Source organism: Serratia sp. CY55921 (assembly GCF_052167655.1).
Taxonomy (GTDB): Bacteria; Pseudomonadota; Gammaproteobacteria; order Enterobacterales; family Enterobacteriaceae; genus Serratia; species Serratia ureilytica.
Window position 1 is genome coordinate 1,696,818 of the sequence record NZ_JBJNMU010000001.1, and the last position, 52,441, is coordinate 1,749,258.

A 52,441-nucleotide genomic window follows, 5' to 3' on the forward strand; every position below is an offset into this window, starting at 1 on the left:
TTAGTTGTCTTCAGGGAAGATAAATGAAAATTTCACTTGTAGTTCCCGTATTCAACGAGGAAGAAGCAATTCCTCTATTCTACCAATCTGTGCGTCAGTTTAAACCTTTTCAGCATATAGATGTAGAGATCGTTTTCGTCAACGATGGTAGCTCAGATAGAACGGAAGAAATACTGTCTTCCTTATCTAATGATGATCAAAATGTTAAATCGATAAATTTTTCCAGGAATTTCGGGAAAGAACCTGCATTATTTGCTGGTTTGGAAGCCGCTACCGGTGATGCTATTATCCCAATTGACGTTGACCTTCAAGATCCAATTGATGTTATCCCACTATTATTGAATAAGTGGCAAGATGGTGCAGACGTGGTGTTGGCTAAACGTATGGATAGGCAATGCGATGGCCGAATGAAGAGAAAAACAGCAGAATGGTTTTATCGAGTACACAATAAAATAAGTAAACCGGCCATAGAAGAGAATGTAGGTGATTTTAGGCTGATGACCAGGGAAGTGGTAGAAAGCATTAAATTACTTCCAGAGAGAAACCTATTTATGAAAGGTATCCTTAGCTGGGTTGGCGGAAATGTTGAAATTGTTGAATACTCTAGAGCCGAGCGAGTCGCAGGAACCAGCAAATTTAATGGCTGGAAGCTTTGGAATTTGGCAATAGAGGGAATTACAAGTTTTTCCACCTTCCCTCTTCGTGTTTGGGCTTACATTGGATTTTTTGTTGCTGCAATTTCCTTCATGTATGGCGCATGGATGATCATAGATAAGGTTATTTGGGGCAACCCGGTAGCTGGCTACCCTTCAATTATTGTTTCCATTCTTTTCCTTGGCGGTGTACAGCTTATAGGAATCGGAGTGCTTGGGGAATATATTGGTAGAATATACATTGAAACCAAACGTCGCCCACGCTATATAATAAAGAAGTGAGATGAGAATTAAAATGTTTTGTAAAATCGACAAAAAAGCACTGCTCCTTTACTCAGGGATTGCTCTTCTTTTTATTTATCCATTAATCCAAGCTGGTGTTTTTTATAGGGATGATCTAGATAGAGCCATAACTGGTCAGTATGGATGGAGAGGATTAGGTCGGCCTGTTGCAGATATTCTCATGAAAGTTTTATCCGCCAGTGGCCACTATAACCTTGATCTATACCCCTATACTATGATTGCTTCCTGCTTGTTTATCGGTGGGGCATCGCTTTTACTTAGCGATCATTTATCGAGGTTAGAAGTTCCTTCACACAAATTAGTTTCGGCTCTTCTAATTTTTAATCCATTCATGCTGCAAAATATCGCTTACAGATATGACTCTTTAGGCATGTCCATTGCTTTTTTCCTAGCGGTTATGGCTTATACCTATACAGCCAGTAATCCTACCAGACAAACTTTAGTAAAACTTTTCGCTGGCGTACTATCTTTAACCATATACCAACCATGCGCAAATGTATTTATTGGTTTACTTGCTGTAGACGTAATGATCGCAGCAGTAAAAAATGACTGTAAAGCCACTGACATTATAAGAAGAATACTTAAAAAAACAGCCTTATTCGTCTCTTTTTACATGGTTTACATGTTATTCTTTGCTGCAAAAAGTAATTCACGCGCAGAGATCATATCAGCTAATACTGAAGGGCTAGAGCATTTAGCCTCTACGCTTAGTTCATTAAAAAACATGGTGCTATCATATTTCTATGGCCCGGTTTATATTTATTTTTTGATTCCAGTTGTTGCTGGCTTGATTTTCATTTTGTTTGCAAATCGCCATAAGAAAAAATCAATATTATCATTCAGCCTTTATTTGGTTATTTCCCTAATTATATTTTTAGTTTCACTGATGGGGCCAACCATATTTCTTAAAGATGCTCCGGTATTCCCCAGGACTTTAGTTTCCTTCTCAGCGTGTCTTGTTTTAATTTCGATTCCCATTGTTTATTTTTTACCAAAAATGAAATATTTATCACTAATTCCTGTTATTACAGCAATTGCATTCAGCGCACAATTAGGCAGTGCCATTAAATCACAGCGCGAGTATGAAGATTTTATTTTTAACATGATCAGTCGTGACTTGCTCACTCATAATGAAATTACCACCATCGGAACAGTTGGCCAGGTCAATATAAATGAAAGGGCTAAATTGTTAGTGGACAACAAACCATTAATAGGCTATTTCCTTAGCCCTGCATCTGAGTTTTTAGCCTCTTTTCAACTAATTAACAAAGGGTTCCCGCAGACTCTGCATGGTTATGGAGATGAACAAAACAATAAAAATGTGCTTTCTCGTATGATTAGCAGTGGGATTAAACCAATCTCAACTAATAAGGAATATTCTCTGTTCATTTCAGGTAATACAGCCATTGTATCATTGGGAACGGATAATAATTGACCTATTCAGCCCTCTACCATGAGGGCTTTATTTTTGGTTCCGGCCACACGATTTTTTCAAGATCTGTGTCATCGCTGATCTTCTCGATCTCGTTAACGTAGTCCATCCATACCCGCAATTTGGCTTTCTCTTCATCGGTAGCCATACCCAATAGCAACTTGCTATTGAGGGTTTGCGTAACGTGGTTAACACGTGCGATACGACGTTCTTTCTCCCCCTGTAACATCTTGCGTTTTTCAGCAGAGCTGTAGGTGCGCTTAATCACCCTTCCGTCACGATATACCCACGTCATATCGTTGCACGCTTCAGGTGGGGTTTCGCTAATCGCCACCTCTGCTACTGAGAAACCAGGAGGGAAAATTGCTGTGACGTCTTTTGATATACAGACGATAATGCCATTCTCGTCATACATGACCTTCAGCGTGTCTGGACTAAAATCCGCCTGACAGGCGTACCAGTCTCGCCCATTTTTATCTCTGGCGTAAAGAATATCAGGTCTATATGCTGGCTCATTCTCTTCGGTGGATTTAAAATCAGGCTTGTAAATAGCAAAGTTTTCAAATTTAACCATGATTAAGAAGTCCCTATATTTCGCCAAGAACCATTAATTAAAACTTGGACATATGAATAAGAAGCCCAAATAGATGGGTTATAGTTGGCCCCAGACATACCAGTAAACACGCAACCGTCAGGAGCTCTAACTTGCCCCCCAGTATCAGGCTGGTTAATTCGTCCAGTGAGCCTGACGTTTTGGACAAGATTTTGATAAGCCCAGTTTTGAGCGTTATTTTGCGCATTTGATATATTTTGATTCAGCCAGTTACTAAGATACCCACCCCAGATATTACCGGTAATATTACCGTCGACATGAAAAATAGCATTATTTGCATAAACTCCGCCTGGACAATAAAAGTTCCCGCCATTTGCGTCAAATCGCCAATTTACATCTGTATTATCGCCCTTTGCATGGATGCAGGCTTGTGCAAAGCTTGGCGTACCACTGAGCAAATATCCAAAACTCACTGCAGTTGGATAGCCTTGCCCTTGTCGAGTTGACACCCCTTTAACTATTGGCACATAAACACCGCCTGATGTTACAGGCCATTGCCAATTAGGCTGAAAGAATGGCGCCTGATTGTTCAACTGTTCGGAAAATGGCCCAGCTCCCCACGGAATTGCTCCTGGCGTTGTGGAAATAGCGGGGGAAAACAATTGTCCCGTCATAGTGTCGCCAGTCTTAGCAACAGCATTAATATCAGCAGCAGTAGGTTTAAACTTATCGGTATAAATTCTCGCCCAGGTAATCCCACCAGCCTCTGCTTGAGAAACACCAACATACGCAGCCATATTACCGCCAACAACAGCAACGTAGCCTGAGGACGGTGCGGCATCCATAGGCAAGCATACAACGCCAGCTGATACGTTCCCGGACACCGCTGGGGGCTTATTAGCTGCCGAGGCATTTACGCGGTAAAACTGCGCGATGTTACTGTAAGCGTCGCTTTTGGCTATTGGCCCGACACCCAAACCCGCCGTGCCCATTTCCATAACATTACCACTGCCAGTGCCGACGTTTTTTGTCGCAGCAGTACCGAGCTCAAGGTTTTTCCGGCCCTCCGCTTTATTTTGTAAATCCGCCAAGTTTTGTGACTTTTGAAGAAACAGCCCATTGGGATCCGCCAACAGATTTTTCCAGCCCGCTGCACTGGCGCCGTCCGGATCCGTGGTGTTTGAATCAACGGTATTCCACCAGATTTTCGAGCCGTCAGCGCTTAATACCGTCGCGCCTTTTGCATATCCGCCGATAGCCTGAGCAAAAGCGGAATCAAAGGTATACTGACCGCCGGCTTGAGAAAAACGAATTGCCGCAGTGATGTCGTTCAGCAGTCCGTTAAAATCCTTCCCGTGCGGCGGGATACCGCCGGCCGCGATCGCTGTCATTGTGAGTGGCGGAAAGCCAGAGTCATAGGCAGCTTTGCCCTTTTCCTTGGTTTCCTGCGTGGCGTTATTGGGGATCGTGTTTTTGTCAGCAGTACCGCTGGCGAACGGCACTACAATCTGACGCGGTTTATCTGTCAGTTTCATTTTATGCCTTCTGAATTATTGAAACGTTAATACCTGGCGGCGCCGGCAGTGCGCCGGAGGACTGCACGATAGCCAGCTCTGCGGTCGACAGTTCAAACTCGAACACATAGCTCATCTTCATTCCGCCATCGTTCTGGATATAGGCGCGCCCCCGATCGCCGAACATGTAACGCAACATCCGATTGATATTCGGTATTGAGCAATCGGTGATATTGCTCATGGCTTTCATCATGATCAGACGGCGATAGATCGGGTCCGCAAGTTCAATGGTCTGCGTTGTGCTCTCACCGCTATAGAACGGCGCCTGGTCAAATGGGCGGGGATCTGTCCGCGTTGGCGTATCCAGCCGCGCCTCACTGAACCCCAAATAATTAAAGTCGTCGTCGACCGTTAGCCGCCGGCTTACGTCCACAATTTTTCCCCACACATCGAGGCCATAGGTCTCTGCGGTTTCGATGTTCCAGATCAGATCGTAAAAATCATCGACGAACTTGTCGGGGGAAACGGCTTCGTTGAAGCTGCCGATCAGGGCGTTAAGGCGGGGGCTGGCGGCGTACTGTGCGAGCACAGTGGCGGCCACATTCTGCAATTTAGACCTCCTGCAGCTCTACGCTGATATTGTTCGGATCCAGCGTCGGAATTTCGTCGATACCAAACTGGAGGGATGAGGAAAAGGCGTTACCATCCCTGCTCAGCGCCAGGCTGAGAATATCGATGTTTGAAGGGTCAATGCTGTAAATGCCCGCATAAAATCGCCCGGCGGCCAGCGCAGCCGCTGCACGCGCGCGATTGCCCCCATCAGCGCCATTGAATGCCGCAATCACTTTATTCTTTACCTGATCGGTAATGTCCGATGGCAAATATTCGCTTTTTCTCAGGATAACCCTCACTGACACGCTCACCGGCTTCAACCCTTGCCAAGTGATCACATACTCCGGGTATGGCGGCTCATAGCCGTCGGTATCTGCAATCGTGTATGAGGAATCTCCGTTCATGTCGACACCGGGCGGCGCCTTGCGCCAGATAGCATCCGCGATATCCTCAGCCTTTGCGCCATATACGCCAACGTAGAACGAGTTTTTCTTCAATGTATATTTGGATGGGCCGACTTGTCTGTCTACCGGGGTCGGGTTATGCGTAACGTATACGTCCACTACGTTGGGAACTTTTGCGAGGATCTCGCCGCGGATCGCGTTCAATGTATTCCGGGCATTGTTGGCAACGGAATTGCGTCGGCGGTGCTCAAAGTCGGCTCTGCTCTCCTCATTGTTGCCCGGCACCCCGGCGGCGCGGTTGGTCACACCTGACCAGCCAGGGATCGCTTTGTAGACCTTGCTGAGCGCACCAATGGGGCAACCGATCGGGCCTGTCGTGAGGTTCTGGAAAACCACATCCACGCTACCGGCGGCGCCGATCGTTGCATCGGAAAGGCTGGCGTAGAGATACCCTGCTTCATCCTGTGCCAGGCTTCCAGCAGGGATCAGCGTATCCACCAGCCCTGAGCACGTCCCGGTTACTGTCGTGCCGGTGGCACCGATGCGGTCGAGGAAATAAACCCGGCCAATCGCATCCTGAAACCTGCCGCTGCTGTAGTCCGCGTTCACCTGGTTCGCGATCGCCAGCAACTGATCGTTCTTATCGGCGATGATGGCCGAATCGCTCATCGCCAGCTGCCCCTGTGGGCTTGTCAGACTGGTCCCCATCGAGCTCCCCAGCGCGGTGGAGAAATCGGTTAACCGGCCGTTTAGTATGTCCACCTCATCCGGCACCAGCAGCCCCGTTTTTGAAAACGTAACCGCCGGTACCGCAGTTGTGTAATTGGTGTTTTCATCCGTCATAACAGCACCGTGTAATCGTTGAAATTGGTATCGGTGATCGTCATTACGCCACCAATGCGGCGATCGCCATCAGAGACTGCCGTACACAGCGCGCTGGAGACCGTCGGCAGTTTCATCGCCTCCTGCTGCATTTTGGTGTTAATCAGCTGCGTGCCGGGCCAATGGCCGAGGATCCGCGGGTAATAAGGAATTCCGAGCGTGTTGTCATACCAACACTCGCCAAGGAAAGTGCTGCAGGCGCACGCCACATCCTGCGCCACCGCATAAGGATTGTCCGTGACCGCCAGGTTGCCTTTGTCGTCCAGCATCAGATCCCAGGTATTCGTATCGAGAAGAAGTGAGCGAGTTTGCATCATGCCCCCTATTGCGGTTTATTCGTCTGCGCGCTGCCTGATTGCACGCCACCATGCACGTGGTCACCAAACTCGATGCCACTAATCGTGGCGCCGGCGGACAGTTCCGCTTTGCCTTTGGCTGTAAACTTCTGGCTCACCTCGGTCGCGCCGTTCAGTGCGATTTCCGGCGAGTTAACGGCAAAGCGCTTCGATGCATTGGTTTCAACATCCGGCGCATTCAGCGTAATTTTCCAGGGTGAAGTTACATTGATCTGCTGATCGGCAAACTCGACAAATTGCACCGGGTCGCCATTCAGCACACCACCCAGATAGATCGCATCTGACAGGCTGTGCGTGCGCCTTGAACCGGGCATCGCGGGCTGGCGCGTGGCTTTAACCCCGCTGATATCCCGATCGCAAATCGCTATGAACCCAATATCACCGGCTTTCGGTGGCATAATCACCGCACTTTGGCCACCCTGTAGACGCCATACCGGCACGTTGTAAATCACCTCATGCGGGATAGGTGAGCCGTCGCCAGCGACGGCCATCACCATAGGGCGAATGTCCACGTGCTCCCCATTGGCATTGATCACCCTACACAACGTGATAAACGCATGACGCCCCAGAAACTGGCGCATAACGAAGTCCTGCGCGTTGATATCACCATTCAGATCGGAGCCGTTTACATGAAAATTCTCCATATCAGCCCCCGGGTTGCCGCAACAATTCGCAGGATGTTGAACATTGACCGCCCTCAATCCATGAGGTTAACGTGTGCATTGCACCGAGCACCGCATAGCGGCCGCTGGCGTTCGGGAGTGAGGTCACCAACGACAATTTGCGACCAATAAAAATATCAGGACAGAACAGACATGAAATGCTCAGCCCAACATTGGTAAAAATGGGATATCCGATTAATCCGTGGTCGGGAGAAACGAACAATGCCGGCTCTTTTCGGGATACTCCCTTTGGCCAGATCGTCACCTTCTCCACGTTGATATCGATCTCGGCATCAACAGCCCGTGCCGCCTCGATCATCTGCTGCGTGATATCTCCCTGGAAATACGGATCGGGCAGCGTGCGTTTAACGCCCTGATTCTCATATTTCAGCCCCACCGATGATGCCATTGGCATCAAAATGTCATCGATCGAGACGGGGCCTTTCGCGCTGAATGGCGACACCTTTTTCGCCCGAAGATAAAACATCATGTTCGCCGTAATAATCAGCGGCACATCCGGCGCCTGGTTGTAATCCGCATATGCATCGCTGATAAACCCTTCGAAAATCAGGCGGTCAGCAGCCCATACGCGGATCCGATTAGGCTTGGCCCCATCAATCCAAATCCCTTTGTAGCTCAGCGCCGCCATCTGCTGGGCCACGAGCCCCCACAGATAAAGGGTAATTTGCGTGCCGGCAATCCCGCCATACGCCGCCAGGCTTATATAGCAGCGCGCATTCTTGACGGTAAGCACGTTACCCCGATCGTCAAACGTTCGCCCCTCTGCCAGGGTAAACTCCACCCTGATATCCCGTTGTTGATAGCTCACGGCATTTCCTCCGGCGCAAGGTAGTAAAGTTTGAAACGCTCACCCAGGCCGGACCATTCAGGATCTGCGTTTCCCGCCAGGTCAGCGAAAAATAATTCGCCGGCGAATGGCAGATAGCCGTAACGCACGATCTTGTTGCCGTTCAGGCACAACACCCCCTGCAGGCAGGGAGTGCCGTTAACGGTAAGATCGATATATAGCCCCGTGGTACGCTGTGCCAAACGAATTTCACAGGCCTGATTATTCAGGGAGACGGTAAACCGTTGAGATTTTAGGGGCTTGAGTACAATTTCCAGCATCAGGTTAAACTCCCCGCCAATTGCTTAACCGCCGCATCCAACTTTTGCGTCGCGCTTACGGTGACCTCTCCGAGAGGTTTGGTCACATCCTCGACCGCTGACGAAACCTTGTCGGCAATGTTCCCAACCAATTCCGACGCCGAGCGCTGCACGCCGGAGATCGCTTTCTTCACATCAGAAAGGGTGGAACCACTCGTTGAAGAGGTAACGAGCTCCGTTTTGGCGCTCGCTCCCTGGGTGATTTGATTATTGGTAGTGTCGGCCTGCGATGTCTCGCTGCTGACGGTCACCTCGGCCACGTCCTGCACGTCCTGAAAAACCGCCGTTACCGTAAGCAACGTCGGGCCGCCGTCGCTTCGGATCCGATAATCGTATTTGGTCAGGTCATAAGACGAATAGGTTTTGTCGGGGGTTTCGATGTCATAAACCTCCGCCGTTGTTCGCATCGTCTCCAGGGTGGCCAGCACGTCCGAGCGGGATGTCAGCGTGAGATTGGTCAGGTTCGGAAGCCCGCCTGAAAACCCTGTCCAGCCCTCCACGGTAAACGTAATGTGTAATTCTGCCGGCCGCTGCACCTTGTTGAACGACGTGTAACCACCTCGCTCGATCGGCGCCGTGGTGATCGACGCTTCGCCCCCCACTTCGATAACGACAAATGACGTTGGCGAAAAGGGCTTCGTGCCAACACTGGCGCCGGAGGCATAATAAATTCCGTATCCCGGTGCCAGCACGCTGTTAACGACAGACAGCAGGCCACCGCCCCGCACAGCATTCAGTACAGTCGCCTGATTCAGGGAAAACCTCATGTCGATACTCCCGATGCATACGCGCCCACAAGGCTGGAGCGATTAATTTTTTGCCTTGCGTCGTCGATGATCCCTTTCGTGCTGTCCGCTGGCGAATTCACCTGCAGAGTGCCGATATGGGTTGTTTCAGTGATCGTGGATTGCGAACCGCCGACCGGCTGGCGCGCCTGCGCCGCCATGCCTGCGCCCGGCTGAGGCAAATTCGACAACACCTTCGGCACGTATTCCCGCGTTTCCTGCGGGGCCGCGCCGAGCCCTTTGCGCTCAACATTACCCTGGCCCCAGTTATACGCCGCCAGCGCCTTACCCAGATCACCATCGAACATTTTCAGCAGCTGCGACATGTAGCGCGCTGCGGCATGGGCTGATTTCTCCGGATCAAAAACGTCATCGCCGACCAGCCCGAAGTCCTTCGCCGTGCCTGGCATGAACTGAAACGGCCCTTTGGCGCCCGCTTTCGATACAGCCTGAGTATCGCCGCCTGACTCCGTGATCACCATGCTGCGCAGCAGCCCGACAGGGAGCCCGAACGTTTCCTCCAGCTTGCTGAGTTTCGGCTGCAGCCACGCCAGCATTTCCTCACCGGCCTTTGTTGGCTGTGGGCGGCGTACAGATTGAGCAAACTGCGTCGGAGCCTGGTCTTGCCCGTAACCATCACCACGCGGAAGATTGATCCCGAATGTATCTTTAACCCAATCGTGAGCGGATTTTCCCCATCCCTCTACCTTGTCACTGAATGGCAGATTGTTCAGGGCATCCGCAACGGGGTTATTTTTCAGCGCAGGGTATTTTTCCTCGAGGGGTTTGATGACAAACTCCTCAAGCGCCACCAGAGCTGCAATAAGGCCGGCAGGCCCCATCAGCGCCCCGCTGAGCCCTTTAAACAGGGAAAGCAGCTTGCCACCCACCGATGCGCTAACCAGCAGCAGAATGGCGTTCTGCCAGCCTCCTACCGCCTTGGCGGCTTCACCGGCGACACCAACAATGTTCGACAGAACATCGAACACGCCCTGCACCGCGGCTTTGATTTCATCCGGGTGCTGCGCCATCCAGTTCGCCAGATCATTCAGCCACGCGTTGAACTGTTTGATGTAAGGCAGCAGCGCGTTAAAGAGGATGTATCCCGTTTTCTCAAAGGCCTGGCTGATCTCTGCCCACTGCTGGCGAAACTTCCGCGCCGCTGCGATTGACTGATCGTCAACGCCTGAGCGCGCTGTAAATCGGTCAACATCGCGCAACGCATGGCCAGAGCCGAACCATTGCTGCGCGGCGTAGCCATAGCCCAGCTCACTGCCATAGGCCTGCTGCTGATCCTTATTCAGGTTTGGAAACGCGGCTGCCAATTTGCGGACAATATCTTCAGTCCCATCCCGGCCCAGATCGATATTGGCGCCCGCCTGGTTAGCGGCCAGTAGCAGGCTTTGAAGTTGAGGATCCAGCCCAAGGCCAGATTTTAAGCGTGCCTTTGCATCGTTGATGCGAGAGAACGCGCCCACGATCTCGTTGGCACTGACACCGAACGCCTCGCCCGCCTTGGTCCAGCCATCCAGCGATTTGGCCGACATGCCAAAGGCATCGGCCGCCGTCGCCAATTGGTTCAGGTTACTGGTGAACCCGGTAACAAAGCTTTTGAGGCCGCCCAGCGACAACGTGACGCCGGCCAGCGCCAGCACCTGGGCGCGAATACTGGAAAAGAACGACGCCGCTTTTTTGCCGCTGGCTTCCATGTCTTTGGCGGTTTTGTCGGCATTTTTCCCGGTTTTATCCAGCGCCTCGCTGCTTTTCTTCTCGCCGGTGTCGAACGCCTGCGCAACGTTCTCCATGACCGCTGTAAGACGGTCAAGCCCTGCCACTACCGCCTGCTCGCCAGCGCTGAAGTTTTTGTCGTCAATACCCAGGGCGAGGACGAGCTCGTCAAGTACTATTGCCACTATTTCCCCTCCTGCATTACGCGTGCGTTATGGGCGTCCACCTGGATGATTTCCAACAAATCCCACAGGTCCTGCACACCAAGCACCGCATCCAGCTCAGCCTTGGAGGCTTTGCCGGCGGAAATCACGGTGGCGATGGTGTGCGGGACGTTGGTGTAATCGACAAGCCCAAACGGCCTGTCAGGATTGGCAAAACGAGGCGGGATATCTAGCGGCCGGCGGTAGCGAAAAAATCCACGTGCAGTTTGAACACCTCCGCGCGCAGGTTAAGGCGTGTGGCCACTTCATCGATATCGGCTTCAATCAAGGGGCGGACCACGGTTTTATCCGCTGGATTCGGCACGGCCTGAACACAGGTCATCAACTCATCAAGCAGCGGTTTGGCCTCATCCGGGGGGATCTTCGAAATCGCCTTTAAACCCTCAACAGCCATCGCCGCGATCCCCATGCTGCGTAAATTATCGGGGATCTCGACGCCGCCGCGCCCCATCGCCATGAGCGCCCGCAAAGCCCACCATTCAGCCTGTGACGCCGACATTTCCTTGATGTAGAAAACCTTGCCCTGATCGCGCCCGGCGGCGTCGATAGTGATAAACGTCTCTTTACGTGCCATCAGTTAAACGCCTCCGGAGTGATGGATTCCCATTCGATGATCGCCTGGCTGGCCTGCAGAATGCGGCCGGCATCCGGTAGCGCCTTCCACTGCTTCAGCACGCCGTTCACGCATTTATATTTGCGCTTGAGCGCCGGCAAGATAACCGTTGCATTGCAGCGGAACACCGCCACGCTGGCGCGCGATGTGGTCGCCCAGGTATCGAACACGTCCCGACTTTCCGAATCCGGCATAATGTAGATCGTCTGGTTGATGTTGCCGTAAATGAAGCCGGCCGATAACTTGCCGTCGGCGCCGCGCACCGTTTCCGCCAGGCTCAGCGCGTCGGTCCCGTAGATATTATCCGCAGCGAAGCCCTGCAGCTGCACACCTGACGGGTACAGGTTCATTACCGACAGCGTAATGATGGCGTCGGCAGAAGTGATGGTGTTGGACATTATTGAACCTCCGTCGATGCAATATTCAATTTCTGGATGCTGCCGCCGTCGCTGTACCACAACGCGCAGTTCGGGCTGGTGCGACCTGGTCGAAGGGCCGGCAGCATTTCACCGACATAGAGGTAGTACCCCGTCGCGAAAATTGTCGCCGACACGTCTTCCCCAACTGCGTTGCTGATCTCCAGTTTTTGCGCCGCGGACAGTGTCACCCCGGCACGAATGCCGCCCCATGTTTTAAACTGCTCGATCACATCGGTCATCGAGGTTGCAACCAGCGCGCGCCCGGCGTTGTTGTAAGGGATCGTCTTGTTGGATTTGAACAGCGCCAGCACCGCGCCCTGCAGGTTGGCGTTCAGCCAAATTTGCCCGGCGAAGCTGTCCAGCCATTTGAAATCGCCGGTGATCGAGCCATCTGCCCAATAATCCTCGACGATGTTATTGGCGGCGTACTTGCCGTAGAAGTTATAGCCATTGGCGATCAGCACGTCGTACTCATCCCCGCTGGTCACATCGGCCGCCAGCCCGTTGTATTCGCGGAATTTGAACGGCACGCGCCCTTCTGTGCGGGTAAAGTCCAGCGCAGCGGCATATCCCAATACGGATGCAGGTTTTTTCACGTCAGTGCAGAACACCGGCACGACACTCCCGTAATTATTCACGGTGATGATCTTGTACGCGATGTGATCCTGATTACCCGTAATTCGGGCTTTTTCGTTGGTGGTCCACGCCACATAGAAAAAGCGCTCCTCCTGCGCGCTGGCCCATGCGGACAACGCCAGGTGTTCATCATCCTTGCACTCGAAAACGGTCGAGAATGAAGCCCACTGCTGCGACTTGGCGATGATTGCCGTGAACAGCGCGGGAACCACTGCCGCCGGCGCCCCCTGGGAGATCTTGGCGCCGAGATCGCTGGTCATCTTCATGGGTGCCGCTGCGGTGCCGGTCGCATACGCGATAGTCGTCGCTTCCGGCTTGGCGCCGGCAGCAGTGATGATGAAGGCATTGTGCGTGGTGTCATATACCACCGTCGCCACGGCGGCCGTCAATGAGGTTTGCAACGCGGCGGCCGCCTCCGCAAAACTGGTTACCGCGCTGAAATTGACTTCCGCACTGGCATTCTTCCCGCTGATGCCGATCGTGAGCGTACCGGAGATTTTTTTCAGCTCCTCGACCGTCACCCCTTTGAACGATCCGCTGCGCAACCATGCGGCCGCCGGCGCGCGGTTGAATCGGGCGAACAGCAACGCCCCCGGAGATTTTGTCGCGTTGTTGTAGCCCTGAAAATACATGGATGCCATAACGTATTCGTCAGAGTCACCACCGAAATAATCGGCCACGCTCGAGGGTGACGAAAACGACACTACATCGCCGACTGGCGCATAAGGGCTGTCGGTTAAAAGCAGGCCGTTGAGGTCGACCGCATTACCCACGGCGGATAGCACGCCCGGTTTGATTTTTACGTCTTTACTGATTGGAATTGCCATCGATGGACTCCGTTGTGGTCGTTTTGATGGTCACGTTGTCGAAGAACGCCAGAGGCGCACTGACCACCGGTTTGATTTGCGCGATGAATTCCAGCGTCCAGCGCGGTTCGTATTGCCACTCGCCGTTAATCATCGTGGTCTGACGGGGATCGCTACAGTAGAGCGGCGTTAAGACGCCCCCGGAGCAACGAAAAGCGGAGGTGCCAAACTCCGAGCGGATCAGCGTGGCGAACATCAGGGAATTTCGCTCCGCGCTGTCGCCAAAGAAATCAAGCTGACATTCCCAGCGCGTGGTGCGCGTGATGTGTTGCGTACCCATTCCGGCCGCCGGTGGCGGCGTGTACTTCACCACCGCCGTAGACAAACCGGCGGAATTCAGCGAAGTCATCGCGATAAATTCTCCCTGTGGCATCGGCACCCCGTTTTGCTGAGTGCGCTCGATCTGCGCATCAACAAAAAGCCCCTGGAGAAAATCGCCAAGGGCTTTATAGAGATCGCTTTCAGTGATCGAGAGCGTTACGTTTGCAGACATGCAACAACCCTCGTCCAATCCGGCCAGTTCTCCGGCACCGCCACCACAAGCCACGTTTCGCCCGCGATGACGAATTTGTCACCGCCGACCTGCTTCGGTCGGCTCACACCGCACCAGTTCCCGTTCGTATAGATGGACGTGAACACCCCCTGAATATTCAGGTTGTCCAGGTGGCGGATATCGCCCTGGGTAACCGCCTGTTTTTGTACCATCATCGGAATGGGCGCGTCATAGGCCGGCGACCGGGAATAATCCTCACGTTTTTCAGCACCGAGCGACCGATAAATCTGCGCCTCAACGAAGGGATTAACTGCGCCGACGGCGCGCGAAACAATACCGTGCAAATTCACTCATCACCTCCATCAACGGCATAGTCGATGCTGTTCTGCATGTGGCCAGTGTCGACCAGCGGCTTATCGAACCCTTTGCGCTTAATGGTCGATTCCGCCAACGGCGGAGAGTTGAGCTCCCGGATAGAGTCCTGCAGCTGGCTTTTTATCCGCTCCCCCATCAATCCAAGCGCTAACCGCGCTTCATAATTTGATGAACGGATAAGCTGCGAAAACTCACCGGGCCACTGCGCACTGTTGGCTGAAATCATGTTGCGGAAAAAAGGCCGCGGCAGCTGAAAATAGGACTCCCCGGCCTTGGTCATCACCATTTTTCCGAACTCGTTCGCGGCGGCCACCAGCGCAACCGGGGTCCCGTCTTCATAGGTCGCATCGGCCAAAAAACCCACCTTGAGGCTCTTATCCGAAGACAGGCCGTCGGCAATTTGCGCCAGGCGCGCTTTAAACGCGGCACCGCCGCGAACACTGGCACCCATTTAGCGCCCCCGCCTGACCGGCCGATAGTAGTGATCTGGATAGCGCGATGGCGATGAGCCCGGGTGATAAACCATCGTCCTGTAGGGCGCGGTCGCTTGCCAATAATCCGCGCCATAGGGAGTCTGCAGATACCACCATGACTGATCGTTACTGCCGGCGCTGTCCACCGATACAGAAACCGATCCCTCTGAGGCACTGGTAATGCGGCCAACAAGGCCGCTTCCCTGACCGCCCGACTGTCCTGAACCAAATCCGCGCAACGCACAGAGATGAGCAACAAGCAGGAAAAATAACTGCTCGCGCTCTTTCAGATCCTGCACTTTGCTTTCATCGGTATTATCGAGGTAGAGGGTCGAGGCCTGATTGAACAGCGCCTCGAGCAGGTCATCACTTGGCGCCGATCCGCATCCCGTTGCAAACGCCGGGTAAAGCGCCCGAAATGCCTTGATGTTGAAAACCACGGCGCCCATGCATTACTCCTTCTTATTCATCGCTTCATCATCACGCTTGATCCCCGGCGCCGGGTTGTTCTGCGGCAATGGGTCAAGGCCTGACTTCAACTTTTCCTGCTCTTTGGCCTGCGCACGGGCGCTGTTGCCATTGTCCTGGGCGAAGATCACACCGTTTTTTACATACGGTTGATCTTTGTGGATCTTCAACCAGGCATCCCACAGTTCCTTATCGACCGGTGTGAGGCCATAGCCGCCGATAATGCGCACATCTTCGCCGCGGTAACCCGCGACCGCCTGCTGATGGCCGTCGACTTCCAACACCAAACCGTTCGGCAATTTGCAGCCAACTGTTACTTGCTCTACCATCTTTTAAACCCCCAACATTTGTACGTAAGCCAGCGGTTGGCGAATGATCGCCCCCCAGGTACCGGCGGATTTTTTCTGGTGCCAGGCTGAAGACTCCGTCACCACGGCGTGCGCGCGCATTTTCTCGGTGAACGCACAGTAACCGGTGTCGTTCTCCCCCAGACGCTCGGCAATCAGCTGAATCACTTCACCCGCGTCGCTGGAATACTCCACCGCCGTTTCGATGGTCATACCCGGGAAGTTTTTCTGCAGCAGGTCTGCAACGTTGACCTTGTATTGGTTGGTCTTCGTCAGGTTGGCTTCCGACAACGGAGACATATTCAGCTTCATCTTGTCGGTTCGCTCGACATGCCCTTTGGTCTGACTGACGAGCTGCTTGTACAGCTTGACGATGTCGTTATAAATCGCCTCGGCGTCCTTATCGTCCCATTTCAACTTACCGCCGACGTCAATCGGGGTAATCGGCGCCGACAGCGATGGATCGTTCAGCAGGCCGTAGTTCTGCAAGCCCTCGATGCCGTAGAAGTAGGATTTATTCTGGAACTTGTTCAGCACCAGGGCAGACGCGACATTCAACTCCGCCGCCCAGCCGATGCGCGCTGCGCCGTACATATCCAGTTCGCGTTCACCCCAGCGGGTGTGCGTCTGGTAGTGGTAGCTCTGGCGCGGCACCCAGTTTGCGTTCGCGGTTACCATGCCGTTGTTGTTGTAGTCGCCGTAAGAGCTGGTGTCACCGGCTGATTCCACGATCGGGAATTGAGTGGTCAGCGTCGTCCAGTCACCCTTTTTGGTTTCGCCCAGGATTTGGGCCGCTTTCATCGGTGTCACCAGCACACGAATTAATTCTGGATCAACGTAGTTGGTGAAATAGGCCGGCACGCCGGAGTTTGAGACCGTTACCAGATTAGGCTGCGCATCCATCGCCAGCGCGAAATCGCTCGCATACTCCGGCGGCAGGTAAGCCTGCGCGCCCGGCAGGATGATGCCGTAATCGCGGCTGGCGGTAGCGTAATGCTGCTTAAATTTATTCATCACTTGCTCCAGGTGCTGATTTTGATACGTTCTTTGGCCGCCGCGGCGCTGGCCACCGAGAATGCCGTTTCCGCAAAGCCTTCAATGGTCGCGCCGGCGGCACCGGTAGCAATCTCGCCGGTGGTCAGTGACGCAAACACTTTTTGGCCGACAGTGGCCGCTGTCGTGGTAACCGCCCAGTAATCACCGCCGGTGTGCAGCGTGCACTCTCGCCCCGGCTGGATCACGTTAGACGCCGCGCCCAGCCATTCAACGATTGACGCCTGGCCATCGCGAGGAACAAACCCCGACGGCGCGCCAGTGCCTTTGTTCGATGCCACGCCCTTCACCACCCAGGCAAATCGCCCAATGGTTAACCCGTCGGCACCGGTGACCAATGCCCCCTCACCGGCCACATAGCTGGTGTATGGGTTGTTACTGGCAAAAGCCCCCTCAATACCCGGAGCCGGGTATTGGTTAATGCTCGTCTGAAATCTTGACATGTTAATAACCTTTTTTAAGTTTGCTGGCGGTAGGGAAATCGGCAGCAAAAGACGATGCAGCCGCGGAGTCATGCGCCAGTTTCGGCGCCTTGACGGCCTGTTTTTGCTCTACGGCATACTTCACCATGCTGCGGTAAGCGCTTGGATGTACGTCGGTGATATCGATCCCGGCCTGTTCGAGAGCAGTGCGGTAAACCTCCTCGGCGGAGTCCATCGCCACCACGTCACCAATCAGAGGGCGCACCTCACTTTCAGCGGTGCGAACCGCCTGGAAGTTTTTCGCCGCCACCTTGGTGGCGTTGTCAGCCGCCAGCCTGATAGCAGCGTCCATCGCCGGTTTGCTGACCATATCGGGATTCGGTTTTACCGGGTCTTTTGCTGGATCGTCCGGGGTGTCATCCGCCGCCGGCATCAGTACCGCTTTGATTTTTTCCAGCACTTCCTCCGGCACTTTGTCGGACAACAGCGCCAGGATGCTTTCCAGTGGGTTTTCGGTATCAAACGCTGGTCCGTTCTCTTCCGGCTCGACCACCTCTTCAGCTGCCTCCATCAGTTCGGCAAGCTCGGCCGGCTCGATTTCCATATCCTGCGCCAGGCGGCCGGAAAACGCGGATTTGACCGCATTCGCGATCGCGTTGGGGCGTTTATGCTGGCCCACCAATTGCGTGAGGTCTTTCGGCGAGGCGTCTTGCGCCAGGCGAGGTTTGAGATAGGCGCCCAGCGCTGCGCGCATGGCGACACCCTTACGATTTAATTTCATGTTTTGTAACTCCTTCGGGAGGCAATCAAATACCAGCACATCGGATCCGGCCCGGCCGTCACCGACCAGCGCCACGTGGTTACCGACGATATCCCGCATCACGCCGTCAAATTTGACGCCATCCGGGGTAACGCCTGGGGTCATGTCAGCGACGTACGCATACGACGATGACAGTTCTCGTTGCTCGTCGGTCTCGATACCGGCGATGGCGGAGTTGTCCCAAATCGACAATCCGTTTGTTAGGTAGGTGCCATCAAAATCACTGTTGGCGTGCGTTGTCCCCACCCGAAGCTCACGCGCGGGCGCGCCTGGGTAATCAGGCTTGTGTCGGCAAAGGATGGGGATGTTATTGAAGGTTTTCGCTGCCTTGCGCAGCTCGTCGGGGTCGCGGTACAGCATGTACAGCCGGTCGGGCTCAAGTCCTAGCGCCTCGGAATTCGGGATTTCTCGCCCGTAATAGCCGCACACGTTGGCCTTGCTGATGTTGCTGCGTTCGACCTGCAGCCGTCCGACCTTATCAATTTGCCGCACCGAACCCCGGTCAAATGCCAGTCGTTCAGTCGTCATTCATTACTCCAGTCCCGGTAAAATCGCCTCCCATCCACACCTGCAACGTATTTTTTGCCCTGGCATGATCCATTCGCCATCGATAAACATGCCTTTGTCCAGATCGAACTCTTTGCCGTCGGCTTTCACATGGGAGATGCGCGGCTCTTTCCCTGCGTGGGAATGGCGCCAGCGCCCCCGGCGGATGCCAAGCGCACGCTGGCGCGCCGACTGCATGGCAGACGTTGCCTTGTTGTTCTGATCCAGCGCGATAAAAGCCGCCCGGCGCCGGGTGACGCCATAGCGCTGTTGCAGCTCTTTTGTCAGGGTGCCGAGATCACGCCCGCGAGATACCGACTGCATTACCAGCGTTTCGACCTGCGTGAGGTATTGCTGCGGAATGGAGCGGATCAGATTGACGTTCTCGGTGATGGTCGCCTGCAGTGCGTTGTTCATTTCCGCCGTCATTTTGAAGGGCACCGTGAAACCGGCCTGCTGCAATGCAGTGGAAAGCGACGCATCGCTATTCTTCATCACATCAGAAGCGAAACGCTCAGCCAGTTTCCCGGCCAGCACATCGAATTTTTTTCGCCAGCGCCGCGACAATTTGCGCATGGCATCACGCATCATGATCGCCGGTGAGGCATCCTGCGCCAGCCCGGTCTGCCGGTATTCGGCGCGCAGCCAATAGAGCGTGCTGTTGTGCAGCTCCTGCACCGCCCTATCCAGCTGCCGCCGGTACCAGGCCTCAATCCCCGCGTTGGGTCGGATCTGACGGAGGGTCTTTTTCCGACGCGCTTTCCTCGAGGTTGAAGTTTTCGTCGTCTTCGTCGTCGTCAATCTCAATCTCCCCGCTTAAATCCAGACCGCTGTAGGGGCTGTTCGGATCCGAGGCCAATTTTTCGCGCACCTCGTTATTCGTCACCGCGCCGATACTCTCGTAAATCTGGTCCGTCTCCGCTTCTGTTTTGCGGATGGCGGCCTGCTGTTCACGCGTCATTTCGTGCAGGGATTCAAATTCAAAGGTGATATCCGGATCGATGTCGCCAAACTCCGAAAGCTGGATAATGTCCATCACGCGCTTTATCGGGTGCTTGAGCAATCTGGACGCGCCGGCCGCTATCGTGTCGTAGAACACCTTGATCTCGCCCTCGCTCGAGGCATTCAACCCCGTGGGGCTCAGGCCTGCGAACTTCACCGACGGGATCGCACTGACAAAGAACATGTGCTCTTGTGCCTGCGCCTGCAGCGTGTCCAGCCCACTCAGTGGCGTGTTGAACTGGAAGAACTCCTCCTGTTGCTTGTCCAGAATCAACAAGCCGCGCGTGTCCCGCGTGCGGTTATACAGCTCCGCGCGCTTGGCATAGTTGGGATCGTTCTTTCCGCTTAACGCATTCCCCATGTTCGTGAGGATGCCGCTCAAGGAGAAGGAATGAAGCACATCACCCACGCTATCGCGGGTACGCAGCCAATTATTGACGTAGGGCTCGGCGATTTGTGTCAGCGACAAGCCACCGAAGTTATAGGCCGGCTTCAACATGTCAGGCACCGGCCGGGAAATCAGATCCAACATGCGGCTGGCGTGCACGGTCTTACCCATCACGAACCACTCCGCAGGCTTGTAGAAATCATCGCTCAGCGGATTATCGGCGTTGTAGATGCCTGGGTAGGTCCATACCGGCTCAATCACGCGAAAGCCCACCAGCGAGCCAGGCGTGATTTTTTTGTTGGACAGGAACAGCCGGGATTGCAGCTCCTCCGGATCCGTCCATGCGGACAAACCGCGCGGGGAACGCACATCGATGTATATCTGGCCGCGGCCGAAAAATCCGTCGTGCTCAATAGCCAGGCGGAAAATATCCTGCACCTTGTAGCGCTCCATCGCCTTAACGAGCAACGCGATGCGGTCACCCTTACTTTCATCCCCGTCACTGGCCGCTTTAACCTTGATCCATTTGCGGGTCATTTCCTCGGCGATCACGCTCACCATCCGGCGATATTCCGGCAGTTGGGCGAGTTGCGCCAAATAGGGGTAGCCAGGGAAGCCGCCGAAAACGTAATCGGGGTAGCTGCCGTTCAGTGAATCGTATGGCGTAGCATCCATCGCAAGAATTCCACTGCGGATATCGTCAGGGATAACACCGGCCGGCGGTTCGTACTTCTCGAACTCACGCCGCTTTTTGTGTCCGACCTCGGCGAGCATCTCGTCGCTGATCGCAATCCCTGGCGATTTTGGCGCCTCCTGCACTAGCGGCGCCTCGCCACTCGTTTTTTTTCGCTTAAAGGGCCACATCAAATACTCTCCAAAAAGTCGTCGGAAATGAGCATTGGCATTTCCATTGGGGCGTAGGCGATCATTGCCGAGTCGGCGAGGTTCGGTGATTTGGTGCCGTCAGGTTTTTTATCAACCACGATTTTCCCCACACCATTCACCGTGTAAGTGGGCTGGGATAATTCAATAACCAGCTTGTCCTTTTTTTTCATCGTCCCAGAGATGGAAATAATTTCGTCAGGATCAAACTCCATCCCTTCAGTCACTGCGCGGTAGGTTTTTTGGAACCGGGTACGCAGTGACCACCACCCCTGTGCTTTGGCATTGGCGAAAAAGTCCTTGTTAAGGCGGGCTGGCCTTCCGTTATCGCCACGAACGGCCTCGCCTTCGGGATCGAATACCGCGCCGCTACCGCGGAATGGGACAGCGACAATTGTCGGTATGTCCTCAGCTTCACGGTTTTCGTTTATTACCCGTGCGTCGCCGCGCGCCCCGGCCCCCAGACCGTCTGAGTCAAACCTGAAGTGATCAAGCAGTTGCTGATCGCAAATGTTAAAAGCTTTCTGAACGGTTCCAAAAATGTCGTCGCCCTTCCCCGACCACTCGTCGATATCCTCCAGGAGGAAACCGTGGCGGGACGTAAAGGCGTTGGTGTCCTTGCCCTCATCGGCAACATCCAGCGCCCCCATGCGCACGCCCGTTGGCTCGATGCCAAGCGCGATGTGAGCGTCGATCGCCGCCTGCACCCATGCAGACGGGATCAGCACGCCCTCGACGGATGCGCTGTAGTTGATGTCGATTTCTTGTGCCACGGTGACCGCGTCGAGTTCCTCTACCTGCTTGTCGTACCAAGCCTGGTCTTTGCGAGGGTCATCACGCCAGTGGAACGTAAACACGTCGATCTTGCCGCTATGACGGCGCTCAGCGAAGGAGTTGGCCATGCCGTTCGGCGTTGAAATGTCCTGCCGGCAGTTGGTGGTGGCAGATAGCGAAGCATCAACCAGATAAGGCCGCTCCAGGAACGCGGATTCGTCCACGATGTAGAAACTGGTGCGGTCACCACGCCCAATGCCGTCGCCGGCCTCACCGGTCATTGCTGATTCGGTTTCCGGGAACAGAATTCGCATGTGCGGCGCGTGCTGTTTGGCACTCCAGCCTCCACGAAACTCTACCGGCAACAGGCTAATGAAGTTACGGGCTTTGTCGAACAGCGACTTCGGTGAGCCGATTTTATCGACGTATTCTTCTTTGCGAGAGCCGAAGCCGGCAAAGACACCATGATTGAACAGGCAGAGCGACGACGCCATCCCTACCGTCAGCCACGACATGCCCATGTCGCGGGTTTTCTCCGTGATGCCGGGTTTTGATGCCCGCCAGTGCTCTACAAACCACTGGATCCACTCCTCCTGCTTTGGGAACAGCAGAAATGGGATACGCGCCGGTAAGCCACGCTCGACGTTGCGCGGGTCAACCGTCATTCCCCAATCAATGATGAACTGGGCCGGGTTGTCCTTATAAAAGGCCTTCATGATTGGGAGTGATTCAGGATTAGCCCTGATACGCTGCAGGCGCTCCATCCGCCATTCGAACACCTGGGTGTAATCTGGTTTTTTGAAGTTGAACGGGAATGGAATGGGCATAACGTGATCCATGTACCTTGTACTTCATTGACTAAAACAACATATTAATTGTTCTTAATAATCAGTGGAGGATGTATGTTACCGAATGTTAGTGTCAGACTTCTGGAATTAACCCGTGACCTTAATAATCAGGTTAAAATTGCAGCTATTTACGCTCTTGGAGAGGGTGGTGTTGCACTGCCAGCCATTACCGAAAGATTGTTAGAACTGAGTAATGATTTAAACACTGATGTAAAAATAGCGGCTACGAAAGCCTTGGGTCGCATGTCTCGCCCTGGGGCATAAAGTTAATATTATGGATAATGCCGCCAATGTGATGGCGGCTTTACCTCATCAGCTTACGATAGGCCTCTGCAGCTTCTTCCGGCGTCAGGTTGACGCTTTCCGTTTTTACAGGGCCTCCATCCGGGCCACTGAGCTCAGTCTTGTTTCTCACCATGCCCAGGTGCTGCGCCACCATCTTCAGCGCGTCATCCTGATTACGGGTGATCACCTCAATCCCGAACTTGCCTTCTTTGATGCCAGCGAAGAGCCGCCGGGCGGCACCGGTCAAATCTCGGGAGTCGTGGAAGTGTGCGCGGCCAACGCCAGCGCCATTGCACCGGGGGCATTCAGGATTGGGATCCAGCATCGCATCAAAGCCGTAACCACCTCTGTCGGATGGCTCAGGCTTATTTGCGGCTTTAGCCTTCACCGATGCCTCCTCGTGCTCCACCGCATCCATCCACTGATACTGGTGGCCGAAGCCCCAGCAATAACGGCAGCATAACCGGCGGTACTCAGTGATCTGGTTGACGTCGGCCGTGGCGATGTCCCACCACATTCTCAGGACAGCATCCTGCGTTATCTGGGTGCGACGTTCGCGAGCAGCCAGCGCGTCGCTGATTGCCCTGTTCACCTTAGCGTTTCTATACATGCGGCTAGCGCTGACATATGCCGTGTTGCCTTCGCCCTTCCCACCCGCGCGTTTGTATGCCGCCGTCCTGTTCAGATCGATGAGGTACTCATTCACGAAACGCCACTGCATATCGTTTAACCCGTATTTGCGCGGGTCTAGGCCTGGCGTATCGTCATCCCCATAATCGGCATAAGGATTGATGTCATTATCCGGGGCGACTGCTTCTATGTTGGCTTTGGGACTAGTACGCACCTTTCCATTATGCGTACCGCTTTTGCGTACCTGCGTACCTTTTTGCGTACCGCTCTTTCCCTTGCGTACCCAGCCATGCTTTTTGGCGCGCTTCCTGATTGCCCCCTCACTGAGGCCGTATATCTCTGCCAAGTCGCGGAGAGAAAGTTGACCGGCACAGTAATCGCGCTCGAGGCAGCTTTCTTCCGGTTGTGACATAACGTTCTCCGTGAATAAAAAAGCCACGAGTAACCATGATCTGAGTGATCGGAGGGTATCGCCTGTGGCTTTGCTTGCGCATTAGAGAGAGAATGCAAATGACTGTCTATGATGCACACCTAAGTAGATGTAGTTATCAACCAAATCAAAGGAAAAGATTATGGGAAACATTACTATTCATGCACATTTAGTTAATGGCGATTTAATGCCGTTATTCTCTGAGGCTAAGAGTTCCAAGCAGTTAGTTGTTGCTTTCACTGGTGATGATACCGGTGCACCGCCTCAATCTTTGAGCATCATTGTTCGAACAACGTCAGGTAAAAAAATCGAGATCAACGTTCCGTATGATGAGACTGCTGATGCTCGCGTCAAAATAGATAACGAAGTAATTTAGCTTATACCATGCCCATCTCAGAAATCTTTAATCTACGTCTGATGATGGGCAATAAGCAATCATCCAGATGGATGCTGTATTCATAACACTTTAAGTGCCGAACATAATTGCGATATATTTCTAGAAAGCAATATCTTTTCCCCGCCTGTTTTTATGTATTCTCTAATACCTCTGTTAAATTTGAGCCACAGTTCTTCTTCCTGGGTATCTGAATACAAGTATCCACACATAATCCATGCTTTTGATGCCTCATCAAATGCAATTTTTAGCGCCTGCTTCTTAAAATATATCTCAGACTCGTCACCAATTCTATTTGCAACTTGAGGATACGATTTTAACCTTTCTCGAGCGATATTCACATTGTGATAAGACCAAGATTCAGGCATAGAATCAAGTGAGTAGCGAAGCTCCAAAACAGTTCGTTTGAACTCCATCTTTAGTTTCAATCTCTCTTGTTCACGCCAAGAGTCAAGAGCGATATAAGCCATACCTAGAGTTGCCAAGGAAATAAAAACGCTAAAAATGGTAGCAGCCATAGTCCACCAAGCCCACTGAGCCGAATCCTTAGCAGCTAGCATGGTCTCATAATTGATTAAATCAGTATCCATTTTAACCTCGCAATTTTGACGAGGTGATTTTAGTTACCGTCTCTCCGGCTGTCACACCGTTTCTTCTAGCACGGCTGATGTTTCCGCTATGACCGCCCCCTAGCTCGCGGGGTATTAACCGTTTTTGATTTCTCCCGCTCGCTCACAGTGAGGAGCCCGGTCGTGGCTAAAGCAGGAGAACGGCAACGGCTCGGCACTTTGTTAATTTTACCTTTTCGGTAAGCCGGCCCGCCAGGCGTTCAGTGTGGCAATTCTGCCGGCACAAATTTTCAGTGAGGTTTGTAGCGCCAGCGTATAGCCGACGGCGTCGCCCCATGTGTCACCGGCCATTTCTGGCTGCTCACATAGAGTGAATACAGATTCAGGGGGAAGGAGGATTAACGGCGCCGGGGGTTGTTCCGGTGTCCGGGCGCAAGAGCTCAAGCACGGCGGCAGGCAGAGGCTGAGCAGCACAGGCATCATTCTGGATTGCTTCACGATATTTCCTCTGGTAGTTTTCGCCCTGCTGGCGCAGCTGCTGCTCTCTCCGTTGCTGTTCGGCCATCATTGCGCGATTACGGGCGTCATCCGCGCGCAGTGTGGTGATCAGTCCTGTCTGCTGCGCCAGCGTCTTTTTCTGCTCTGCAACCTGTTGGCGTGCCAGCTCCAACCGGTGCGACAACAGCGAGCTGTAACCACCCAGGCATATGGCCGTCACCAGCAGGAGCAACATTCCCCCGCCGGCCAGTTTTGAGATCCAGCCGCTCATTTGTCCAATCCCCAGCAAGCCAGTTCGGCTTCCTGATCGCGCCGTACGATCTGCCCGTAGCAGTTATTCGAGCGGATGCGGCAATCTCGGCCAGAGTCGTATATCCAGCGGCGGATTTCGCGGCAGGCGCCAATGCGGTCGCCGGCGTTCAACTTTTTGTAAAAGGTGGAAGTGAAGCACTTTCCGGGGCCGATGTTCCACGGACAGAACGAGGCGATCCCGACTTTTTGCGGTTCGGTCAGCGTTACCTTGACGTTGCGGTCTACCCAGTCGAGCGCCTTTTTCTGCTCTGCTGCGTCAATCTGCTTGCACTGCTCGGCGGTCAGGCGCTGACCCTTCACAACCTTCTGGCCGTTGACCATCGTCACACCGCCGCAAATTGTCCAGATGCCGACACCGTCCTGGTATGCAGTCAGGCGCTGACCTTCTTTTTCTTCCTGAAACTGCGACATCATGACCGGGGCCGATGCGCCAGCAGCAATCAACGCCAGCATAGCGGCGCTGAGTTTGGTTTTTATCGAAGCCACTACTCGCCCCCTAACAGGTCAACGTCCCGCGCGCTGATGTTCTTATTTGAGCGGTCAATGAGGTACATTTTCAGTAACCTTTCTCGCCGGCACCTGAACCAAATACCCACGATGCACCCAATAACGGAACTGAGGATGCCGACAAAAATGCCGATCACCATCCACTCACTGGGCGAAAAATAATTTATTGCCCCGAGCAGCAGGCCAACCAACCAGCCGCCATGCGTGGCGCTATCTGCGATTTTTTCCGGCATGGATCTCATCCTTCCCCCTCGCCGGGGCATGCCCCGATCATCGGGTGATAAAAGCGAAAAACCGCCGGGAGGCGGTCGCTATGGTGATTCAGGTTTGGGATATGGCTTCGGGCTGAACAGCTTCGTGTTTAGCCGCCGGCGCGCCCGCTTGTTCAGAAAGCGGATATACCTGAACTGATTAAATGTGTGGGCGGTGGCGCGGTGTGCGTTCGTCTGCAAGAATTTTCCACGGGCGCCAGCCTTGCGCCCTTTCGTCGTCATGGCAATCTTGTGATACCACTCTCCGTCGAGCTCGTAGAACGTCGTTTGATGGCTGCCAACGTAATCGAAATTGCTCGCCTGATACACGACGCCGAACCGGCCGCACCGCTCGTCTGCAAACGTCTGCACCCAATCCACAGCGGGATAGAGCAACTTGATAGTTTTCAGCGCATAGCTGATTGCGCGCGATTCGGTGTTGCGCGGCATCCGGTCATGCACCCAGAGCCGGTTTAACTCCATATATTCGCGGTTGCCGGTGCCATTCACGACGCGCGCGCCGCTGCTCGGGTTCATTGCGTAGCCCCACTGCATGACGCCCATCAGTTCGCGGCCGTCGAAAATCCCAAGGTGCAGATAGGAGTTGTTCACTACGCGCTTGCTGTAGTGAAAATGGCTGATCACCAGGCGGGCAAGCCAAACGGGGATCGTTGCGACGTGGAGATCGTCACATCCATAACCGACGGTTTCGCCGGCATAGACGATCGGCGCGGGCTTTCCGCTGGTGCGTGACACAACAGAATTTGAATGATTTTTCAATGTCTCGGCACTCCAATAGGCGGGTGTGCTCGTGACTGTTGACGCGGGCATACAGCCCCGGAGAGCGGCAACTCGCCGGGGCGCCCATCTAAGCATACGTGTAGAAAAGAACTAAATTCTGATATAAATAATTATCTTAACGCAATGGGGATAAGCTAAATTTAAATATTAATCCCTTTTATCTTCCCTATCTACTAAAGATATCTTTCCCCATTCATTTTTAATAACAGAATAAATACATGACTTAAGTTCGTTTGTATGAACTCCAAGCTCATCAAAATCTATTCCCTCACTATAAACCTTCTCTTCCAACAAGAAGCTCCTAAGTTTTTTGAGAGCCGCACTCACTTTCTTGGTTCTCTCTTCCCCAGGATTTAACAACAACTCAATTTTCGACATTAGTAATCCAAGCTCGCTCATTGCAAGCCTATGTTCGTCGAATAGCTTCTTATAATGGGTAGTTTCGCTACCATTATCCAACAGCTCTGTAGCCATCCCATTAATACAGTTAGTTACACCAGTTACTACACCAATGAATTTCGCTGTGGATTCTCTAAGGTCGTTAATCCAAACTTGACGAGATGCAGATACTATTTGTTTGGTAATTGTTATGCTGGATAATTTTTCTTGGTGTAATCGTTCCTCTCGAATGTTTTTTGCATTCGCGCGCATCGCCCAGATGGCAACACCAGCGGGAATGAGACCAGCAAATAAACCTGATAAAAAGGTGTCAACCGCAAAATCAGTTTTCACAATTATATTCGGAAGATGACTAACACTTAAAAATGCTTGCTGTAAGGGTTCTTCGCCCAAAAATTTAAAAGGAATACCTTGCCAATCCATGATGCCCTCCATTTTAAAGAAGGCTATTTTAGCAAAAAACCCGCTCAATGGCGGGTTTCTTTTGAATTTGTCGCTGCGGATATAACTTCGCGAAGCTTATCCCAATTTAATCATTTTTCGCGCAAAGTCAACGCCAAAATCGCTCGCCATTCAACTCAAATGCATCACTCATCGGGCGATAAAGCATGTATTCCGCCGTTTTCACCCACACCGCGATGCGCGTCTCGCAGGTGCGCATGCACCAATCAGGGCGGTAATCATGCAGATCCGCGGCCATCTCCTTCAGGCTCTTTCCTTTACCGATATAGCGCTGCTGAATGATAAATTTCAGTCCTGGGTAATCCAGCAGAACGCCCCCGATCACCCGATCCATAATCGCCGCCTCGGAATCAGTGCAAAATGCCAGGCTGCTTTTTTGCTTCCCCTCCAGAATGTCGAGCAGGTACTGGCGCAATTCTTCCTGCTCACATCCCGCCTTTTTCAACTGATTGAGCGCCTGGGTGATCGCCGCTTTTGTCACCTTGTTGCTCGTCAGTAGTCGGTTGAACATGTTGCCGGCCCTGCCGAAACTTTCCATCCCTGACCACCGGCCCCACATTTTCAGCCGCCCTTGTATCCAAACGCGCTCCAGTGCACGCAAATGCAGTTCTTTGCCGTCGCCTTTACCGATGTTGTCGGGGTAGATCATAGCTTTCCTTCCTTTCTCAAAATTTCTTGCGTGCGCATGACGCCTTCGGCGTGCATCAGTCGGGCGTCGTTCGCGTCGATAAAGCGCGTGCGGCGATCTACTTCATCGTGGCAGGCGCTGCAGGCCCAAGCGGCCTGTGTGTCGTCTGGTTTTATTGCCGTGCCGCAGGTTCCGGCCAACCGGTAATGCGCCAACACAGTGGTTTCTGGGTTGAAGTTGCAGACGCCGGGGATCCGCACCTGGCATTCTCGACCGCGAGCCTCTTTGGTTAATTTGCTCACGACGTGTACCCCATCAGCTGGGCGGCCGCGTTTTCTGCAGACTGTTGATCGGGGAAAGTGCGAAACAGGATGTAGTTCCAGAGCACATCAAGGACGGCTTTATAAAATTCGCCGAATTCGATGTCGTCCATTTTGGCGAACGAGATCGACTTTGGCTCATTACGAGTGGTTCCGTCAGGCATGATGAATTTGGTGTAGAAGCCCGCCTGAATAGTTACCCATGCCCGGAAAGCTTCGAATGACTTTGCGGCGCTGATATTCCCGGCTCGCTTTTCTGCTATATCCGCAAGATATTCATCGGCGGCGGCCTGCAACGCATCTTCACCGCCGGCGTAATATGCGAGGAATTTTACATACCCATTTACAAGCGCTTTGTCTGCGGGGGATATGGCGCCACCAGTCGGCTGCCAATAGTCGAAGCCGAGATTAAGCAACGAGAACAACTTGCGGTGAAATGCCGGGTTTCTGGCCTGTTTGAAATCGGCGTATAAAACAGAGCCGACTTTTTTGGATCGCAGAAAATCTCTGGCATCCCTGGTTGCGGGTACCAGCAGATCACCTGCTGCTTTGATGTACGAATACTGCGCCATTGAATGTTCTCCAGTAGCGCAGCAGTTGTTCAGAAATTGAATAGGCCGGGTGTTCAATCCGACCCATTAATTATAGCTTAATCCCGTCTGGTGACACAATCGAATAACCTGCGGATTTTGCTAAATCAATCAACGCGTTAAATGATGCAACGTGTTCATTATTGTATACGTTACGAATGCTCTTCACGCTACCGTTTTCACAGCGAATAATGACTCGTCCTGTGTATGGTAAATTATCGATAGCATCTTGTTTCGTAATCATTTTTGTTTCTCCCCTGGCACAACCAATTCACAGGAGAAGTATGTCACAAAAACACTGTATATAAACACAGGCATTTTTTGTGCGATAGAAGAGCAAGAATGCCAGCGTTGGCAGGAACGGCAAAAGTAGACTAGCCGGCACCCGGTCTCTGAATGGATATGGAAAACAAAAAACACCATATATACGCAAAAAGAGAAAAACAAACACAACATATAGAAAATCATTGCATCACATCTTTTGCGTGGTAGTATTTGAACACACCGAGGAGAGTTGAATTCAACAAAAAGTGTTGAATTAGAGAACTGATAGGAGTATAACTAACACTAGAATTATGAGAGGGTGTGATTATGGTTACTAGCTTTGGTAAATATCTCAGGAAGTTGAGGATAGACCGGGGTATGGTACTGAAAAATATGGCCGATTTGGTTGGTGTGAGTTCTGCCTACCTTTCTGCTATTGAATTAGGTAAACGAGCTATCCCCGAAGCTTTCGTTAATAACATAGCAACTGCGTTCAGCATAAATGGTACTGATTACTCTGAGCTGTGCAGATTAGCTCAACTGTCTCAGCCCACGCTCAAAGTTGATATGAGCGATGCGGAAGAGCAAAACAAAGAGGTTCTTCTTGCTTTCGCTCGAAAGTTCAAGGACCTAAACCCTGAACAATTGGATAAGCTGAATAAAATGCTGAAGGACTGACTATGGTACCGAAACGAGAACTTGGCCATCGCGTTTCCCCACTGAGCAATGAAAAAATTAAGTATTATGCTCAACAACTTAGGGATGCATTAGAACTCAACAATAGCCGTTACATGAGGCTTGATGTCTTGTTAGAAGGACTTGCTGCAACAGACTCGATCATGTTGGAAATTGTTGAAGACCGCGAGCTTCAAGGCCGCTATGCTTTGACATACCCTGATCGCAATAAGATTGTGTTACGGCAATCGGTTTATGATGGCCTTTGTGAAGGAGAACACCACTCCCGCTTCACAGTTGCGCATGAGCTAGGTCATTTGATTATGCATAGGAATCAAATGGCCTATGCACGAAGTAGCACAGCGGGAAAGCATAAGATCTACGAAGATAGTGAGTGGCAAGCTGATGTTTTTGCAAGCCATTTCCTCATAGATTCTCGATTGGTCGAACCCGGAAGTACAGCAGAAAAAATTAGCCATGATTTTGGCGTCAGTTTATCCGCAGCTACAACATGGCTTAGGAAAAACAGATGATCTCGATATGGAAAAAAGCCAGCGCATCGCTGTCGCTGGCTTTCTTTTGGTCGTACACGAATACGATAAACTTGGCGGTTATGAGTATACGTGTACCCAAAGTTTTGTCAACAGCGCAAACTTTTACAGGTATATTTATGAACATCAAAAACACCTCTTCTGAGGAATTTATCACTATCTTTCGTCCATTTATCACGGTGAAAGGTAAACGTATCTATGCTCATCAGAAGGGATTGACTGCATTCGCAATCAAAATTCCGGCATCAAAATACCGGCCCTAAACTGGCCATGGGTTGATTCCCTCTAAGCAAAGCTGGCCAAGGCCAGCTTTTATTCTAGGTGTTTACACCTTCTTGCTGTTTGTGCTGATCCACAAACATTCCTGTCGTACTTTCGTCCCACGGCCGGCGCTGATCCGAGAGTATTTTGTTTCCTTCCGCCAACCGGCCAGCAAATCGTTGTATAGCTCGCTGTCGTACCCGCTGATCATCACCATACCTGCCATCGTTACTGGCCACGGCGAGTAATTGTTCGTGATTTTCTGCGGTCATTTCGTGGTTGTAGTAGCGGTTTCCCTGCACGCGGCTTTCCGGCACCTACGGTGGGTCGATGTAGTGCAGCGTTGTCTCTGCGTCGTGAGCGCGCATCACTGCTATCGCATCTTTTTTGTTTTCTATGATGACGCCCTGCAGACGCTGGCAAACTGCTGACAAGTTCGCTGGATAGCGCGCCCATAAATGCGATGCGATGGCATATTCCCGTTTGCTATCAATGCGGAATCCTGACTGGCCGCCGATGCCAGCAGCGGAACCGAAACCCATACAGGCGCGAACAACCATTCGGCGGGCGCGCTCGACTGGATCGTTGATATGCTCACGGGCAAAGCAAAATTCATCGCGTGAGTACGGCGTCAACAGGCATGAGTCCTGCAGGCGCTGGTTCAGCACCGGGTCGCGCAGTACGCGGAACAGGTTGACTACCTCACCGTCTAGGTCATTATAAACCTCAGCATAACTGCGTGGCTTTTGCAGCAATACGCCAGCTGCGCCGCCAAACGGCTCCACGTAGCATGTGTGCGTCGGCATGTGCTCAATGATCCACGGCGCCAGACGGAATTTTGCTCCATGGTAACGGATTGCTGGGTGTTTGATATCAGTCACGCTCTACCTCCTGTCCAGCATGGCAGTAGTGCCATCCCTCCGCTCCGCAGCGAGGACATATGAATTTCTTACTTTCCGACTGCTTGATATGCGAAAATAATGAATCACGCGTATGGCTTTTTAGTGCCGCGGCAAACGTGGTATTCAGTGTTTCGGTATTGCATCCATCTACGGAGTACAGAACCAACTTTTTTGCCAGCCGTTCTTTTGCTTCCTGCAGCTGCATGCCCTGACATACTCGTTGGATGTATTCGGATATCTGGCCAATGGCTATTTCGGTTTGATTAAGCATTTTCGTCCCCCTGGATCGGCTTAATGGAGTCGAGTACCAGGCGTCGGCGCGTATGCTCCGCAAAATGGCGTTTGCCGGTGTCCTTTCGGTAATACTCGTTTTTCCCGACAACCCACATCGCGCTCGTTTCGTGCAGCTTCTTGCGCTTAGGTCCGTCTTTCGTGATAACCGTCCCGATGTGAGTTTTTACGATGCTCGCTTTCATGTCTTTATCCCGTCTTTACGCTCACGCCAGTAATTCAGGCGCGCTCTGAAATGTTCGCGGTATTGCCCCGGTGCTTCTTCAATCGCCACCAGCACTTTTGTGCGTGTGATTTTCCGTGCGTACAGGTCACGGATCAGGCCGCAGGCGCGCAGGTCGTACTGCTCCAGGTCTCGTTGTTCCTGCGTCCAGGCTCCTCGATTGAATGGCAGGCCGGACGGTAGATAGTCCGATTGCCCAGCCATGGTTTACGCCCTCGATTCGGCCGCCAGACGGCGCATGACGTCTTTTTCCTGTGGGGGTAATCCACTTGCCACTCTTTTCTGTATTTCGCGGCGTACGGCCGTTATAGGCTTCAGGATGTGCAACACACGATCGAGGGGCATGCGGAGCATCAGCGCGATGCACTCGGGGGAGCGCCCCAGGCGCTGCAGCTCGTAGATACCGGTCATCACCCGGCGGCCGTAGCTGATACGGTCACCAATTTTGACGATCGGACCAGATTCTGCTGCCGGTCGGGCTACGCGCTGGGGTTTGGGCGGTGGGCAGTACGGCGCGCGGGAACGGGCGCGGGCCGCCTGGTTGATTCTGTCTATGATGGCCGGCAGGTGATCGCAGCCGTCATCCATCACAAACCGCTTATCGCGGATCATTTCGTTGATAGTGCTCATGGTCTTTCCTCGTTTTGGTCGTTCAAGCGCTGGTCAGGCGCCGGTTAAAAACTCTTTGTCGCTTCATTCTTGTCGGCGTAACGCCGCTCTCTCGCTTGCCCGGTTTGCGCCCGGCGCGCGGCCTCCTCATCGGTTATGTCTCGGATATATCCGTTTTCCAGCAGCGCATACGCGGTGCCAGTAGAGCCCTCGCGGTTCAGGCGCAAAATCACTTCCATCAGCTGCGGGTCGGCGCCTTTGGTGTATACGGCGTCACGGTACAGGCCGATCCACACGTCGCAATCCTGCTCGATCTGGCCGGTGTCCTTACTGTCGCTCGGCACCGGGCGCTTGTCGGCGCGGTCTTCGAGTTTGCGGTTCAGCTGGGTCAGCAGCAGCACCGGGCAATCCAATTCTTTGGCCAAATTTTTCAGACCAGTGGTGATATCGCCATACGCAATATCACGGCGCTCGGCTTCCTCGGCTTTCATCAGGGTCAGGTAGTCGATCGCCACCAGCCCCACCGTGCCGCGCTGGCGCTTCACTTTGCGGCACTCCGCCACGATGTGCGCCAACGTCACGCCCGGCGTACTGTCGATCATCAGATTCGACTCGGCCAGCTCGGTGGCCTTGGCCATGGCGCGCGCCATATCGCTGTCGTCGTGGGCGCCAACGTAAAAAATTTCGGACTTCACGCGGGCTTCCTGTGCGACCATTCGCTCGATGATCCCCCGGTCGGTCATTTCCAGGCTAAAAACGAGCGTCGGTAGTCGGTGATTCAGTGCAAAGTGCGCGCTGATTTTGTTGTAGAGCGCGGTTTTGCCCATTTTCGGGCGGGCGCCCACCACAACCAGCGCGCCACGCAGCACCTGTTTCGGGTACATCAGCCGGTCGAGACTCTCGATCCCCAACGTCAGGCCGGCGGCGCTGTCCGGGTCTTGGAATCGGCGATCCATCTCGTCCACCCATTCGCCGATCACTTCCCCCGCAGCACGCAGGCCGCCGCGTTTGCCGGTTCTCGCATGGTCGGATACGGCGGTGATCATCTGCTGCACGCTGGCCAGCTTGTTCGCCGCGTCCATGCCGTTGTTGGCGCCCACCAGCTCAACGCAGGCGTAAAGCTTCTCCAGCGCATAGCGGAGAACCGCTTTCTCTCGCACTGCATGCGCATAGCTGACCATCGCCGGGACGCTGGTATTCCTGCCGGTTTCCGCCAGATACGCGAATCCGCCTACCTGCTCCAGTACGCCCTTGCTCTCGAGTGAATCGCTCAGAGTGATCAGGTCAGTCGGGCGGCTGGCGTTCACCAGCGCGCGCAGCTCGGTGAAAATTATCCGGTGCGCCGCCAGGTAGAACGATTCCGGTTTCAACAGGCCGAACACTGCCGCCGCCCTGTCGTGCTCAGTGTTGTGCATCAGGCTGCCGAGAATGGCCTGCTCAAGGTCGATGTTGTACGGGGCGGCCGGCAGGTTATCGATCATCGGCGCGGCCCTCTTTCACGGCGACATAGCAGCGCTCAGTGATCAGGTAGTCGAAGTTTTTGCGGCGCCACTGGCCACCACGGCCGTTCGGCCGGTCTTCCAGCATCCACCGGCAGTTCTCGGCGATAAACTGCAGGTATGCCTGCCAGCGGGTTTCGTTAAACTTGAATTTCTTCCAGAAGTTACGCAGCGTGCGCTTACGGGTATCCGTCAGGATCTGCACCGTCGCCATTTCCGGCAGCGTAGCGTGATAGGCTTCGAGGATTTTTTGATAATCCATCCGATCGGCCTGCGGCTGTTCAGGGTGATCAGCGCCAGCTGATCCACCAACAATAGGTTCATTGACTGGTTCAAAAGAATGACTGATTCTGGGTGCAGCTCCTGCACCCTCCCCCCCTGCAGCAGATGCACCCATGGGTGCAGGATTTGCACCATAGGGTGCAGCATTTGCACCATAGGGTGCAGCATTTGCACCATACCCACCCAGCACTAAGTGGTAGATATTTGAGCGATTCAGGCCGTTCTCGGCTTTGCGCTCTTCGATACGCACCAGACCGTCTTTGACCAGCTGCTGAATGTGATTTTGGGCAGAGCGCTTGGAGATTTCGCACTGCTCAGCGATGTACTGAACCGCTGGCCAGCACTCCCCCTGATCGTTGGCGTTGTCGGCCAGTTTCAGCAGCACCAATTTGCGCAGCGGGTTGCCGACTTTGATTTTCATGGCCCGCACCATCAGTTCCATGCTCATGATCAGATCCCCAGCGAGTCTGCAAGCTGGCGGCACGCGTCCTGGTACTGCTCCGGCGATAAGTTTTCTTCACGCAGCGCGGCCTTGCCCTGCTCGTATTGTTCCCAGACAGCATGCGCGGCAGCCTGTCGATCTTCAAAGATCGGTCTGATTTCTGCGGCGTCGGCAGGCATGCCATTCAGGCGCCAGCCGTTCCGGTATGTGATGTGGTTGGCTTGCATTGGTCTTTCCTCGGTACAAAGTTTTACGCGGCGCTGGTCAGGCGCTGGGTTTCCTGCAGGGCGACAAGTGCGCCGGCAATGCGCTGCGGCGAGTCACAGGCGCCGAGCAGGATTGCGATAATCGCGGCGGCAAATTCACGGATGGCCACCGAAAGCAAATACTGTTGAGTCGGGCCGGCCAGCCTGGCGCGCCGTTCCGCCGGCAGCGCGGCAAGCATAGCGTCGGCCAGTTCCCGCACCTTCTCACGCGCGGCTTTCGACTCGCTGCGCATATGGCGAAATATCGCCTGCCGGTTGGTGTTGATCGCTCGCCAGTCGGCGGCACCGGTTTCATCCTCAATCGGATACAGCCGAACCCGATCACCGTCGGCGCCGAGCTGGAACCATGCGCGGGTGATCTCGATGGCAACGTGTTCCTGCCCCTGCTCCGCCGCCCAGCCCACGATCTCGTTTTTCAGTTTCTCGATGTTTTCCACTTCGCGTCTCCTGTCGCTCGAAAACCCATTTTGCTTAATCGGATTTCGGTGGGGTTGGTTGTTAAGCTGCATCCGTTGATTTCGGGTGCTGGTATGCCGCGGGGTCGTAAGACAGCTCACCATCAGTTAAGCGATCTAAACGAGCAGCGCGTCGTTCGGGAATTTGCTTCCCCCAGCGCGATACTGAAGCCTGCGAAACGCCCGCGGCTTCAGCGAGTTTGGTTTTATTTCCGAAGAATTTAACTGCGTCTTCAGTAAGCATTCTTGCCTCCTGTGATTAACATTTGTTTGAAAATTACAACTTAACAAAAGCTAAGTCAAATTAATTTATAGTAACTGGATGAAAATGACCTCATTAAGCGACCGCATGAAGATGCGCAGGACAGAACTGGACATTTCACAGCAGCGGCTAGCTGACGCTGTGAAGGTTTCTCACGTCACAGTTTTTAAATGGGAGAACGGAGACACTGAACCGAAAGGCAAAAACCTTTTTCTGTTGTCTAAGGCTCTACGCTGTACTCCTACCTGGTTGCTTTACGGTGATGAAGATCAAACCCCACTCCCTGCCGATCAGCTGCCTGTAGAGCTTGACGAACGACAAGCCAAGCTCATCGAACTATTTGATTCTCTTCCTGAATCAGAGAAAGATCGTCACTTGGCTGATCTAGAGGCCAAGGTCAACGACTTCAATGCTCTTTTTGAAGAGCTTTTGACTGCAAGAAAAAACTCAAAGAAAAAATAATATAAATATCAGTAAATTACTCAATTCGATGCAGAGACTTAACTTTTTGCAAGTAATTTTTATTGACCATTAACTTACCTTTAGTTAAGCTAATTTCATCAACAGCGCACTAACCCTGCAGCGGTTGTTCAGAAATGTTCCGCCAGCCGGGCGATACGCGGCAAAGAATTTAAACGTGGTGGTCGTAACTTCGGGGCGTTGTTCTCGGCCACCACAACCCGAAAGACATTGCTGTGTGTAGTCTTTCGCCCCGCGCGCCGGGGCAATTTTTTCACCCAGCAAATAGAGGAAAGACCAGCGGCCTGACCAGCCTGACAGCCGGGAAAGACCGGCAACCACCAGACGTAAAAAAACCCGCCGAAGCGGGTTCTTTTACCCCGGCGCCGACCAAAGCAACCGGGAATGATACAGGGGACCAACCCTGTATCGAGGAAAGACCAATAACCCATGGAGCTACTGATCAGCTCCGATTATATCAGGAGTCGCTATGAAAGCACTACAGATACCCGTCACGCTGTTTATCCACGCGAACGTTAGCCAGTACACGCAAGAGAAAATCTCTGTGTTCACCATGGACATGTCTCAGTACCCGGAATACGTGCTGCTGGAAACCCGCACAATTCACATCGACGTTAACCAGCCTGAACCGATCGACATCATCGGGAAACAGGTTGAAGCGTTGAAGCTGGAAAAAGCCCGTCTGGCCGACGCCACTTACAAACGCATTGCCGAGATCGACGATCAGGTGCAGCAGCTGCTTTGCATTGAGCACTGCCCTGTCGACGCCGACGAACTCCCGTACTGAGGGCGTGGCCATGGATATCGAAATGGATAACCTGAAATCAGAGCTGGTGCTGTGGTATGGAGTCGATCCAGCAAGCCAACGCGATCAGTTCGAAGCCGCGGCGACGCACGGCTATTCCGACGAGGCGATCGAGGTTTTCACCTACATCGACGGCAACGCCGCCGACACCCGCGACCGCTTGCTAATGGCCGTAATGATGGCGACGTCTGACACCCTGCAGCAGCGCCAACGTGAGCTTTACAGCTGGTATTGCGACAACGTGAAAGCCGTAGCGCGCGAGAAGTTTTAACCCACCCCGGCGCCTGACCAGCGCCGTTTTTAAACAGAGGAAAGACCAAAAATGCCTATCTACATTTCACTTTTTGAGCCGAAGAAAAAGGCCCAGGTTAACGGCGCCGTACCGCTGGTGATCGCGTTGGAAGCTCCAAACAAGCGCGCGGCCGAAAGCATCGCCACCGGCAAACTGTACGAATCCTACCCGGAGGGCGGCGACAACTTCTTCAATCCGAAAACCGTCGAAGATCAAACTGGACACCCTCGCCCGGCTGTCGGTCAGTTCGATGAAAAATTTGCCGCTGATAACGTGTTCGACGGCAACGCGTGGACGCCAAAAGAGCCAGATCCAGAATTGCCGGCCGGGCCTATCGACCTGATGGCGCAGCCTGCGGATATTCGGATCGCCGCCGTCGTCATGTACTGCAACACCGAGATCGATAACCATCAACTGTCGATGGCTGCGGATTTCATCAACGACGAAGAAACCCCGGACGATACCGGCATGCGCGACCTAATCACTGGTCTGCAGTCGGTAAAAGCGGTCGGTGCAATGTCACCAGAGGCGATTTTGCGGCTGGCGCAGGCTGTCATTCAGAGCTTTGGGGATGATATGCCGTCGCATGACGATGTTGTCGAGTTTGCTCAGGCCTGGGTGGATAATCCGCGCGATCGCGAAAACTTTACTCAAACCAGCACCAGCACCAGCACCAGCACCAGCACCAGCACCAGCACCGACAATACCGGCGGTGCGGCCGACTACAACACCCTGAGCATGCACACCGCACTGTCGATCATGGGCGTTAATCCTGCGGATGCGAAAGCGGCTGACGTGAAGAACGCCAAAGAGATTATCGCAAACCGCGATAACGCTTGGCGCGCGTGGGACAAAACGCTGCGTGTGATCGTCGGCATTCTCAACGTCGAAACGGACGTGCGCCACGGCATCATTTCCGACGGCCTGAAAAACCTCAAGCTGATCAGCGACGACGCAGAACGCCTGCACTTTGTGAAATCCCGTCTTGCTGGTCACCCTGCATGCGCCGAACTGGCGAACTATGGCAAGGGCGACGAGAAGCCGGTCGAGGTGGCCAACCTTGGCGGCGGCCGCTTCTCTATCGAAGGTCTGATCGGAAGCGGTGAGCAGCAGCATACGGATCCAGACACGGCGCAACCTGCCGCCTCAAATCAGGGTGAAAAAACGGAAGTGGCGCAGCAGCAGGTTACCGACGCCGCGGCTGCGCAGGCCAAGCAGCAACTGGATCAGATGGGCTATGGCGTTTACGCCAACGCGCCAGCGGAGAAATCCCCGCAACTGCAGCAGGCGGAAGAAAACGCCGACCGCGCCGAAGCGCTGGCGCAGCAGCTGAAAGCCGACGATTTCCAGCAGCGTGCCGCGCAGGTTGCGCAGGTGATCGCCGAGCAGCCAGCGGAGGCCCAGCAGAATCTCGATATCTGGAAGCGCGTTATGCGCACAGATCCTCGATATACGAAGCCGATCGAGGGGGCTGGCTATGTAGGTACAAGCATCAACAGCGAATACATGTTTATGCGCGCAACCGAAATTTTTGGCCCTATCGGTACGGGCTGGGGCTTTGACATTGTAGAGGAGAAGATGATCGCCGGCGCACCAATGAGCGAGGCCGTATTCGAGGGCGGGAAAATTATTGGTAACCGCATTCTTCGCGATGCCGACGGCTCTATCTTGTTCGAGCAGAACCACAGCCTGCTGATCGAGTTTTGGTATGTCCTGAACGGTACCAAAGGCCGAGTTACGGCATATGGCGCCACGCCATATATGTACAAAACGAAACGCGGTTTTATGGCTGACGGTGAGGTGATGAAAAAGAGCCTCACCGACGCGATCAAAAAGTCGCTGTCCATGCTGGGCTTCTCCGCCGACGTGTTCCTGGGTTGGCATGACCTGCCGGAATATCGCGAAGAAAACGCCACCGAGTTCGCGATCAGAAATGCCAGTGACAAGGCCGAAGACGTAACGCGCCTGCGTGAAGAACTGGACGAGAAGCTGGCAAAAGTCGCCGACACCATCACATCTGCTGTAACAGTCAACGAGGCCAGTAAGGTTCACGCCTCCATCGCTCGCGAGGTCGAAACGCATCGCAAGGCCGCTGAGGAAAAAGGCGATGCCGATCACGCCAAGTACCTGACCGGCCGCCTGCGCCGCCTGACAACCCTGAAAGATGAACGTATCGCCGCGCTGACCGAGGAGAAAGCATAATGAGTATTAACGCCATTGCATTAGCAGCTGATTACGCCAAGTTTCAGGAGCTGATCGAAACCTCCGACGATCTGACGCCGGAGATGATCGCCGACACGCTGGAAGGTATCGAGGGGGCGCTGGGCGACAAACTGGACGCGGCTTTTATCCACGTTCGTAATATCGAGGGGCAAGCCGACACGCTGGCGGCTGAAATCAAACGCCTGACAGACCGTAAAAAATCATTCGAGAACCGCGCCAAGTCGATCCGCAAGTATGTGCTGGCGTGCCTGCTGGCCAGCGGCCAGGGCTCCATTAAAACCACCGCAAATACCTTCACGGCGCGCAAAGGATCCGCCGGTGTGGTGGTCGACAATGCCGACCTGTTGCCGGATGAACTGGTGACGGTGCAAACGGTGGTAGCGCCGGACAAGAAAGCCATCAAAGAGGCAATCGAGAACGGCGTGGAAGTCAAAGGCGCGCATATCGAAATCGGCGAACCGTCGCTGCAGGTGCGTTAATCATCCGGCCCCGGCGACGGGGCCAATACTGAGGATCTCACATGCTGAGAATGTACCTGGCCAAAGGCGATGCGGTGCACGTGACCTTCCCTGACGGTACCACCGGAATCATTGAGGCCGAGAGCCGCGGCGAACTGGCTTTCCACTTCCCGCAATCTGTACGCCTGACACGCGAGAAAGAAGCCTTTAAAAAACCGATTACGCCTAATCAGAAATAACCACCCCCGCCATGTTTGCATTGTTGGAAACCACACAACGGGGAACAGCAATGCAACCATGGCAACCAGGCGCCCGCCTACTCTCTGATTTCGATATCAAGATCGGCCGGCTATCTGCCAGCGTCAGAAAAGCGACGCTGAGCGATGACGATATCGCCCGGGCGTGTCGTGTGACCGACGACGCAATCGCCCAATCACTGAAGCTGAAACTGAGGAAAGACCATGTCCAACAAATTGATCCAGGGGAGTTGCAATAGTCATCTTCCAAACACAATCAACAACACTAGCCACGCCGTATTTTTGACCTTAGAGGAATGGTGCAATAGCACTTATCCTGGGAAAAAACCGTCATTGCAAACTCTTCAGCGCTGGGCTCGAAACGGCAATTTTTACCCGGCGGCTGAAAAACACGGTAAGCAATACAGGCTTGTACCTGGTGCCATATACATAGACCCAAGCGATCCTCGCTTAGGCAAAAAAATAAAAGAAGCTCGCAGCATCGAGCCAGCAAGAACAGCGTTTATGGAGAAAGTGATTAATGACTCGGCAAAGGGGGGAGTATGACATGAGACTGCCTAAAAACCTGACATTCCGCCGAAACCGGAACGCGTTCTACTGGCGCAATCCAGTCACCAAAAAGGAGATCTCTCTCGGTCAGATTTCGCGACGCGAGGCTATCGCCCAGGCGATTGAAGCCAACCACTATATCGAACAAAATTACTCTCCCGTTCTGCTCCTGGAGAAAATCAAGGGCAGCCACGAATACACGCTAAACGCCTGGCTCGATCGGTACGATGTCCTATTCAAGCGGCGAGAACTTGCCGAGAACACATACAAAGTGCGCGCCGGCCAAATTGCCATTATCCGGGAGCGCCTGGGCGACATGGTGCTGACAAAAATCACGACACGCCACATCGCCGAATTTCTCGAGTTTTGGATCGCCCAGAACAAAAAGACAATGGCCGCAACCATGCGATCGGTGCTGTCTGATATTTTCCGCGAGGCGATCGTGGAAGGTCACATAGAAAATAACCCTGTGACCCCTACCCGCGCGGCGAAAGCTGTCGTGATGCGCGAACGTCTGGAACTGAAGCAATACGGGCCGATTCGAGAGGCCGCGGAAACAATGCCGCCTTGGTTCTGCCTGGCGATGGATCTCGCTCTGGTCTCCGGCCAGCGCCGCGAGGATCTGACACAAATGCGCTTTAGCCATATCGTTGACGGACGCCTGCAGGTTGAACAAGGCAAGACAGGGGCTTTGCTCTCCCTCCCCCTTGATCTTGAACTGAAATGCATGGGCCTGCGGCTTGGCGCCGTTATCGACCGATGCCGATTGGTCAGCACGACGGACTTCATGATCAGCGCCGGCATCAGGAAAAATAGCCCAGATGGTTCGATCCATCCCGACGGGTTAACGAAAAAATTTGTCGCCGCGCGGAAAGCATCGGGTTTGGAGTTTCAGGAAAGCCCACCGACGTTCCACGAGATCCGAAGCCTGTCCGGCCGCCTGTACGAAAAGCAGAACGACAAGGCATTTGCTCAAAAGCTGCTGGGGCATACAACGGAAATGATGACGCTGAAATATCTCAAAACGAGGGGGAAAGAGTACGTGATGCTGTAAAAGACCGAATATCAAAATTCGGACATATTTCGGACATTTTCGGACAAGCGAAAATAAACCCTTTAAAATCAACAACTCAAAAAAAGACCGAATACGATTCCTATATTCGGTCTAGGGAAATGGCTCTTGGGAGAGAGCCGTGCGCTAAAAGTTGGCATTTAATGCAGGGCTTGTTCAGCCGTGCACTTTAAGAGTAGCCTACCGCGCCAGTTTTGCCAGCCGCCCGGCGGCCGCGTGATAGTTTCGTGACGAAATAACTATGCGGCAAATGCGCATCAATCTGCGCGCGCTGGGCAAGGCGTTGGCAAACAAGCGGTTAGTCAGCGCACAGCTTCTCGGCGCGTTCGATAAACGGCGCCATGCTCATTTTCTTCCCCGGTTCAGCGGGATCGTCCAGCAGGATCACGTCCAGCGGCTGTGCGCGCTGATGGCCCTTCTTCACCTGCTGCTCCGCCGCGTCGTTGAGCGGGTATTGCATCAGGGTGCTGTTATTCAGCACGAACAGCGCGCCGCCGCTGCGGCACTGCAGCGTCACCTCTTCCTTGGTGAACGCCCACTGTTTGCCGTACTCCAGTTTGGTGATGTTAACCAGTTTGTCTGCCGCCAGCGCGCCGGTCGCGGTTGCCAGCAGCGTAATGCCGAGTAATACCGATTTCATGTGATGGCCTTAAGGTTGCTATTCGCGTCGATTTTCCCGCAGCTTGCCGGCCTGCGGCAAGCTGAAATGTCAAACCGGCGCATAGGTTGCAAATAAACTGACCAGCAGCAGCACCGCCATCCCCAGCCCGACTTCGAGCCAGCAGGCCAGCACCACCCCGCGCTGCGCCAGCGCCGGTACGCGGCTCATCGCCGGCACGATGGCGTAGCGATTGGCCAGCGCCACCATCACCATCAGCGCCACCAGCGCGGTTTTGATCAGCAGCAGGCGCTGATAAGGCGAGCTGAGATTAAGCGGCCAACCGCCGAGTATGATCAGGCTGTTGACGATGCCGGTGACGATCACCGCCGCCACCGCCAGGTGCCCCCAGCGCGAGAAACGGATCAGCGTGGTGATGGCGTCGCTGCGCCACTGCGGCGGCTGCAGGTAGCGCAGGCAAACCAGCAGCGGCGCCAGACTGCCGAACCAGTAACCGGCGGCCAGCAGGTGCGCCACATGGTTGGCGCGGTGCAGCGCACCCAGCGCGCCTTCGTGCATCGCCGCGTGGCCGATGAACGCCAGGCTCACCAGCAGCAGCGCTGAGCACAGCGCCAACGCCTGCGCGCGCGGCCGTTTTGGCAGCAGCAGGCTCAGGATCGCCAGCAGCGACAGGCCCAGATGCCAGCGCCACACTTCGCCGAAGGTGGTGCCGAGCACCGCCCACCAAACCTCCAGCCGCCAGGTGTCTTGCCAACCGTCCCCCATCTGCCCGGCCTGAATGGCCAGCAGCGCCACGGCGGAAAGCCCGGCAATCCAGGTGCCGGCAAGCAGCAGCGGACGCACATCGCGGGAGAGGATCGGGGAAAGGCGCTGCGGTGCCAATAAGGCGGTGAACAGACTGATGCCAAACATCAGCATCACCGCCGCAAAGTGCACCAAGCGACACAGAACGAACAGGGTCGCCAAACTCACGATCAGTTTACGGTGAAGCTGTACTGGCCTTTGGTTTTATGCCCGTCGACCGACACCACATGCCAGCTGACGTTGTATTTGCCCGCGCTCAGCTCGCCTTCGATCGGCACGTTGACCTGGGTGTTGTTGTTCGGATCGAGCTGCAGCTTGCCGGTTTTCACCACGGCGTTATCCGGGCCGGTGATTTTCACGCCGCTGAAGTTCGGCTCGATGCCTTCGGAGAAGCTGAGAGTCAGCGCCTTCGGCGCCGGGCTGACGCTGGCGTCGGCCTTCGGCGTTTCCACTTTCAGGTGAGCGTGCGCCAAGGCTTGCTGTGAAGACAGGCCAACGAACAGGACGAAAACGGTGGAAAGCAGGCGACAGGAGGAACGAATTTTACCGATCACAGTGGTATCCCTTAACAATATAAAGAGGGTCATAAGGGTTAAGGCCACAGCCAAGGCGATGTATCAGCGGCCCCAACCCACCGCAAATGATTGCGCCACGGGTAAACAGAAAAACGGGTTGTATCGGCTAACCCGCTGTTTTGACTCTACCATCCCTGTAGCGTATCGCGGTAAATCATAACGAGCACGCCTCAGCAAGTCGAGCGCATCACTGGCATTTTGCGATCCGGCAGCACGTATCGCCGCATAACCGCGATAAACGCAGGGTAAAAAAAACCACGCGTCGGGTTTGCCCCGCGCGCGGTTTTTCAATGTTCAGTCAGGGATCAGGCCTGGCCGTTGCCGCCCTGGCCCATCGCGCCCATTTTCTTCAGGTCTTTGTCGATGAAGAACAGGCCTTTGCCGCTGGTGCCCACCAGCGCCAGCTTATCCAGCACGGATTTGAACAGTTTCTCTTCTTCGTGCTGCTCCGCCACGTACCATTGCAGGAAGTTGAAGGTGGAGTAATCGTGAGAGGACATTGCCGCGTGCGCCAGCTCGTTGATCTGACGGGTGATCAGCTTCTCGTGTTCGTAGGTCTGTTCGAACACGTCCGCCAGTGACTCAAACGCCACCGGCGGGGCCGCGATGGTGCCCAGCAGCGGCAGAGAGCCGGTGTCGCTCAGGTAGTCGAACAGACGTTGCATATGCTGCATCTCTTCCTGAGAGTGCTCTTTAAGAAATGCGGCGGCGCCTTCAAAGCCTTTGTCGCTGCACCATGCGCTCATCTGCAGATACAGGTTGGCGGAGTAGAACTCCAGATTCAGTTGCTCATTCAGCTTTTGAGTCATTTCTTGCGTCAGCATAATCATTCCTTTTATTTTGCAGGTCATGAATTTAATTTCCGCGCATTATGCCCTGTCGCCGTAAAAATAAAAACACCTTATTTACATTCAAACCAAATCAATTACAAAAACAAATTATATCAATAAGTTAAAATATCATAAAATTATTGGTAATTAACATGAGAATTATTTAGATCTTTTATTTTAATCAAAAAGCGAATCATTCTTATTTAAAAGAATAAATAGATTGCATTACTCTTGGATAAATATCGCCCGCCGCCGCGGCGCAACGGGCTTGCCAAGCGCCGCCGGGTGGATTACCTTCTGCGCAGATTCAATGCGGCAAAGTAAGGAGCATAAGGTGGGTTACAATCTGGCCGAGTTGTCCAAAGAAGAAATGGACAGGGTGAATGTGGATCTCGCCGCCTCAGGCGTGGCGTACAAAGAGCGTTACAACATGCCGGTGATCCCGGAAGTGGTGGAGCGCGAGCAGCCGGAGCCGCTGCGCGACTATTTTCGCGAGCGCGTGGCGCACTACCGCGCGGAATCCCACAAGTTTTCGCGTCTGCCTTACGAACCGAAGGCCAAATAACAAAACCCGCCGTTACGGCGGGTTTTTCGTGTCACTTGCCGGCGAATCGGTCGGTGGCGATCATCAGCTGGTGCAAAATGCCCGGTTCATCAAACGAATGCCCCGCCCCTTCCACGATATGCAGCTCCGCCTCCGGCCAGGCCTTGGCCAGATCCCAGGCGTTCTGCACCTGGCAGGCCATGTCATAGCGGCCGTGGACGATCACCGCCGGGATATGGCGGATCAGCGGCACGTTGCGCAGCAGTTGGTCATCGCTCTCCAGGAACCCCAAATGCGTGAAGTAGTGGTTTTCAATGCGGGCGAACGCCAGCGCGAAATCATCCTCGCCGAACGAAGCGGATTCACGGCTTGGCAACAGCGTCACCGTTTCCCCTTCCCACACGCTCCACAGTTTGGCCGCTTCGAGCTGCACCTGCGGATCGGCTGAAGTCAGCCGCTGCCGATAGGCGGCAATCACGTCTTTGCGCTCGTCATCCGACAGAATGGACAGCACGCGCTCCCACTTGTCCGGGAAGAAGCGCGAGGCGCCATCCTGGTAATACCAATGCAGCTCCTGCTTGCGCAGGGTAAAGATACCGCGCAGCACCATTTCACTGACGCGCTCCGGGTGGGTCTGCGCATAGGCGAGCGCCAACGTAGATCCCCAGGAGCCGCCGAACACCAGCCACTGCTCGACGCCGGCCATTTCGCGCAGCCGCTCGATATCGGCCACCAAATGCCAGGTGGTGTTGTTGTCCAGACTGGCGTGCGGACGGGAGCGGCCACAGCCGCGCTGATCGAACAGCAATACCTTGTAGCGCTCGGGATCGAACAGCTGGCGATGATGCGCAGAGATGCCGCCGCCCGGCCCGCCATGAATGAAGACCGCCGGTTTACCGTTCGGGTTGCCGCTCAGCTCCCAGTAGATCCGGTGGCCATCCCCAGTGTCCAGCCAACCGCTGTCGTATGCCGCTAACGGCGGGTACAAACCTCGTAATTGTTCCATGGCGCTTTCCGTCTCTCTGTGAGTCATGCTTTCATCAAAGCGGAAGCCGCCCGGCAGGTCAACGGTAAAACCTGAAAACTCGAACGCGCGCCGGGAACTCGGCGCGCGTTTGCTCAAAATCGCAACGACCCGCCTGCAAAATGCCCACAGGCCCGATCAGTTCACGCCTTGTTACGCCTACACGCCTTTACGCATATGCGGCTCGCGCATCTCCTGTGCGGTTTTCGCCTCGATGCTCAGTTCCGCCGTCGGGCGCAACATCAGGCGTGCCAAGCCGATGGGTTCGCCGGTTTCCCGGCAGTAGCCGTATTCGCCGTTCTGCAACCGCGCCAGCGCCGCATCGATTTTCGGCAGCAGGCGGCTTTCGCGATCCAACTGGCGGAACAACAGGCGCAGCTCTTCTTCGCGCGCCGCCTTGTCGGCTTCATCGCCCGTCGCTTCGCCGCTGTCGATCGCCTTCTTCAGCTCATCGATGTGCAACAGCAGTTTTTGCCGCTCATCCTGCAGCAGCTGGCGGAAAAAAGCCCGTTGAACCGAGTTCATGTAATCAGAATCCGGCATGGCCAGCAGTTGCTGCGCATCCGGTAATGTCATCACTGTCATTGCGTTCTCCGAACTCTAAAAGTGTAATATTATAACATAATAATTATTTTAAGCACCCGGTCATCCAAAAACAAAATTTCACGTGCAAACAGCCAGTTACATGCTACTTGCACTTTGTCGCTTGCATCCTGTCGGCTTTAGGCGGTTAATGGCTGAGCAAGCCACCCAATCATAGGTAACGAGAGGCCATCATGAGTAAGGGAATGGATAGCAAAAAAAATGCGAAGAAGAAGCCGTTGAAAACCCCAGCCGAGAAACGTGCGGAGAAACGCGCTAAAAAAGCGCATCCGTCTGGTGAGTAAACGTCCTTCCATCCGTCATTAAACCCGCCAAGGCGGGTTTTTTATTGCCTCACTGGAGAGATGGCCAATGCCGTGCTTTACCCTCGCCGCAGCCCAATACCCCGCCGCTGCGGCCAATATCGCCTGCAACCTTGAACGTCACCTTGAATTTGTCGCGCAGGCAGCCGAACAGCAGGTGCAACTGCTGGTTTTTCCCGAACTGTCGCTAAGCGGCTATGAGCTGGCCGATGCCGCCGAACTGGCGCTGACGCTGGACGATCCGCGTCTGCAACCGCTCGCTGCGGCGGCGCAATCGCATCAGATGACGATCATCGTCGGCGCGCCCTTGCGCAGCGGCCAGGCGCTGCATATCGCCGCCTTGATCTTTCACCCCAACGGCGCGGTGGCCGCCTATACCAAGCAACATCTGCACGGCGCGGAACAACAACGGTTCTTGCCCGGTAATGGCGGCACGCTGCTGGAAATACATCGGCAACGCATCGCGCTGGCTATCTGCGCCGACACCTCGCAACCCGGCCACGCAAGCGCCGCCGCGCTGGCGGGTGCGCAGATTTATGCCGCCGGCGTGCTGGTATCTGAAGCCGGTTACGCGAAAGACAGCGCTGCGCTGGCAGGCTATGCCCGTCGTTATGGCATGGTCACGCTGATGGCCAACCATGCGGCGCCGACCGGAGGCTGGATCCCGGCAGGCCGCAGCGCCATCTGGGATGAAACGGGAGCGCTTTTGGTTGCCGCGCCGGATGACGCCCCTGGCCTTGTCATCGCCGACAGGACCCGCGACGGTTGGCACGGCCGCCTGTGCCGGTTAAGCTGAAGCCTGACGGCAACGCGGAGGAAAGCATGACGTTACGCGTAATAGATACCGAGACCTGCGGGCTGGACGGCGGCGTGGTGGAAGTGGCCTCCCTCGATCTGCTCGACGGCCAATTGACCAACCCGATGAGCGACCTGATCAGCCCGGACCGCCCCATCAGCCTCGACGCGATGGCGATTCATCACATCACCGAACAGATGGTGGAAGGCAAACCGCGCATTGCGGTGGCGATCGGCCGCTATCAGGGCAGCCCCTACTATGTGGCGCACAACGCCGCCTTTGATCGCGGGGTGTTGCCGGAGATGAACGGCGCCTGGATCTGCACCCTCAAGCTGGCGCGCACGCTGTATCCGGACATCAAGTACGGCAACCAGTATCTGCGCTACGCGCTGAATCTGGACGTGCAGCTGCCGGCAGACGCCACGCTGTACCCGCACCGCGCGCTGTATGACTGCTACGTCACCGCCGCACTGCTGCAACGCATCATCAAGGATTCGGGCTGGACGCCGGAGCAAATGGTGCAGATCACCGAACAGCCGGTGCTGCTGAAGAAGTTCAAGTTCGGCAAGTATCGCGGGCAGGAGATCGATCGCATCGCCCAGGAAGACCCCGGCTATCTGCGCTGGATGCTGAAATCCATCGACGATCTGAGCCCGGACATGAAACACACGCTGAAATACTATCTGATTGGCTAACACGGCGGGCGGCTCAGGCCGCCCGCCGCACGCCGTTATTCCGCCAGCGCCAGAATGAAGGCGTACTCCAACGCAATATCCTCATAGGCCTTGAAGCGGCCGGATTTGCCGCCGTGGCCGGCATCCATGTCGGTATACAGCAGCAGCTGCCGATCGTCGGTTTTCAGCTCGCGCAGCTTGGCCACCCACTTGGCCGGCTCCCAATACTGCACCTGCGAATCGTGCAGGCCGGTGGTCACCAGCAGATGCGGGTACTCCTGCGCTTTCACCTGATCGTACGGGCTGTACTGCTTGATGTAGTCGTAATAGGCCTGCTCGTTCGGGTTGCCCCACTCGTCGTATTCGCCGGTGGTCAGCGGAATGGACTCATCCAGCATGGTGGTCACCACGTCGACGAACGGCACCTGCGCCACCACGCCGTGGAACAACTGCGGCGCCTGGTTGATCACCGCGCCCATCAGCAGGCCGCCCGCGCTGCCGCCCATCGCGAACACTCGCTTGCCGTCGCCGTACCCTTGGGCGACCAGCGTTTCGGTCACGTCGATAAAGTCGTTGAAGGTGTTCTGCTTGTTGAACAACTTGCCGTCTTCATACCACAGCTGCCCCAGCTCGCCGCCGCCGCGAATGTGCGCCAACGCGAACACGACACCGCGATCCAGCAGGCTCAGGCGGCTGGCGCTGAACGCTGGATCCATGCTGCTGCCGTAAGAGCCGTAGCCATACACCATCAGCGGGTTGGCGCCGCGCTGGAAGCTGTCCTGGCGATACACCAGCGAAACCGGCACCTCGACGCCGTCGCGCGCCTTCACCCACACCCGCTCGCTGCGGTAGTTTTCCGGCGTGAAATTCTTCACTTCCTGCTGTTTGAGCATCGTCCGCTCGCCGCTGTCCATGTTCAGCTCGTACAGCGTGGTCGGGGTGGTCATCGACGAATAGCCGTAGCGCAGCAGCGCGGTTTCCGGATCCGGGTTATACGCCAGCCAGGTGGTGTAAGTCGGATCGTCGAAGGCGATGCGCTTCTCTTCGCCGCTTTGCCAGTGGATTTGGCGCAGCAGCGTCAGGCCGGCATTGCGCTCTTCCACCACCAGCCAATCGCGGAACAGGCTGAAGCCCTCCAGCATCACGTCGGCGCGCGGGGCGATCAGCGTCTGCCACTGCGCTTCGTCCGCCTGCTCGCTTTGGTACAGGCCGAAGTTCTTGCCGTCCTTATTGGAGCGGATATAGAAATGCTGGTGATAGTGATCGATGGCGTACTCGTGATCCTTGCGGCGCGGCACGAACAGCTGCGGTTTGGCGTCCGCACGATCGGCATCCAGCAACAGGATCTCCGAGGTGGTGGTGCTGCTCAGGTGGATCAGAATAAAGCGCTCGGAGGTGGTCTTCTCCAGCCCGACGTAGAAGGTATCGTCCTGCTCTTCGTAAATCAGCTCGTCCTGCTGCGGATCGCTGCCCACCACGTGGCGATAAACCTGATACGGCAACAGCGTCTTGGCGTGCTTGCGCACGTAGTACACCGTCGAGGAATCGTTGGCCCACTCGAAGCTGCCGGAGGTGTTTTCCAGCACTTCGTCGGCCCAGCTGCCGTCGGCCAGGTTCTTGAAACGAATGTCATACTGGCGGCGCGACAGGAAATCCTCCGCCACCCCCAGACGCTGGTTGTCGGGGCTGACGTCCAGCCCGCCCAGGGTGTAAAACTCGTGGTTCTCGGCGCGTTGGTTGCCGTCGATAAGCACATCCCACTGCTCGCTCTCGGCCTGCGGCTGGCGCACATAAATCGCGTATTCGTTGCCCGGCTCGTAGCGCGTCTGATAGCGATAGCCGTGGCGCACGTAAGGCACCGAATGTTCCTGCTGCGGGATGCGCGCCACCATCTCTTCGTACAGGGCTTCGCGCAGCGCCTGCTGCGGCTTCAACATCGCATCGGTGTAGGCATTCTCCGCCTGCAGGTAGTCCAGCACCTGACGATCTGCGCGCTCATCGTCGCGCAGCCAGTAGTAGTCATCCACGCGCGTATCGCCGTGGATAGTGATGGGATAAGGCCGTTTTTCCGCTTTCGGTGGGGTCATCATTGCTAAATCATCCGCTTACATAGATTGCGGCAAGAGTGACACGATTCCCCCCGGCTTGCCAAGCGGCGCTATGCCAGCTCGCGCTTTTTCTCGTTGACGTCGCTCTCGATGCCCTGTTTGACGTCCGCCGGGATCTTCAGCGCCTGCGCCAGCGCATCAAGATAGCCGCGCTCCATAAAGTGATCGACGTCGATTACCAGGCAACTCAGGTAATAAACCTCCAGCGCCTCGTCTTCGTTTTGCACGCTGCGGGCGATTAACGCCGGGTTGAGCGGCTGGTCGAGCGCTTCCTGCACCCAGCCCTGCGCCTCTTCCCCCACCTGCAGCTGCGCCAGGCTGTGATCGATGGCGCGCTGCTCGTCGGCATCGATATGGCCGTCGCTTTTGGCGGCGAACACCAGCGCCTGCACTAAACGCTTGGCGCGCAGATCCACCGGCGTGGTTTGCAAACCGAACTGCGGTTCGTCCTGATGGGTCTCTTTCACCCGCTGCTTGTACTTGTTCCATAGCACCGCGCCCACCGCCGCGCTGCCGCCGATAATCAGCGCATTCTTGCCGAACTTACCCACCAGCTTGCGCGAAGATTTGTTGGCCAACAGCACGCCGACCAGGCCGCCCAGCGCGGTGGGCGCCAGCAGCTTGCCGATGCCTTCTGCCCCGCCCATCGCGCCAGCCTTCTGCCCGAT

The 52,441-nt window shown here is 54.5% G+C and carries 72 protein-coding genes and 1 pseudogene (2 of these 73 only partly in view); 19 read left to right on the top strand and 54 right to left on the bottom strand.

All coding sequences use genetic code 11. The features are described from left to right. The 3 genes in view from ACJ8M3_RS08115 to ACJ8M3_RS08125 are tightly spaced (at most 1 nt apart) and all read left to right on the top strand, a layout consistent with a single transcriptional unit that may run on beyond the window. Positions 1–27: the 3' portion of a GtrA family protein gene (locus ACJ8M3_RS08115; RefSeq protein WP_072271515.1), read on the top strand. Its footprint begins 330 nt before the window's first position; only the last 27 of its 357 coding nucleotides appear in the window; its start codon lies beyond the left edge, outside the window; the stop codon is at positions 25–27. Further along, positions 24–935, top strand: a complete 912-nt coding sequence (locus tag ACJ8M3_RS08120; RefSeq protein ID WP_060447306.1) for a glycosyltransferase family 2 protein — start codon at positions 24–26, stop codon at positions 933–935. Before ACJ8M3_RS08115 ends, ACJ8M3_RS08120 begins: the two co-directional genes overlap by 4 nt. 1 nt (position 936) lies before the next feature. Next, positions 937–2,391: a glucosyltransferase domain-containing protein gene (locus ACJ8M3_RS08125; protein WP_308341384.1), complete on the top strand. Its 1,455-nt coding sequence runs from the start codon at positions 937–939 to the stop codon at positions 2,389–2,391. 13 nt (positions 2,392–2,404) lie between these two features. Here ACJ8M3_RS08125 and ACJ8M3_RS08130 read toward each other — a convergent pair whose 3' ends face one another. The 24 genes from ACJ8M3_RS08130 to ACJ8M3_RS08245 all read right to left on the bottom strand — a co-directional run bounded on the left by ACJ8M3_RS08130 (position 2,405) and on the right by ACJ8M3_RS08245 (position 22,679). After that, positions 2,405–2,962 (bottom strand): tail fiber assembly protein, encoded by a 558-nt coding sequence (locus ACJ8M3_RS08130; protein ID WP_122004116.1) that lies wholly within the window; start codon positions 2,960–2,962, stop codon positions 2,405–2,407. Between the two features lie 2 nt (positions 2,963–2,964). Continuing rightward, the gene (locus tag ACJ8M3_RS08135) at positions 2,965–4,476 is read right to left on the bottom strand and encodes a hypothetical protein (protein ID WP_164120316.1); all 1,512 of its coding nucleotides are present in this window, start codon (positions 4,474–4,476) and stop codon (positions 2,965–2,967) included. A gap of 1 nt (position 4,477) precedes the next feature. Further along, positions 4,478–5,065, bottom strand: coding sequence for a DUF2612 domain-containing protein (locus tag ACJ8M3_RS08140; protein WP_089191830.1), 588 nt, complete (start codon positions 5,063–5,065; stop codon positions 4,478–4,480). 1 nt (position 5,066) lies between these two features. Further along, positions 5,067–6,314, bottom strand: a complete 1,248-nt coding sequence (locus ACJ8M3_RS08145) for a baseplate J/gp47 family protein (protein ID WP_164033949.1) — start codon at positions 6,312–6,314, stop codon at positions 5,067–5,069. After that, the gene (locus ACJ8M3_RS08150) at positions 6,311–6,667 is read right to left on the bottom strand and encodes a hypothetical protein (RefSeq protein ID WP_038875867.1); all 357 of its coding nucleotides are present in this window, start codon (positions 6,665–6,667) and stop codon (positions 6,311–6,313) included. The genes ACJ8M3_RS08145 and ACJ8M3_RS08150 overlap by 4 nt, the downstream gene beginning before the upstream one ends. 8 nt (positions 6,668–6,675) lie before the next feature. Then, complete coding sequence (locus ACJ8M3_RS08155; RefSeq protein ID WP_038875716.1) at positions 6,676–7,353, bottom strand: Gp138 family membrane-puncturing spike protein; 678 nt, start codon at positions 7,351–7,353, stop codon at positions 6,676–6,678. Between the two features lies 1 nt (position 7,354). After that, the gene (locus ACJ8M3_RS08160; protein WP_038875720.1) at positions 7,355–8,200 is read right to left on the bottom strand and encodes a baseplate hub protein; all 846 of its coding nucleotides are present in this window, start codon (positions 8,198–8,200) and stop codon (positions 7,355–7,357) included. Beyond that, positions 8,197–8,499 carry a phage baseplate plug family protein gene (locus ACJ8M3_RS08165; RefSeq protein ID WP_047730622.1) on the bottom strand — a complete coding sequence of 101 codons (303 nt, stop codon included), beginning with the start codon at positions 8,497–8,499 and terminating at the stop codon, positions 8,197–8,199. The genes ACJ8M3_RS08160 and ACJ8M3_RS08165 overlap by 4 nt, the downstream gene beginning before the upstream one ends. Next, complete coding sequence (locus ACJ8M3_RS08170; RefSeq protein ID WP_047730621.1) at positions 8,499–9,305, bottom strand: phage baseplate protein; 807 nt, start codon at positions 9,303–9,305, stop codon at positions 8,499–8,501. Before ACJ8M3_RS08170 ends, ACJ8M3_RS08165 begins: the two co-directional genes overlap by 1 nt. Next, positions 9,302–11,236, bottom strand: a complete 1,935-nt coding sequence (locus tag ACJ8M3_RS08175; protein WP_308341383.1) for a transglycosylase SLT domain-containing protein — start codon at positions 11,234–11,236, stop codon at positions 9,302–9,304. Before ACJ8M3_RS08175 ends, ACJ8M3_RS08170 begins: the two co-directional genes overlap by 4 nt. Before the next feature lie 208 nt (positions 11,237–11,444). Then, positions 11,445–11,849 carry a hypothetical protein gene (locus ACJ8M3_RS08180; protein WP_049194151.1) on the bottom strand — a complete coding sequence of 135 codons (405 nt, stop codon included), beginning with the start codon at positions 11,847–11,849 and terminating at the stop codon, positions 11,445–11,447. Then, the gene (locus tag ACJ8M3_RS08185; RefSeq protein ID WP_038875737.1) at positions 11,849–12,286 is read right to left on the bottom strand and encodes a phage tail fiber protein; all 438 of its coding nucleotides are present in this window, start codon (positions 12,284–12,286) and stop codon (positions 11,849–11,851) included. The genes ACJ8M3_RS08180 and ACJ8M3_RS08185 overlap by 1 nt, the downstream gene beginning before the upstream one ends. Further along, entirely contained in the window at positions 12,286–13,770 is a 1,485-nt protein-coding gene (locus ACJ8M3_RS08190) for a DUF3383 domain-containing protein (RefSeq protein ID WP_442514644.1), read from the bottom strand. The genes ACJ8M3_RS08185 and ACJ8M3_RS08190 overlap by 1 nt, the downstream gene beginning before the upstream one ends. Continuing rightward, the gene (locus ACJ8M3_RS08195; RefSeq protein ID WP_047730616.1) at positions 13,751–14,302 is read right to left on the bottom strand and encodes a phage neck terminator protein; all 552 of its coding nucleotides are present in this window, start codon (positions 14,300–14,302) and stop codon (positions 13,751–13,753) included. Before ACJ8M3_RS08195 ends, ACJ8M3_RS08190 begins: the two co-directional genes overlap by 20 nt. After that, on the bottom strand, positions 14,287–14,652 hold the full coding sequence (locus ACJ8M3_RS08200) for a hypothetical protein (RefSeq protein ID WP_308341381.1): 366 nt from the start codon (positions 14,650–14,652) through the stop codon (positions 14,287–14,289). The genes ACJ8M3_RS08195 and ACJ8M3_RS08200 overlap by 16 nt, the downstream gene beginning before the upstream one ends. Continuing rightward, on the bottom strand, positions 14,649–15,128 hold the full coding sequence (locus ACJ8M3_RS08205; protein ID WP_308341380.1) for a hypothetical protein: 480 nt from the start codon (positions 15,126–15,128) through the stop codon (positions 14,649–14,651). Before ACJ8M3_RS08205 ends, ACJ8M3_RS08200 begins: the two co-directional genes overlap by 4 nt. Then, positions 15,129–15,599, bottom strand: a complete 471-nt coding sequence (locus ACJ8M3_RS08210; RefSeq protein ID WP_038875751.1) for a DUF4054 domain-containing protein — start codon at positions 15,597–15,599, stop codon at positions 15,129–15,131. A 3-nt stretch (positions 15,600–15,602) separates the two neighbouring features. After that, the gene (locus tag ACJ8M3_RS08215; protein ID WP_308341379.1) at positions 15,603–15,947 is read right to left on the bottom strand and encodes a hypothetical protein; all 345 of its coding nucleotides are present in this window, start codon (positions 15,945–15,947) and stop codon (positions 15,603–15,605) included. A 3-nt stretch (positions 15,948–15,950) separates the two neighbouring features. Next, entirely contained in the window at positions 15,951–16,979 is a 1,029-nt protein-coding gene (locus ACJ8M3_RS08220; protein ID WP_308341378.1) for a major capsid family protein, read from the bottom strand. After that, a complete protein-coding gene (locus ACJ8M3_RS08225; RefSeq protein ID WP_154746963.1) occupies positions 16,979–17,461 on the bottom strand; it encodes a structural cement protein Gp24 in 483 nt (160 codons plus the stop codon). The genes ACJ8M3_RS08220 and ACJ8M3_RS08225 overlap by 1 nt, the downstream gene beginning before the upstream one ends. A gap of 1 nt (position 17,462) precedes the next feature. Then, entirely contained in the window at positions 17,463–18,788 is a 1,326-nt protein-coding gene (locus tag ACJ8M3_RS08230; RefSeq protein ID WP_164120308.1) for a DUF2213 domain-containing protein, read from the bottom strand. Positions 18,789–18,791: 3 nt separating this feature from the next. After that, positions 18,792–19,475, bottom strand: a complete 684-nt coding sequence (locus tag ACJ8M3_RS08235; protein WP_038875869.1) for a phage head morphogenesis protein — start codon at positions 19,473–19,475, stop codon at positions 18,792–18,794. Between the two features lie 40 nt (positions 19,476–19,515). After that, positions 19,516–21,060, bottom strand: coding sequence for a DUF1073 domain-containing protein (locus ACJ8M3_RS08240; protein ID WP_308341377.1), 1,545 nt, complete (start codon positions 21,058–21,060; stop codon positions 19,516–19,518). Then, positions 21,060–22,679, bottom strand: a complete 1,620-nt coding sequence (locus tag ACJ8M3_RS08245) for a TerL protein (RefSeq protein WP_350987595.1) — start codon at positions 22,677–22,679, stop codon at positions 21,060–21,062. Before ACJ8M3_RS08245 ends, ACJ8M3_RS08240 begins: the two co-directional genes overlap by 1 nt. 75 nt (positions 22,680–22,754) lie before the next feature. Here ACJ8M3_RS08245 and ACJ8M3_RS08250 point away from each other — a divergent pair, with 75 nt between their 5' ends. Continuing rightward, complete coding sequence (locus tag ACJ8M3_RS08250) at positions 22,755–22,964, top strand: HEAT repeat domain-containing protein (protein WP_154746959.1); 210 nt, start codon at positions 22,755–22,757, stop codon at positions 22,962–22,964. Between the two features lie 40 nt (positions 22,965–23,004). Here the strand turns inward: ACJ8M3_RS08250 and ACJ8M3_RS08255 are convergent, their stop codons facing one another. After that, on the bottom strand, positions 23,005–24,027 hold the full coding sequence (locus tag ACJ8M3_RS08255; RefSeq protein ID WP_308341374.1) for a terminase small subunit: 1,023 nt from the start codon (positions 24,025–24,027) through the stop codon (positions 23,005–23,007). A gap of 160 nt (positions 24,028–24,187) precedes the next feature. On the opposite strand from ACJ8M3_RS08255, the gene ACJ8M3_RS08260 reads away from it, so the two are divergent. Beyond that, complete coding sequence (locus ACJ8M3_RS08260; protein WP_308341373.1) at positions 24,188–24,421, top strand: hypothetical protein; 234 nt, start codon at positions 24,188–24,190, stop codon at positions 24,419–24,421. A gap of 80 nt (positions 24,422–24,501) precedes the next feature. On the opposite strand, the gene ACJ8M3_RS08265 is transcribed toward ACJ8M3_RS08260, so the two are convergent. From ACJ8M3_RS08265 to ACJ8M3_RS08315, 11 genes are all read right to left on the bottom strand, one after another. Further along, entirely contained in the window at positions 24,502–25,029 is a 528-nt protein-coding gene (locus tag ACJ8M3_RS08265; protein WP_308341372.1) for a hypothetical protein, read from the bottom strand. Positions 25,030–25,236: 207 nt separating this feature from the next. Next, positions 25,237–25,491, bottom strand: a complete 255-nt coding sequence (gene lysC, locus ACJ8M3_RS08270; RefSeq protein WP_442514645.1) for an Rz1-like lysis system protein LysC — start codon at positions 25,489–25,491, stop codon at positions 25,237–25,239. Then, positions 25,391–25,777 carry a hypothetical protein gene (locus ACJ8M3_RS08275; RefSeq protein ID WP_308341371.1) on the bottom strand — a complete coding sequence of 129 codons (387 nt, stop codon included), beginning with the start codon at positions 25,775–25,777 and terminating at the stop codon, positions 25,391–25,393. Before ACJ8M3_RS08275 ends, lysC begins: the two co-directional genes overlap by 101 nt. Beyond that, positions 25,774–26,304, bottom strand: coding sequence for a lysozyme (locus ACJ8M3_RS08280; RefSeq protein WP_308341370.1), 531 nt, complete (start codon positions 26,302–26,304; stop codon positions 25,774–25,776). Before ACJ8M3_RS08280 ends, ACJ8M3_RS08275 begins: the two co-directional genes overlap by 4 nt. Further along, positions 26,304–26,558, bottom strand: coding sequence for a phage holin (locus ACJ8M3_RS08285; protein ID WP_197751875.1), 255 nt, complete (start codon positions 26,556–26,558; stop codon positions 26,304–26,306). The genes ACJ8M3_RS08280 and ACJ8M3_RS08285 overlap by 1 nt, the downstream gene beginning before the upstream one ends. A gap of 78 nt (positions 26,559–26,636) precedes the next feature. Then, positions 26,637–27,356: a Mom family adenine methylcarbamoylation protein gene (locus ACJ8M3_RS08290; protein ID WP_308341368.1), complete on the bottom strand. Its 720-nt coding sequence runs from the start codon at positions 27,354–27,356 to the stop codon at positions 26,637–26,639. Positions 27,357–27,524: 168 nt separating this feature from the next. Next, positions 27,525–28,199, bottom strand: coding sequence for a hypothetical protein (locus ACJ8M3_RS08295; protein WP_288708402.1), 675 nt, complete (start codon positions 28,197–28,199; stop codon positions 27,525–27,527). A 127-nt stretch (positions 28,200–28,326) separates the two neighbouring features. Continuing rightward, the gene (locus tag ACJ8M3_RS08300) at positions 28,327–28,887 is read right to left on the bottom strand and encodes a DUF1133 family protein (RefSeq protein WP_308341367.1); all 561 of its coding nucleotides are present in this window, start codon (positions 28,885–28,887) and stop codon (positions 28,327–28,329) included. Continuing rightward, entirely contained in the window at positions 28,884–29,168 is a 285-nt protein-coding gene (locus ACJ8M3_RS08305; protein WP_182264679.1) for a DUF1364 domain-containing protein, read from the bottom strand. The genes ACJ8M3_RS08300 and ACJ8M3_RS08305 overlap by 4 nt, the downstream gene beginning before the upstream one ends. Next, positions 29,165–29,758: a DUF1367 family protein gene (locus ACJ8M3_RS08310; protein WP_164033936.1), complete on the bottom strand. Its 594-nt coding sequence runs from the start codon at positions 29,756–29,758 to the stop codon at positions 29,165–29,167. Before ACJ8M3_RS08310 ends, ACJ8M3_RS08305 begins: the two co-directional genes overlap by 4 nt. 70 nt (positions 29,759–29,828) lie before the next feature. Further along, complete coding sequence (locus ACJ8M3_RS08315; RefSeq protein ID WP_128144657.1) at positions 29,829–30,020, bottom strand: hypothetical protein; 192 nt, start codon at positions 30,018–30,020, stop codon at positions 29,829–29,831. 347 nt (positions 30,021–30,367) lie between these two features. Here ACJ8M3_RS08315 and ACJ8M3_RS08320 point away from each other — a divergent pair, with 347 nt between their 5' ends. Further along, the gene (locus tag ACJ8M3_RS08320) at positions 30,368–30,718 is read left to right on the top strand and encodes a helix-turn-helix domain-containing protein (RefSeq protein ID WP_164033935.1); all 351 of its coding nucleotides are present in this window, start codon (positions 30,368–30,370) and stop codon (positions 30,716–30,718) included. A gap of 2 nt (positions 30,719–30,720) precedes the next feature. Continuing rightward, the gene (locus ACJ8M3_RS08325) at positions 30,721–31,248 is read left to right on the top strand and encodes an ImmA/IrrE family metallo-endopeptidase (protein ID WP_164120392.1); all 528 of its coding nucleotides are present in this window, start codon (positions 30,721–30,723) and stop codon (positions 31,246–31,248) included. A gap of 343 nt (positions 31,249–31,591) precedes the next feature. On the opposite strand, the pseudogene ACJ8M3_RS08330 reads toward ACJ8M3_RS08325, so the two are convergent. From ACJ8M3_RS08330 to ACJ8M3_RS08375, 10 genes and pseudogenes are all read right to left on the bottom strand, one after another. Beyond that, positions 31,592–32,408 (bottom strand): annotated as a pseudogene (locus tag ACJ8M3_RS08330) (DNA adenine methylase). Then, positions 32,401–32,700: a hypothetical protein gene (locus tag ACJ8M3_RS08335; protein ID WP_239510620.1), complete on the bottom strand. Its 300-nt coding sequence runs from the start codon at positions 32,698–32,700 to the stop codon at positions 32,401–32,403. Before ACJ8M3_RS08335 ends, ACJ8M3_RS08330 begins: the two are co-directional and overlap by 8 nt. Then, positions 32,693–32,905, bottom strand: coding sequence for a hypothetical protein (locus ACJ8M3_RS08340; protein ID WP_164033934.1), 213 nt, complete (start codon positions 32,903–32,905; stop codon positions 32,693–32,695). The genes ACJ8M3_RS08335 and ACJ8M3_RS08340 overlap by 8 nt, the downstream gene beginning before the upstream one ends. Then, on the bottom strand, positions 32,902–33,147 hold the full coding sequence (locus ACJ8M3_RS08345; RefSeq protein WP_164033933.1) for a hypothetical protein: 246 nt from the start codon (positions 33,145–33,147) through the stop codon (positions 32,902–32,904). The genes ACJ8M3_RS08340 and ACJ8M3_RS08345 overlap by 4 nt, the downstream gene beginning before the upstream one ends. 3 nt (positions 33,148–33,150) lie before the next feature. Next, a complete protein-coding gene (locus ACJ8M3_RS08350; protein ID WP_164033932.1) occupies positions 33,151–33,573 on the bottom strand; it encodes a hypothetical protein in 423 nt (140 codons plus the stop codon). A 44-nt stretch (positions 33,574–33,617) separates the two neighbouring features. Next, complete coding sequence (locus ACJ8M3_RS08355; RefSeq protein ID WP_164033931.1) at positions 33,618–35,033, bottom strand: DnaB-like helicase C-terminal domain-containing protein; 1,416 nt, start codon at positions 35,031–35,033, stop codon at positions 33,618–33,620. Then, positions 35,023–35,781 (bottom strand): helix-turn-helix domain-containing protein, encoded by a 759-nt coding sequence (locus ACJ8M3_RS08360; RefSeq protein WP_164120394.1) that lies wholly within the window; start codon positions 35,779–35,781, stop codon positions 35,023–35,025. The genes ACJ8M3_RS08355 and ACJ8M3_RS08360 overlap by 11 nt, the downstream gene beginning before the upstream one ends. Positions 35,782–35,783: 2 nt before the next feature. Further along, positions 35,784–36,002, bottom strand: coding sequence for a hypothetical protein (locus ACJ8M3_RS08365; protein ID WP_047568246.1), 219 nt, complete (start codon positions 36,000–36,002; stop codon positions 35,784–35,786). A 23-nt stretch (positions 36,003–36,025) separates the two neighbouring features. After that, a complete protein-coding gene (locus ACJ8M3_RS08370; RefSeq protein ID WP_099032782.1) occupies positions 36,026–36,478 on the bottom strand; it encodes a toxin YdaT family protein in 453 nt (150 codons plus the stop codon). Positions 36,479–36,539: 61 nt separating this feature from the next. Continuing rightward, complete coding sequence (locus tag ACJ8M3_RS08375) at positions 36,540–36,740, bottom strand: Cro/CI family transcriptional regulator (RefSeq protein ID WP_072269387.1); 201 nt, start codon at positions 36,738–36,740, stop codon at positions 36,540–36,542. A 78-nt stretch (positions 36,741–36,818) separates the two neighbouring features. On the opposite strand from ACJ8M3_RS08375, the gene ACJ8M3_RS08380 reads away from it, so the two are divergent. The 9 genes from ACJ8M3_RS08380 (at position 36,819) to ACJ8M3_RS08420 (ending at position 42,876) form a co-directional block, all read left to right on the top strand. Then, on the top strand, positions 36,819–37,220 hold the full coding sequence (locus tag ACJ8M3_RS08380; protein ID WP_080335416.1) for a helix-turn-helix domain-containing protein: 402 nt from the start codon (positions 36,819–36,821) through the stop codon (positions 37,218–37,220). Between the two features lie 487 nt (positions 37,221–37,707). Continuing rightward, positions 37,708–38,025, top strand: a complete 318-nt coding sequence (locus ACJ8M3_RS08385) for a hypothetical protein (protein ID WP_099032783.1) — start codon at positions 37,708–37,710, stop codon at positions 38,023–38,025. 10 nt (positions 38,026–38,035) lie between these two features. Then, positions 38,036–38,314 (top strand): hypothetical protein, encoded by a 279-nt coding sequence (locus tag ACJ8M3_RS08390; RefSeq protein ID WP_089194571.1) that lies wholly within the window; start codon positions 38,036–38,038, stop codon positions 38,312–38,314. A gap of 51 nt (positions 38,315–38,365) precedes the next feature. Continuing rightward, positions 38,366–40,537: a hypothetical protein gene (locus ACJ8M3_RS08395; RefSeq protein ID WP_380693501.1), complete on the top strand. Its 2,172-nt coding sequence runs from the start codon at positions 38,366–38,368 to the stop codon at positions 40,535–40,537. Beyond that, positions 40,537–41,037 carry a siphovirus Gp157 family protein gene (locus ACJ8M3_RS08400; RefSeq protein WP_077038959.1) on the top strand — a complete coding sequence of 167 codons (501 nt, stop codon included), beginning with the start codon at positions 40,537–40,539 and terminating at the stop codon, positions 41,035–41,037. Before ACJ8M3_RS08395 ends, ACJ8M3_RS08400 begins: the two co-directional genes overlap by 1 nt. 41 nt (positions 41,038–41,078) lie before the next feature. Further along, positions 41,079–41,255: a hypothetical protein gene (locus ACJ8M3_RS08405; RefSeq protein ID WP_168166355.1), complete on the top strand. Its 177-nt coding sequence runs from the start codon at positions 41,079–41,081 to the stop codon at positions 41,253–41,255. 50 nt (positions 41,256–41,305) lie between these two features. Next, the gene (locus tag ACJ8M3_RS08410; protein WP_182264686.1) at positions 41,306–41,512 is read left to right on the top strand and encodes a hypothetical protein; all 207 of its coding nucleotides are present in this window, start codon (positions 41,306–41,308) and stop codon (positions 41,510–41,512) included. Further along, positions 41,478–41,819 carry an excisionase gene (locus tag ACJ8M3_RS08415; protein WP_080437611.1) on the top strand — a complete coding sequence of 114 codons (342 nt, stop codon included), beginning with the start codon at positions 41,478–41,480 and terminating at the stop codon, positions 41,817–41,819. The genes ACJ8M3_RS08410 and ACJ8M3_RS08415 overlap by 35 nt, the downstream gene beginning before the upstream one ends. Continuing rightward, positions 41,794–42,876, top strand: coding sequence for a tyrosine-type recombinase/integrase (locus tag ACJ8M3_RS08420; RefSeq protein ID WP_060450651.1), 1,083 nt, complete (start codon positions 41,794–41,796; stop codon positions 42,874–42,876). The genes ACJ8M3_RS08415 and ACJ8M3_RS08420 overlap by 26 nt, the downstream gene beginning before the upstream one ends. A 316-nt stretch (positions 42,877–43,192) precedes the next feature. Here ACJ8M3_RS08420 and ACJ8M3_RS08425 read toward each other — a convergent pair whose 3' ends face one another. The 4 genes from ACJ8M3_RS08425 to ftnA all read right to left on the bottom strand — a co-directional run bounded on the left by ACJ8M3_RS08425 (position 43,193) and on the right by ftnA (position 45,716). Further along, positions 43,193–43,534, bottom strand: coding sequence for a YebY family protein (locus ACJ8M3_RS08425; RefSeq protein ID WP_016928154.1), 342 nt, complete (start codon positions 43,532–43,534; stop codon positions 43,193–43,195). Between the two features lie 69 nt (positions 43,535–43,603). Then, on the bottom strand, positions 43,604–44,485 hold the full coding sequence (copD, locus tag ACJ8M3_RS08430) for a copper homeostasis membrane protein CopD (protein WP_089196930.1): 882 nt from the start codon (positions 44,483–44,485) through the stop codon (positions 43,604–43,606). A gap of 2 nt (positions 44,486–44,487) precedes the next feature. Then, positions 44,488–44,871, bottom strand: a complete 384-nt coding sequence (gene yobA / locus ACJ8M3_RS08435) for a CopC domain-containing protein YobA (protein ID WP_004940886.1) — start codon at positions 44,869–44,871, stop codon at positions 44,488–44,490. Between the two features lie 326 nt (positions 44,872–45,197). Then, positions 45,198–45,716 (bottom strand): non-heme ferritin, encoded by a 519-nt coding sequence (gene ftnA / locus ACJ8M3_RS08440; RefSeq protein ID WP_033642716.1) that lies wholly within the window; start codon positions 45,714–45,716, stop codon positions 45,198–45,200. A gap of 340 nt (positions 45,717–46,056) precedes the next feature. On the opposite strand from ftnA, the gene ACJ8M3_RS08445 reads away from it, so the two are divergent. Further along, positions 46,057–46,287 carry a DNA polymerase III subunit theta gene (locus ACJ8M3_RS08445; RefSeq protein ID WP_033642715.1) on the top strand — a complete coding sequence of 77 codons (231 nt, stop codon included), beginning with the start codon at positions 46,057–46,059 and terminating at the stop codon, positions 46,285–46,287. 31 nt (positions 46,288–46,318) lie between these two features. On the opposite strand, the gene pip is transcribed toward ACJ8M3_RS08445, so the two are convergent. Together pip and dksA are read right to left on the bottom strand one after the other, a co-directional pair. Continuing rightward, entirely contained in the window at positions 46,319–47,272 is a 954-nt protein-coding gene (gene pip / locus ACJ8M3_RS08450) for a prolyl aminopeptidase (RefSeq protein ID WP_033644252.1), read from the bottom strand. 177 nt (positions 47,273–47,449) lie between these two features. Further along, entirely contained in the window at positions 47,450–47,875 is a 426-nt protein-coding gene (gene dksA / locus ACJ8M3_RS08455) for an RNA polymerase-binding protein DksA (protein WP_033652008.1), read from the bottom strand. Positions 47,876–48,244: 369 nt separating this feature from the next. Between dksA and ACJ8M3_RS08460 the strand changes: the two genes are divergently transcribed. After that, complete coding sequence (locus tag ACJ8M3_RS08460) at positions 48,245–48,991, top strand: carbon-nitrogen hydrolase family protein (protein WP_033642713.1); 747 nt, start codon at positions 48,245–48,247, stop codon at positions 48,989–48,991. 26 nt (positions 48,992–49,017) lie between these two features. Continuing rightward, on the top strand, positions 49,018–49,686 hold the full coding sequence (gene exoX, locus ACJ8M3_RS08465; protein WP_033644251.1) for an exodeoxyribonuclease X: 669 nt from the start codon (positions 49,018–49,020) through the stop codon (positions 49,684–49,686). Positions 49,687–49,721: 35 nt separating this feature from the next. Here the strand turns inward: exoX and ACJ8M3_RS08470 are convergent, their stop codons facing one another. Beyond that, positions 49,722–51,755 carry a S9 family peptidase gene (locus ACJ8M3_RS08470; RefSeq protein ID WP_089191551.1) on the bottom strand — a complete coding sequence of 678 codons (2,034 nt, stop codon included), beginning with the start codon at positions 51,753–51,755 and terminating at the stop codon, positions 49,722–49,724. A gap of 68 nt (positions 51,756–51,823) precedes the next feature. Further along, positions 51,824–52,441, bottom strand: the 3' portion of a protein-coding gene (locus ACJ8M3_RS08475) for a tellurite resistance TerB family protein (protein WP_033642711.1). 36 nt of this gene lie beyond the right edge of the window; the window shows 618 of its 654 coding nt (coding positions 37–654); its start codon lies beyond the right edge, outside the window; the stop codon is at positions 51,824–51,826.

Excerpts from the sequence above, each read along its gene's own strand:
- ACJ8M3_RS08400 (WP_077038959.1), top strand. The coding sequence starts at position 40,537 with ATGAGTATTAACGCCATTGCATTAGCAGCTGATTACGCCAAGTTTCAG.
- ACJ8M3_RS08320 (WP_164033935.1), top strand. The coding sequence starts at position 30,368 with ATGGTTACTAGCTTTGGTAAATATCTCAGGAAGTTGAGGATAGACCGG.
- ACJ8M3_RS08145 (WP_164033949.1), bottom strand. The coding sequence starts at position 6,314 with ATGACGGATGAAAACACCAATTACACAACTGCGGTACCGGCGGTTACG.
- ACJ8M3_RS08425 (WP_016928154.1), bottom strand. The coding sequence starts at position 43,534 with ATGAAATCGGTATTACTCGGCATTACGCTGCTGGCAACCGCGACCGGC.
- ACJ8M3_RS08155 (WP_038875716.1), bottom strand. The coding sequence starts at position 7,353 with ATGGAGAATTTTCATGTAAACGGCTCCGATCTGAATGGTGATATCAAC.
- ACJ8M3_RS08460 (WP_033642713.1), top strand. The coding sequence starts at position 48,245 with ATGCCGTGCTTTACCCTCGCCGCAGCCCAATACCCCGCCGCTGCGGCC.
- ACJ8M3_RS08275 (WP_308341371.1), bottom strand. The coding sequence starts at position 25,777 with ATGAGCGGCTGGATCTCAAAACTGGCCGGCGGGGGAATGTTGCTCCTG.
- ACJ8M3_RS08180 (WP_049194151.1), bottom strand. The coding sequence starts at position 11,849 with ATGGCACGTAAAGAGACGTTTATCACTATCGACGCCGCCGGGCGCGAT.
- ACJ8M3_RS08355 (WP_164033931.1), bottom strand. The coding sequence starts at position 35,033 with ATGATCGATAACCTGCCGGCCGCCCCGTACAACATCGACCTTGAGCAG.
- ACJ8M3_RS08415 (WP_080437611.1), top strand. The coding sequence starts at position 41,478 with ATGTCCAACAAATTGATCCAGGGGAGTTGCAATAGTCATCTTCCAAAC.
- ACJ8M3_RS08285 (WP_197751875.1), bottom strand. The coding sequence starts at position 26,558 with ATGCCGGAAAAAATCGCAGATAGCGCCACGCATGGCGGCTGGTTGGTT.
- ACJ8M3_RS08150 (WP_038875867.1), bottom strand. The coding sequence starts at position 6,667 with ATGCAAACTCGCTCACTTCTTCTCGATACGAATACCTGGGATCTGATG.
- ACJ8M3_RS08310 (WP_164033936.1), bottom strand. The coding sequence starts at position 29,758 with ATGGCGCAGTATTCGTACATCAAAGCAGCAGGTGATCTGCTGGTACCC.
- ACJ8M3_RS08360 (WP_164120394.1), bottom strand. The coding sequence starts at position 35,781 with ATGAGCATGGAACTGATGGTGCGGGCCATGAAAATCAAAGTCGGCAAC.
- ACJ8M3_RS08340 (WP_164033934.1), bottom strand. The coding sequence starts at position 32,905 with ATGAAAGCGAGCATCGTAAAAACTCACATCGGGACGGTTATCACGAAA.
- ACJ8M3_RS08470 (WP_089191551.1), bottom strand. The coding sequence starts at position 51,755 with ATGATGACCCCACCGAAAGCGGAAAAACGGCCTTATCCCATCACTATC.
- ACJ8M3_RS08420 (WP_060450651.1), top strand. The coding sequence starts at position 41,794 with ATGACTCGGCAAAGGGGGGAGTATGACATGAGACTGCCTAAAAACCTG.
- ACJ8M3_RS08265 (WP_308341372.1), bottom strand. The coding sequence starts at position 25,029 with ATGGATACTGATTTAATCAATTATGAGACCATGCTAGCTGCTAAGGAT.
- ACJ8M3_RS08225 (WP_154746963.1), bottom strand. The coding sequence starts at position 17,461 with ATGTCAAGATTTCAGACGAGCATTAACCAATACCCGGCTCCGGGTATT.
- ACJ8M3_RS08170 (WP_047730621.1), bottom strand. The coding sequence starts at position 9,305 with ATGAGGTTTTCCCTGAATCAGGCGACTGTACTGAATGCTGTGCGGGGC.
- ACJ8M3_RS08220 (WP_308341378.1), bottom strand. The coding sequence starts at position 16,979 with ATGAATAAATTTAAGCAGCATTACGCTACCGCCAGCCGCGATTACGGC.
- ACJ8M3_RS08405 (WP_168166355.1), top strand. The coding sequence starts at position 41,079 with ATGCTGAGAATGTACCTGGCCAAAGGCGATGCGGTGCACGTGACCTTC.
- ACJ8M3_RS08245 (WP_350987595.1), bottom strand. The coding sequence starts at position 22,679 with ATGCCCATTCCATTCCCGTTCAACTTCAAAAAACCAGATTACACCCAG.
- ACJ8M3_RS08125 (WP_308341384.1), top strand. The coding sequence starts at position 937 with ATGAGAATTAAAATGTTTTGTAAAATCGACAAAAAAGCACTGCTCCTT.
- ACJ8M3_RS08250 (WP_154746959.1), top strand. The coding sequence starts at position 22,755 with ATGTTACCGAATGTTAGTGTCAGACTTCTGGAATTAACCCGTGACCTT.
- ACJ8M3_RS08295 (WP_288708402.1), bottom strand. The coding sequence starts at position 28,199 with ATGGATTGGCAAGGTATTCCTTTTAAATTTTTGGGCGAAGAACCCTTA.
- ACJ8M3_RS08410 (WP_182264686.1), top strand. The coding sequence starts at position 41,306 with ATGCAACCATGGCAACCAGGCGCCCGCCTACTCTCTGATTTCGATATC.
- ACJ8M3_RS08215 (WP_308341379.1), bottom strand. The coding sequence starts at position 15,947 with ATGGTAGAGCAAGTAACAGTTGGCTGCAAATTGCCGAACGGTTTGGTG.
- ACJ8M3_RS08315 (WP_128144657.1), bottom strand. The coding sequence starts at position 30,020 with ATGATTACGAAACAAGATGCTATCGATAATTTACCATACACAGGACGA.
- ACJ8M3_RS08395 (WP_380693501.1), top strand. The coding sequence starts at position 38,366 with ATGCCTATCTACATTTCACTTTTTGAGCCGAAGAAAAAGGCCCAGGTT.
- dksA (WP_033652008.1), bottom strand. The coding sequence starts at position 47,875 with ATGACAGTGATGACATTACCGGATGCGCAGCAACTGCTGGCCATGCCG.
- ACJ8M3_RS08190 (WP_442514644.1), bottom strand. The coding sequence starts at position 13,770 with ATGGCAATTCCAATCAGTAAAGACGTAAAAATCAAACCGGGCGTGCTA.
- ACJ8M3_RS08130 (WP_122004116.1), bottom strand. The coding sequence starts at position 2,962 with ATGGTTAAATTTGAAAACTTTGCTATTTACAAGCCTGATTTTAAATCC.
- ACJ8M3_RS08240 (WP_308341377.1), bottom strand. The coding sequence starts at position 21,060 with ATGTGGCCCTTTAAGCGAAAAAAAACGAGTGGCGAGGCGCCGCTAGTG.
- ACJ8M3_RS08385 (WP_099032783.1), top strand. The coding sequence starts at position 37,708 with ATGAAAGCACTACAGATACCCGTCACGCTGTTTATCCACGCGAACGTT.
- ACJ8M3_RS08300 (WP_308341367.1), bottom strand. The coding sequence starts at position 28,887 with ATGATCTACCCCGACAACATCGGTAAAGGCGACGGCAAAGAACTGCAT.
- lysC (WP_442514645.1), bottom strand. The coding sequence starts at position 25,491 with ATGATGCCTGTGCTGCTCAGCCTCTGCCTGCCGCCGTGCTTGAGCTCT.
- ACJ8M3_RS08365 (WP_047568246.1), bottom strand. The coding sequence starts at position 36,002 with ATGCAAGCCAACCACATCACATACCGGAACGGCTGGCGCCTGAATGGC.
- pip (WP_033644252.1), bottom strand. The coding sequence starts at position 47,272 with ATGGAACAATTACGAGGTTTGTACCCGCCGTTAGCGGCATACGACAGC.
- ACJ8M3_RS08255 (WP_308341374.1), bottom strand. The coding sequence starts at position 24,027 with ATGTCACAACCGGAAGAAAGCTGCCTCGAGCGCGATTACTGTGCCGGT.
- ACJ8M3_RS08335 (WP_239510620.1), bottom strand. The coding sequence starts at position 32,700 with ATGCTTAATCAAACCGAAATAGCCATTGGCCAGATATCCGAATACATC.
- ACJ8M3_RS08230 (WP_164120308.1), bottom strand. The coding sequence starts at position 18,788 with ATGACGACTGAACGACTGGCATTTGACCGGGGTTCGGTGCGGCAAATT.
- ACJ8M3_RS08390 (WP_089194571.1), top strand. The coding sequence starts at position 38,036 with ATGGATATCGAAATGGATAACCTGAAATCAGAGCTGGTGCTGTGGTAT.
- ftnA (WP_033642716.1), bottom strand. The coding sequence starts at position 45,716 with ATGCTGACGCAAGAAATGACTCAAAAGCTGAATGAGCAACTGAATCTG.
- ACJ8M3_RS08375 (WP_072269387.1), bottom strand. The coding sequence starts at position 36,740 with ATGCTTACTGAAGACGCAGTTAAATTCTTCGGAAATAAAACCAAACTC.
- ACJ8M3_RS08120 (WP_060447306.1), top strand. The coding sequence starts at position 24 with ATGAAAATTTCACTTGTAGTTCCCGTATTCAACGAGGAAGAAGCAATT.
- ACJ8M3_RS08195 (WP_047730616.1), bottom strand. The coding sequence starts at position 14,302 with ATGTCTGCAAACGTAACGCTCTCGATCACTGAAAGCGATCTCTATAAA.
- ACJ8M3_RS08260 (WP_308341373.1), top strand. The coding sequence starts at position 24,188 with ATGGGAAACATTACTATTCATGCACATTTAGTTAATGGCGATTTAATG.
- ACJ8M3_RS08350 (WP_164033932.1), bottom strand. The coding sequence starts at position 33,573 with ATGAGCACTATCAACGAAATGATCCGCGATAAGCGGTTTGTGATGGAT.
- ACJ8M3_RS08135 (WP_164120316.1), bottom strand. The coding sequence starts at position 4,476 with ATGAAACTGACAGATAAACCGCGTCAGATTGTAGTGCCGTTCGCCAGC.
- ACJ8M3_RS08205 (WP_308341380.1), bottom strand. The coding sequence starts at position 15,128 with ATGGGTGCCAGTGTTCGCGGCGGTGCCGCGTTTAAAGCGCGCCTGGCG.
- ACJ8M3_RS08210 (WP_038875751.1), bottom strand. The coding sequence starts at position 15,599 with ATGGGCGCCGTGGTTTTCAACATCAAGGCATTTCGGGCGCTTTACCCG.
- ACJ8M3_RS08345 (WP_164033933.1), bottom strand. The coding sequence starts at position 33,147 with ATGGCTGGGCAATCGGACTATCTACCGTCCGGCCTGCCATTCAATCGA.
- ACJ8M3_RS08165 (WP_047730622.1), bottom strand. The coding sequence starts at position 8,499 with ATGCTGGAAATTGTACTCAAGCCCCTAAAATCTCAACGGTTTACCGTC.
- ACJ8M3_RS08325 (WP_164120392.1), top strand. The coding sequence starts at position 30,721 with ATGGTACCGAAACGAGAACTTGGCCATCGCGTTTCCCCACTGAGCAAT.
- ACJ8M3_RS08185 (WP_038875737.1), bottom strand. The coding sequence starts at position 12,286 with ATGTCCAACACCATCACTTCTGCCGACGCCATCATTACGCTGTCGGTA.
- ACJ8M3_RS08380 (WP_080335416.1), top strand. The coding sequence starts at position 36,819 with ATGAAAATGACCTCATTAAGCGACCGCATGAAGATGCGCAGGACAGAA.
- exoX (WP_033644251.1), top strand. The coding sequence starts at position 49,018 with ATGACGTTACGCGTAATAGATACCGAGACCTGCGGGCTGGACGGCGGC.